This window comes from Candidatus Chlorobium masyuteum (genome assembly GCF_011601315.1).
GTDB classification, from domain to species: Bacteria; Bacteroidota; Chlorobiia; order Chlorobiales; family Chlorobiaceae; genus Chlorobium; species Chlorobium masyuteum.
This window is the reverse complement of the sequence record NZ_JAAORA010000003.1, coordinates 1-57,671: the sequence shown is the minus strand read 5'-3', so window position 1 is coordinate 57,671 and position 57,671 is coordinate 1. Positions and strand designations below refer to the sequence as shown.

The window sequence follows — 57,671 nt, the reverse complement described above, 5'->3', positions numbered from 1 at the left end:
CGGACTCTTCTGGGATGGCTTTTGTGATTGTTCAGCATCTTGACCCTACCCATAAGGGAATTATGGCGGAACTGCTGCAGCGTGTCACACCGATGCCGGTTATGCAAGTTACTGACCAACTTATAATCAAGCCTGATCACATCTATCTCATTCCCCCAAACAAGAATATGACGATATTGCACGGAGTTCTGCATCTTCTTGATATGATAAAACCAAGAGGGTTGCGACTGCCGATTGACTTTTTTTTCCGTTCCATGGCCGATGATCTGCATCAGCACTCCATCGGGGTTATCCTTTCAGGAATGGGTTCAGACGGCTCTTTCGGCCTGCGAGCAATCAAGGAGAAAGGAGGGGCTGCTTTTGTGCAGGATCCTGCATCTGCAAAGTTTGATGGAATGCCAAGAAGCGCAATCGATCAGGGACTTGCCGATGTTATTGCCCCGGCTGAAATGCTTCCGGAAAAAATCATTACCTATCTCAAACATGCACAGATAAACGTCCACCAGACAAACAGCCTTGAAGACTCTTCACTGAGTGCATTGGCAAAGGTCATTATTCTGCTTCGATCACAAACCGGGCATGATTTTTCACTCTATAAAAAAAACACCATCTATCGCCGTATTGAGAGGCGGATGAGCATTCATCAGATTGAAAAAATCTCCTCTTATGTCAAGTATCTCCAGGAGAATCCCCATGAAATCGAGCTGCTTTTCAAGGAACTTCTGATTGGCGTGACAAACTTTTTCCGCGATCCGTCAGCCTGGGAGGTCCTGGAAAAACGGGCAATTCCTTCCCTGATCGCCACCAGGCCATCAGGCGCTCTTTTACGCGCCTGGGTTGCCGGTTGTTCAACCGGTGAAGAGGCCTACACCCTTGCGATTCTCTTCCGGGAGGTTATTGATACCATAAAACCAGCCGGAAATTTCAAACTCCAGATTTTTGCTACCGACCTTGACAAGGATGCTATCGACAAGGCCAGGGCAGGAGTCTACCCGTCAAATATTGTGGCTGACCTTACAGCGGAACGCATCAAGCGCTATTTCGAAAAAGATGACCATGGTTACAAAATCAAGCGGGAGATCCGCGAAACCATTGTGTTTGCTCCCCATAACGTCATAATGGATCCGCCCTTTACCAAGATCGATATTTTTATCTGTCGCAATCTGCTGATATACCTTGAGCAGGAACTCCAGAAAAAGCTCCTGCCGCTCTTTCATTACTGCCTTAACAGTGGCGGCATCCTCTTTCTTGGCAGTGCCGAAACCATAGGGGCCAATAGCGATCTGTTTGAAACTGTTGACGGCAAGGCACGTATATTTCGCCATATTCATCAACACAGGCGAACAGTCCCGATTGATTTCCCCTCATCGTTAAGCCTCTTTCCGCCACCCGCACGCGATATTACTCCTGTGCAACATCTAACAGCAACATCCGAGCTCAATCTGAAGGCAGTAACCGATCAACTGCTCCTTGATAACTACACCCCGGCAGCAGTTCTCACCAATGAAAACGGTGACATTATCTATATCAGCGGCCATACCGGCAAGTACCTTGAACCGGCAGCAGGAAAAGCAAATCTGAATGTCTTTGCCATGGCCAGGGATGGTATCCGTTATGACCTGAATATTCTTTTCGGTCATGCGCTGCATCAAAAAGGAGAGATAACCAAAAAGGGCTTGACTGTCGGAACCAACGGAGGGACACAGATTGTTGATTTGAGTGTACAACTGCTTGAACAACCCGAAACATTGAGCGGGCTTGTCATGATTGTTTTTACCGACAGCACCAAAGCCGTTTCGGGCACAGCATCAGGTGAGGCTTTTGCGGAGTATTCCGAAGACAGCCGGATTGCACTGCTTGAAAATGAACTGCAAGAGGCAAAGGATGAGATTCTGAGCATTCGCGAACAGATGCAAACCTCACAGGAGGAGCTCAAATCAACGAATGAAGAGATGCAATCTGCCAATGAGGAGTTGCAGAGCACAAACGAGGAGCTGAATACTTCCAAGGAGGAGATGCAATCGCTCAACGAGGAGCTGCAGACAGTCAACCATGAACTGCAGTCAAAGGTAAGCGATTTTACGCAGACCAATAATGACATGAAAAACCTCCTCAACAGCACCGATATTGCGACACTCTTTCTCGATGATGAGCTCAACATTCGCCGTTTTACCAACCGTACAGCCACTATAATCAAACTGATTCCTGCTGACATCGGACGTGCCATAACCGATATAGCAACCGACCTGTATTACCCGACGCTGGAGAGCGATGCACGCGAAGTGCTTCATTCTCTTGTGATGAGCGAAAAAAATGTGCCTGCATCCAATGAGCGATGGTTTAAGGTCAAGATCATGCCTTACCGGACACTCGATAATCGCATTGACGGACTGGTGATTACCTTTAACGACATCTCCATCTCCATGAGGCTTGAAGAGCAACTGCAGGAGACAGAGTCGAGTTTTCGTTTTTTGATTGATACCATGCAGGTTGGCGCCCTGATTCATGACGCTCTCGGAACAGTTATCATGATCAATCGTGAGGCCCACCGTATTTTCGGGGTCTCCAATGAAGAGATCAAGGGTAAAGTGCTGGATCAACTGCCCCTTAAATTTGTCCGGAGTGACGGCACCGATTTCCCTCTGGATCAACGCCCGTCACATGTGGCATTGCAGACCGGCAAACCTGTCCGAGATGTTGTTGTGGGCATAATGGGACATAGCGACAACAAATTCAGATGGATCAAGGCGAGTTGCTTTCCCCGCATACGAAAAACAGGTGAAAAACCGGATATGATCTACACCACTTTTCTGGAAATCGCCGAACCGGCAAAACCTGTTACCGAATAAAATCTTCATACCGCAGGCCGTTCATGAATCAATACAAACCTGATTCTGATAATTTTTCAGAGATACGCGCCAGAGCCGAAGCCGGTGTGAAAATAAATCAGAAAAATGCGAGGGGACGTTCATGATTTACTGTACTTTATTACCCGGACGCCTGAATATCTGATTCACTGCCGATGCTGAAATTCCCAGCAGTTTTGCAGCATCGGCATAGGACATCCCCATTTCCTTTACTAACAGAACAGCAAGCTCTTTTCTCACTTGTGTAATCTTTCGCTGTTTGCTCCCCGCCTGTAAAACTTGTAATAAAATACCAGCCGCATCACATCTGTTCTGCAATAATTCCATTGCATCATCATTGCTTGATGAGACCGGCACCCGAGCTTTAATATTCTCTTCCGCCTCATCAAGTATCTCCTTTACAAACGGCCCGCGTCCAAGGATCCGCTCATCGCTGAACTGTTTTTCTCCCCGTTGTTTCAGCGAAAGCACTTCCGACCATCCGCCAACAGAGCGAACCAGACCGCCTCCCGTCAGATGAGGTTGCTTGCCCAAGCTACTTTGTTCCATGATATATTCCTGATAAGCTTGTAGAGCCAAACTTTCTTTCAGGCTGAAATATCGCAGCACCGTATCACGATCCTGCCATATATTTTTTATTCGATTCATAACAACTGCATGACCACTCCAGGGATAGCTGTTCATTTCATCGATAGAGTTAACCAAACCGGCTCTGAACGGGTTAAGATGGATATAGCTGACCAGTTTGAGAAAGTAGACCTCTTCCTCACAGATTATAGATTTATAACGGTTCTGAAATAAATATCCGTGCCTCTTATGACGACGGTTAAACCATATTGCATAACCGGTCAGAAGCTTCCTCATAAAAAATGATAACCCCGATTCACTGCTTTTCAATAAAATATGAGCATGGTTGTTCAGCAACGACCATGCATATATTTTTGTGCCTGTGGCAATGGCATGCAGGCCTATGCGTGTCACAAATTCATGACGATCATCATCATCAATCACAATCCGTTTTCTCTCAATTCCCCTTACCATTACATGATGCAGGGTGCCTGGCGCATCAAGTCTTGCTCCTCGTGGCATAATGCGAAATTAAGTTACTTTTATCAGGATTATTATACTTTATTTACACGTCTCTTCCCAAAAAAGAAGAGAGGAAATACAGAAAATCATGAACGTCCCCTCCTCTTGGTTTGAGCAGGTTTCGCATATTCGGATTATCTTCTATTTTTCCTCATCACACTGACATTACTGATCTTTTGTATCCGTCAATCATGCCTTCAGAAGCCACAGAACAATCTGTCATTGTTATTCTCGGACCAACGGCTTCCGGTAAATCCGCGCTGGCCCTTTCTGTGGCAAGGAAAATCGGTGCAGAGATCATCTCGGCTGATTCACGCCAGATCTATCGTGAACTCGATATAGGATCAGCAAAGCCTTCCCGGGATGTACTTCGGGAGGTAAAACATCATTTTATTGACGAAAAGAGTATTGGAGAGCCCTTCACTGCCGGTGATTTTGCCGCTGAAGCTGTTCAGCGTATACAGGATATTCACAAGCGAGGTAAAGAGGCGATTGTTGCCGGTGGTTCGACGCTCTATCTGGAAGGGTTGCTTGAAGGGTTTGCAGACCTCCCTGCTGCTGATCCTGTAATCAGGCAAAGACTTATGGAGGAAATGCAGAGAGAGGGCAAAGAGGCTCTTTTTGAGCGGTTGCGACAGCTTGACCCCGAACAGGCCGCAACTCTTGATGCAACCAAGAGCCAGAGGCTCATCCGCAGCCTGGAGATAATTGAAATCACAGGCAGGCCTGTTACAGCATTACAGGCGGAGAACAACAAGCGTCAACCCTCAATCAGCTATACTTCCGTCGCCCTTTCCATGCCACGGGAACGGCTCTATGAGCGAATAAACCGCCGGACTGATGAGATGATTGAAGCAGGCCTTTGCAATGAGGCTGAAATGCTCTATCATAGGTATCACGAATTGCTTGAGTGCGGCAAAACATCTGCACTGCAATCGGTGGGATATCAGGAACTTTTTCAATACTTTCAGGGGAAGATTGCATTGCCTGCCGCAATCACGCTCATAAAGCAGCACAGTCGTAATTATGCAAAACGGCAGTTGACTTTTTTTAAAAATAGGCTTAACGTTAACTGGATAACTGCTCCAGAGAGTAATGATGAGCTTGAGGTTCTTGCCAACCGGCTGTCAGGAACACTATAACCAGAAATAGTATGCCGGTTATTATCACCAACCCCTGTTCGGCGGGTTTATCACAGAGACAACGCATGCCTTTTTGACTTTGTAAATCGCCACTTCCAGCGGTTTACAAGTAAGGCCAACCGGTAGTATCGTTATGAAACACTCAATTTCAACCCGCAAAGAGTTAACTATCCTGAAAATTGAGGAAGATGTATTCGATTTTCGTCATGGCAGTGCATTCAAAGAGATCATTGACAGCCTTGTTATTCATGAGAACAGCAAAAATCTTATCATTGATTTCTCTCTTGTGAAAGCTATTGATTCATGCGGCATAAGCTCAATGCTGCTTGCCCATCAACTGGCCAATCAATCACACGGTCTGGCTATTTTCGTCTCTCTGTGTCAGCAGATCAAAGACCTCCTCAAGCTGACAAATCTCGATAAACAGCTCTATATCTTTTCATCAATCAATGAGGTAATGACCCTTATTGAACCTGCGATGAAGGGCAAGCGTGGCCCAAGGGGTAAAGCTGCAACTCCTGCCTACGAAGCAGTCGATGAACTGTGTGAAGAGCTTGATCTTATTGCTGAGCATGACCTGCATGATGATACTCTCGATGATACGCTTGTCGATCCTGACGAGATAACGGGTCAGGCTGAGCTTTCGGATCCTCCCGCTGTTAAGGATTCAGGAATAAAAAAGAGAGGCCGCCCTAAAAAATCCTGAGAAATACCGCTATATTACACAGTAGCCCAGAGAGCGACTACCACACTTCACACTAAAAGGAGAGGTTGGCACCATGGGCAGTAATTTTTTCAAACACCGTCTTTCAGATCTTCTTTCTTCGGCAGGCATTACCGTCAACGGCAGTGCCCCATGGGATATTACGGTTCATGACGACCGCTTTTATCGGCGTGTCCTCTCGGAAGCACATCTTGGAGCCGGTGAGTCCTATATGGATGGCTGGTGGGACTCTCCCGCTCTTGATGAGTTTTTTTACCGCATCCTCAGGGCCGGAGTTGAAAAACAGCTTTCCGGCCTTCCCCGTCTGCTCAATGGAGTGCTTGGCAAAGTCATCAACCTTCAGAATCCAGCAAGAGCATATACTGTCGGCGAAACCCATTACAATATCGGTAACGACCTTTATTCGATGATGCTCGACCGGCAGATGATCTACAGTTGCGCATATTGGAAAGAGGCCTTGACTCTTGACGATGCGCAGGAGAAGAAGCTGCATCTGGTTTGCGAAAAACTGATGCTGAAACCCGGAATGAAGGTGCTTGATATAGGGTGTGGATGGGGAGGGGCTGCACGCTTTGCTGCGGAAAACTATGGAGTTACGGTAACCGGCATTACCATTTCAAGCGAGCAGGCTAAACTGGCAAGGGAGCTCTGCCGGGGAGTCCCTGTTGAGATAAAGCTCTCTGATTACCGGGATATCAGCGGAAGCTATGACCGGATCTACTCCATCGGCATGTTTGAGCATGTCGGTCACAAGAATTACCGCAACTACTTTCAGATTGTCCGCAACCATCTTGCTCATGACGGACTCTTTCTCCTGCACACCATCGGAAGCAACCGTTCAGGAACAAATACCGATCCATGGACCAGTAAATACATTTTCCCCAACTCCATGCTCCCTTCAGCCAGCCATTTGACCGCTGCAGCCGAAGGAGCGCTTATAGTTGAAGATTGGCACTCTTTCGGCCATGACTACTATCGCACCCTCAAGGCCTGGCACTCGAATATTGAAGATAACTGGGCAGCGCTTTCACTTGGGTATGATGAGCGTTTCCATCGCATGTGGCGCTACTATCTGCTCAGTGCCGCAGGCTCCTTCAGGGCACGCCATGTACAGTTGTGGCAACTGCTCTATTCAAAGAACGGAATTGAAGAGGAGTTCCGGGTTCCGAGATAGCTTCCGGATGATGCTAAACTGTCGAAGAGTATGGTTGACACCTTCTTCAAAAGAGAGCTTGAACGGCTGTTCGGCTCTGCCGATATCCTCATCGGGGGTAATCGGCCCTGGGATGTTCAGATACATAACGCGAGTGTCTACCGTCGGGTCATCACCGAAGGAAGCCTGGGGCTTGGCGAGTCCTATATGGATGGTCAGTGGGAGTGCGATGACCTCGAAGCGTTTTTTTTCAGGCTGCTCTCTTCGAGAGTGGATGAAAAAGTGGTTACCGTGGCTGACAAGATCAATAAATATATCGGTAAAATCCTCAACCTCCAGTGTCCTTCCCGGGCATTTGCTGTGGGTGAGACCCATTACAATACCGGTAACGACCTGTTTAAGGCCATGCTCGATAATCGGATGATTTACAGTTGCGGTTACTGGAAAGAGACCACCAGCCTTGACGAGGCTCAAAAAAACAAACTCCGTCTGGTGTTCGACAAACTGCAACTTCAGCCCGGTATGAAACTGCTTGATATCGGGTGCGGTTGGGGTGGTGCTGCCCGCTATGCTGCAGAGCACTACGATGTATCCGTAACGGCGCTGACTGTTTCAAGCGAACAGGCTAAAATCGCCAGGGAACAATGTGCCGGAATGCCGGTCAACATAGAGCTGATGGACTATCGTGATCTTCATGGTTCTTTTGACCGGGTATACTCTATCGGCATGTTTGAGCATGTGGGGTATAAAAACTATCGCCACTATTTCGAAATCGTCAACCGGTGCCTGAAACGGGACGGTTTGACCCTGCTGCACACCATCGGCAGCAATCAGCCATGCACCAATGGTGATCCATGGAGCTGCAAGTATATTTTTCCGAACTCCATGCTCCCTTCTGCAAGCCAGATCTCGGAAAGCTATGAAGGGCTTTTCATGCTCGAAGACTGGCATGTTTTTACCCATGATTACGCGCTGACGCTCAAGGCCTGGTATGAAAAGTTTGAACAGTCATGGCCTGAACTGCAATCAGGATACAGTGAACGGTTTCACCGCATGTGGCGCTACTACCTTCTGAGTTTTGCCGGAGCCTTCCGGGCCCGTTCCATTCAGCTCTGGCAGGTACTGCTCTCCAAACAGGGACTGCAGGGACGGACAGCCATTCCGAGATAGATCAGCGATAAAGATATGATGGTGCGGGGGTGGTCCGGTTGAACTGTTCGATCTGCCGAGAGCTCTCTTCCATGATTTTTTCAAGCGGCATCTGCCTTGTGATCATCTCCCTGAAACGGGGCGTACCGGCAAGCAGGTCAAAAAATCTGCCCTCCTTGACAACCCTTCCGGGATAGAGACGCTCAAGCTCAAGCAGAAGAGCGGCGGCGGTTCTGAATGGACGAAAGCGTTTCCTGTCGGTAAGGGAGAGTTTCAATCCATGGCAAAGCTCTCCCTGATACTTGTTTGAGCGGGGAGTGAACGTGACAGGATGAACAGTAACCCCGGCCAACCGGTATGCATTGAGAGCCAGAGCCAGCTCACTGCTGTTGATAAAGGGGGCTCCGAACTGCAAAAAAGGCGCATCGGTTCCGCGTCCCTCGCTTATTGTTGTTGCTTCAAGAAAGACTGTTGCAGGATAGAGCAGTGCCGTGTTGACGTTTCGGATATTTGGTGAAGGCGTTACAAATCTGAATCCCTGATACTCATCACCAAACCGATCCCGGCTATACCCCTGCATCGTGATCACCCGCAGGTCAAGTTTTTTAAACCGCTGCTCCTTCAGCAAAAGGGCAATCTCTCCGACCGTCATGGCGTGAATAAAGGGAATATTGACGGCACCGACAAAGGAGTCATACCCTTTTTCCACCATAAATCCCTCCTGATGAAGAGGGATAACCGGATTGGGGCGATCAAGTACCATGAACGCTATACCGGCCTCCTCACACGCCTCCATGGCACTCTTCATGGTTGAGATATAGGTATAACAGCGCGAGCCGACATCCTGAAGATCAAAAACAAGAATATCCAACTCCTTCAACTGTGACGGATCAGGTTTTTTTGTGGCACCGTAAAGCGAATAGACCGGAAGTGCATTGGCTACAACGGTATTTGCTATCATCCGGCCTGCTTCGATATCGGCTGAAAAACCGTGCTCAGGGGCCATAAGAAACTTCAGGTTGACGCCACTGCGGAGCATGAGAAGGTAGTCAGCCTCCCCGTTGCGGTTCACACCTGCCACGTTGGTAATAAGAGCAACCCTCATACCTGAAAGCTCCTTGAATGCTGATGCTTCAAGCCGGTCAATGCCGCAGCGCAGGATCTCTGCACGGAGTGAAAGCGGCAAAAAAAGGAAGAGGAGCGCAAACGTACAGAGCGAGATGAGCCGCAGAACCTTTTGTGCACAATAGCTGCAAGCCGCAGGATGAAGAGTCTCTTCAGTCATAACAACATAGCTCGTCACGGAGAGTCCCGTGCAGTTGTGAGGAAATGAGCAGGTATCAACACCAAGGTAACCGGATTTTCCGACTATACCCAATGATCAACCTGAAGCGGTTGAGGAGGCACTCCGGACTCCGAAGAGGTGAAAACAAAAAAGCCACCATGTTGCAGGCGGCTTTCTTTACTGGTGGTGGGGACAGGACTTGAACCTGCAACCTTCGGGTTATGAGCCCGACGAGCTACCAATTGCTCCACCCCACGATGTTGTGCTTACAATGTACGCAAATTAACTTCAGTTGCAAACATTTATTGTATTTGCCGGCCATTTATTTCCTCTCCGGCAGGTTCCACAACGAAAAGCTTTCCGTCCGGGCCTTCAACGGCCAGAATCATCCCTTCGGAGTGTTCATCACGGATGGTACGATCAGCAAGATTGGCGACAAGAACAACATTTTTACCCACCATCTCTTCGGGAGAGTAATTTTTTGCTATACCCGCAAGCACCTGCTTTGTCACTGAGCCCACCTGGAGCTGGAGTTTCAGCAGCTTCCCTGCTTTTTTAACTTTTTCGGCTGCGATAACACGGGCAACCCGCAAATCAACTTTGAGAAAATCATCAAATGAGATGACCGGTTTGAACTCCATCTTCTGCTGCTGAGCGCCTGATTCGCGTTTTTCTGCTTCGGCCACCAGCAGCTCTATTTTCCGGAGTTCAGGAGCAATATCGGAATCCTCAATTTTCGTAAAGAGAATTTCAGAATCTCCACGGAGCCGGTGTCCTTTTTCAAGCATGGGGCGGAGCAGTGATTCACTGAGGGAGTGGCCATGGGTCAACAGGTCGTCAATGGTACCAGAAAAGCCGAGCATGGCATAGATACGGTTACTGGTCCCGGGGATAACCGGGTAGAGCGCAACAGCAAGCGCATGACAGAGATTGAGTGAAAGGGCCATAGTTTTGGCAGCAGCCTCCCGGTCACTCTTGATAACTTTCCATGGTTCCGCCTCTGTGAGAAAGCGGTTTGCCGCCCTTGCTATCTCCATTCCAAGAGAGAGAGCATCCCTGAAATGAAACTGTTCAAATGCCTGATCGATCTGGCTCAGAAGCTCCTGCCAGTTTATACCGAGTGTGTTCCACTCGTCGAAGGTGCAGGCATACGGAACCTCGCCATCAAAACGGGCATTGGTAAAGTCAATGGATCGTTTGATGAAGTTACCGAGGGTATCGGCCAGTTCACCGTTGGTTCGGTTCTGGAAGTCCTGCCAGCTGAAATCGGTATCCTTGTTCTCAGGATAGTTCATGGCAATGCTGTAACGGAGCGTATCGGCCGGGAACTTCTCAAGAAACTCCCCGAGATAGACCGCATAATTCCTTGATTTCGAGAACTTTCTTCCCTCGAAATTCATGAATTCCGAAGCCGGAATATTGTCAGCAAGATTGTAGCATTCGCTCTGGCGCCCTTCATTCCAGGCCATCAGAATTGCCGGAAACATCAGGGTATGGAAGACAACGTTATCCTTGCCGATAAAATGAACAAGACGGCTTTCAGGGTCCTGCCAGTACTCTTTCCAGCGGTCAGGGCTCCCCTGCTCCTGTGCCCACTCCCTGGTAAAAGAGATATAGCCGAGTACGGCATCAAACCAGACATAGAGCACCTTCCCCTGGGCTTCATCGCTGTCAAGAGGAACCGCTATTCCCCAGTTCAGGTCGCGGGTTATGGCACGGTCATTGAGCCCCTGCTTCAGCCAGGTGCGACTGTAATTGACAACATTTGAGCGCCACTCATCCTCATGGCTGTTCACATAGGCTTCAAGCTGCGGCTGAAACCTGCCGAGCGGGAAAAACCAGTGCATGGTATCGCGAAGCTCGGGAGTTTCATCTGAAAGCTTGCTCTTCGGATTGATCAGTTCAAGGGGACTCAAATGAGTGCCGCACTGTTCACACTGATCACCGTTGGCTTCCGGATTATTACAGATCGGACAGGTTCCGGTAACGTACCGGTCGGAAAGGAAGCGATCGGCTTTCCTGTCAAAAAAGAGCTTTTCCGTCTTCTTGTTGAAAATGCCTTTGTGCTCTATCTCGGTGAAAAACTCCTGGGCGGTTGCATGATGAGTGGCTGATGATGTTCTACCATAATAGTCAAAAGAGATAGCGCACTTGCGGAATGCATCAAGGTTCATGCGGTGATAGCGGTCAACAACATCCTGAGGGGAGATGCCTTCCCTTTCGGCCGTAATGGTTATCGGTACGCCATGTTCATCAGAACCGCCTATATGAAGAATATCCTCACCCTTCAGCCGTTTATAGCGGACATAGATATCCGCAGGAAGATAAACCCCCGCAAGATGACCGAGATGAACCGGTCCATTGGCATAGGGAAGAGCCGTTGTGACAAGAGTTCTTTTGAAATGAGACATGCTGGACAGATAGAGAGCGTTATGAATGGGAGCGTTGTTAAACGGCTGAATTACAGGCAGATGCCGGGCCGGAGCCCGCTGGTGCCTGCTGCATTACGCCTGTTTTTTAATGAACAGAGCATTGAATTTTTCAATCGGGTATTTGCGCTTCTGATCACTTTTTTCATAATGGAGCCATACCAGTTTTTTCTGCGGGTCAATGCTCTCAACAACTGCGGCGCCTTCGGGAGTTGAAACCCTGCTGCCCACTGCAGGCAGCTGTGACGGGGCTGATGAGTGGTGCTGACACCCTTTGTCATGTTTGGAATAACCCAGACAGCATTTAGGACGGTTACACAGCCCGGTTATATTGAACGCATGGCTCTCGTTGCCGGACGCTTCGGAATATTGTGATTTTTCAGCGAACGGATTTGCGTGTATTTTCTGCAGCCAGCTTGAGCAGCACAACAAGCAGCCGCAAGGACCAAAGGCATTTGCCCTACGGGCCTCCTCACGGGTTGTAATCTGCACCATCTGAATCCTCGCCTTGAACTCGCCTGCAAGATCCCGTACAAGAGTCCGGAAATCAACCCGGTGCGAAGAGGTATAGTAAACCGACAATTTCTGCTGATCCATTCGCAGCTCGACATCGACCAGCTTCAGGTCAAGTTCATGTTTTTTGATCTTGTTCAGACAGATATCTCGGATCTCGGCCTGCCTTGTTTTAAGATCCAGAATTGCCTGGCTGTCAAACTCATCGGCAGAGCGCACAACAGCCGAGAACTCCTGGCCGTTTTTATCCAGCCCTTTCAATCGGAGCTTCTTTCTGGCAATCTGACCTGTTGAATAGACAACTCCGAAATCATAACCCCCATCAGATTCAACTATAACCTGCTGCCCCACACTGAAGGCACTTCCGGTATTATTTAAAAAAAACTCACGTCGGCAGCCCTGGAGCTCAACTTCACAGATATCAGGATAAATCTCCTCCGGAGCATCACCGTAAAGGGACTCTACCTCACTGTGCAGCAATTGAGAAAGTCTCAGACGTACTCTGGCATTATCACCCAAAAGACAACTGCAAATAACATTACTCATAACAGATTGTTTGGAGATGCAGGAAAGAGTTCCACTGCGCATTAAACAATATTACAATAACAACTTAAATGTCTTGTGGACGTTATATAAGGTGCTTTGGTTTTAATCCCGGCAGCAAGGCAATCAATCACTGCGCTTCACTTGCCATGCATTTGATTCATGCTGCCTCCAAGGTATGCAAATTTACACTATTTTTGGAACCCTGCACCTCTTTAGATGCGGCGAATAAAACAAAAAAGCACCAGCCTATGCTCTATCCAGATGCAGCACTCTCCTGATCTTTTCAACCCTTCGATTTATTGAGGAGCCCCCTTTGAGCAGGATCTTTGCGTCATCAAGATTGCGATCGGAAATTCTCGACGTAAGCTCGTCGAGATGACTCTCGGTTATACTCTGCATGGATACGGTAAGCTCATCCGGACCCGTATAGGTTTCAGCCGTAACAAGAAGCGGCGCCATGAAAGAGAGAAAGAGTTCCGGCTTCTGCTCTTCGAGATAATCAATCCTGCTGACAACAGAAACCAGGTAAATCCGGCCTGTTTTTTCAACTACCTTTGAAAGTATTGAAGCTGTACCCTTGAAAAAGAAGAGTGGCCGTTTGTCTACATGCTCAATCTTTCCCTGGGGAAAAATCCAGAGCGCATTCTGGCGGTCAGAATCGGCAGTAAGCAGCTCAGCCGCATAACGAAGCGTAGCCGGAAGTGTTCTCGGGCGTGAACGGTCAAGAGAAAAAGCGCCAATACGGGTAAAAAACCGATGCTGGTGTAACTGCTGATACTCGATAATGATATGAAGGTTCTGATGGAAATACTCCTCGGTGCAGAGCTGTGACCAGAAGCCATCCCACCAGTAGGCATGATTGGCATAAAAAATAACCGGAGTGCCGGGATCCATATCCAGCACTCCTGACGGCATAAAGACGCGGACCGAATTAAAATACCGTCTGAACTGGCGGCGGGAGTACCACCCGAACCACAGGGTATAGAGCCTGCTGCGACGGACTTTCAGCATATACCGACTATTTGAAAGCTCTCCGGATACGATTGACCGCTTCTTCAAGCGAGGCAATAGAGGCCGCATAGGAGAGACGAAGATTGTTGGGCGCACCGAAGGCATCACCGGGAACCGTTGCAACCAGATGCTCCTTGAGCAGATATTCGGCAACATCTGCCGAATCTTTCATCACAACACCGTTGAAGGTCTGGCCAAGCACACCGCTGATATCCGGGAAAATATAAAAGGCACCCTGTGGAAGAGCCGTCCTGAATCCCGGAATACTGTTGAGGGCTGCGTACATATAGTCCCGCCGTTTTTCAAATTCAAGACGTCGTTCCTCAACAATACGCTGATCACCAATAAGTGCAGCCATAGCCGCTTTCTGTGCAATCGCGTTGGGGTTTGAGGTGGTCTGCGACTGAATCTTGTCACAGGCATCAATCAGCCATTTCGGCCCTGCAAGATAACCGATTCTCCAGCCGGTCATGGCGTAGGTTTTGGAAACCCCGTTACTTACAATGACCCAATCCTTCATGGCGGGAATCCTTGCCGGAGAGAATGGGCGGACACCGCCATAGACGATCATGTCATACATCTCGTCTGAAAGGACGAAAATCTCCCGGCCTTCAAGCACCTGCATGAGTGCCCGCACTTCAGCTTCATTATAGACCGCTCCCGTTGGATTGGAGGGTGAGTTCAGCACGACAATCTTTGTTTTCGGTGTAATCGCTTTTTCAAGCTGCAGAGGAGTAATCTTGTATTCACTCTCAATCGAGGTATGAACAATCACCGGCGAGCCTCCGGCAAGACGAACCATCTCAGGGAAACTCACCCAGAAAGGAGCCGGAACAATCACCTCATCACCCTCTTCGCAGAGCGCGAGAAAGGTGTTTGCAAGGGTCTGCTTTCCTCCGTTGCTGACAATAATCTGGTTCTCCTGAAACTCAAGCCCGTTATCACGGCGGAACTTCTCGATAATGGCTTTTTTCAGCTCAGAAATACCGGAGTTGGCGGTATAACGGGTAAAGCCGGACTTGATTGCATCAATTCCTGCCTGATTGACATGATCAGGTGTAGGAAAATCAGGTTCACCTGCTGAAAGACTTACGACGTCCTTCCCCTCTGCTTTCATTTTACCGGCAAGATTGCTGATTCTCATGGTCTGCGACTCCTGCATGCTGAGAACTCTGCGGGTCAGATATTTTTCTTCAGGATGAGATGATGTTGACATATCGACTGTTTTGTTATGATTTTTGTTCTTTTCGTTCTTCGCGTTTTAGATTGAGCATCTCCATGACACAGGGATGAACAAATTTACTGACATCACCACCCAGCATGGAAACCTCCCTGATAATCGATGAGGCAACGTAGGTATACTTGACATTCGGCATAAGAAAAACCGTTGTCACTTCAGGATAGAGATGGCGGTTCAGGAGCGACATCTGAAACTCATACTCAAAATCCTTTACCTGCCGCACACCCCGTATAATTGCCTTCGCTCCGACCTGTCGTGCATAATCGGCAAGAAGTCCCTGACGGAGCACTTCAACCCTGACGCCTGCATAATCACCGACAACTTCATTGATCATTGCCTGCCGCTCTTCAATCGTAAAGAGTGAATGCTTCTGCGTATTCTCGGCAATAACAACGATTACCTCTTCAAAAATATTCAGTGCACGTTCGAGTACATCAAGATGACCGTTTGTGAACGGATCAAATGTTCCGGGATAAATAGCATTTGTTTTCATCGCATCACTCCGTTCAGGTCTGAAAAAATGTAACTCTTGTCATGCCGTAATCCTTTTGAAAAGAGTAGTATGGAGAGTGCTTGAACTCAAGATGCGCACGGTGTTCAATAAGAAGGATTCCCTCATCAGCAAGAAGGGAGCCGCCGGCAATTTTGTCAATCAACTGCCCGTAATCCGGCCAGGAGTAAGGTGGATCACAAAAAACCAGATCAAACGGTTTTGATGGCCGGGAAAGAAATGCAGAAACATCCGCATTGACTATCTTCACCCGCTCTTCAACTCCCAGCAGAAGTGCCGTTGCTTTAATGGCTTTGAGCGAATCGGCATGCTGATCAACAAAGCATACTGATGCTGCCCCCCGGCTCACCGCTTCAAAACCAAGGGAGCCGAATCCGGCAAAGAGATCAAGTACGGTTATGCTGTCAAAATCGAGCCTTGCAGCAAGCGTGTCGAAGAGAGATTTCTTGACACGGCTGCTGCAGGGACGAATAGCATTTGTTGATGAACTCCTGATTTTCCTCCCTTTGTATGTTCCTGCAAGTATCTGCACGAAATACTAAGAACTAAAAGTCGCCATAAACAGTCTCTCCAAGGATGGCAAGTGCTTTGACTGCATCATCCTTTGATGGAGGTTTCCCGTGCCAGTTGGAATTATCCGGCATTGTCCCCTCAAAGAAATGAACACCTTTTCCCATCACCGTCGTTGCAAGAACAACGGAAGGTCTGCTCCGTTTACCCCCTGCTCTGAGCTTCTCGATGGTGGTGACAAAATCCTCGATATCGTTACCGTTGCAGTGATAAACATCCCAGCCAAACGCCCGCCACTTGTCGGCAAACGGCTCAACACTCATAACATCGGTAACTTCACCGTCAATCTGGAGATTGTTGTAGTCAACTATACCAATCAGATTACCAAGTCCGTAATGAGCAGCACTCATGGCTGCCTCCCAGATCTGTCCCTCCTGACACTCTCCGTCACCCATCAGACAGAAGACATCGCTCTTCTTGCCATCCATGCGAAGACCGAGTGCCGCGCCTACTGCAGCAGAGAGCCCCTGGCCAAGAGAGCCGGATGCGATTCTGATGCCAGGGAGCTTCGATTCGGACGTTGGATGACCCTGAAGGTAGGAGTTGACCTGACGAAGTGAATTCAGCTCACTCAGCGAGAAATAGCCTGCACGGGCAAGTACACTGTACCATACCGGTGCGATGTGACCATTTGAAAGAAAAACCATATCAAGATCATGCTTCTCCCAGAACTCATGCGGTTTATGCAGGAGAAGGCGAAAGTAGAGGGCCGTAAAAATATCGGCCATGCCGAGTGAACCGCCGGTATGGCCGGAATTGGCCATAGCGAGCATTCGGACAATATCCCGACGGACCTGTCGGGCCATCTCTTTGAGATCGTCAATCGAATCAAGCTCGAGAAGCGCGCCTTTTTTTTCGGCTGGATACAGTTTTAAGTCTTTTGCCATGGTAATTCAACAAAATTCTTGGGAATTAATGAACTATAAATTTGAATGTTACGGGTTCTGTTAAATAATAAAAAAAACTCATTCATGCTGCCGCTTTCTTTCCCTGATAAACTTCCAGACGGAAAAAAGGAGGAGTAGTACAAAAAAGATGGTGACGGGAATGCTGTAGAGTGCAACATAACCACCGATATTTTTCCAGTTACTTCCAAGAAAGTATCCTCCATAGAGCAGCAGCACATTCCAGAGCAGAGCACTTACAGCGGCTGCAAGCAGTACGAAGAGTGTTTTGAGATGCATCAGACCGGCCATGACCGAGATAACCGCTCTGGAACCAAACAGAAAACGGTTCAGAAGAACGGCAAGGTAACCATGGGTTGCAAATTTCCGGCGGAGCAGCTCCATGTCTGAAGGGGGAAAAAAACGGTGAACACGTTTTGAGAACCAGTGCTGTGCAGGAGTATCTCCACCGGAGTACAACTTCAAACCAAAATGTTTACTCAAAAGGAAAACCACCATAAATCCGGATACTGAACCCATCGAAGCCCAGAGTACAGTACCTGCAAAGGTAAGGCTGCTGCTGTAGATCAGGTACCCGATAAATGCAACAGGCACATCACCGGGTATCGGAGGGATTACGTTTTCGAGAAAAGCAATCAGAAAAAGAAAGAGATAGACCGAAAAAGGGTCAGCATGCTGCAGATAACTGATTGCAGATTCAAGCATATTTTATTTCCGGTCTTCACATCTGTTGGTTTCAGTCAAGATCAAGAACACGTCTCTGCACTTCGCTGTAGGCATCCTCAACGCCGCCAAGATCAAAACGGAAGCGGTCCTTGTCGAGCTTTTCGTTGGTTTCAAGATCCCAGAGACGGCAGGTGTCGGGGCTTATCTCGTCACCAAGCAGAATAGTGCCCTTGTTGCGGCCGAACTCAAGTTTGAAATCAACGAGCTTGAGCTTTCTGTCGGAGAAGAAGCGTCTGAGTACCAGATTGATTGCTTCCGCACGATTCTTCAGTACCGCAATCTCATCATAGGTGGCAACACCGAGAGCGACGGCATGGGCGTCATTCATCAGAGGATCATCGAGATCATCATTTTTCAGATAGAGCTCCACAATGGGTTGTTCAAGCAGTGTTCCTTCGGCAAAACCATACCGTTTTACCAGCGATCCTGCCGCGATGTTGCGAACCACAACCTCAACCTTGATGATATCGAGATAGCGGCAGAGCATCTCACGATCGGAGAGCTTTTCTACAAGATGGGTACGAATGCCGTTCTCTTCAAGCAGGGTAAACAGTTTACAGGAGATCGCATTATTGACAACACCCTTGTCGGCTATGCTCCCTTTTTTCTTGTTGTTGAAAGCGGTAGCGTCGTCCTTGAACTCCTGGATTACCAGGTCGCTGTCATCCGTTAAAAAGACCTTTTTTGCCTTGCCTTCATAAAGTTGTGTCGTCTTGTTCATCATTCCACTTTTAAATATTGATTGACTCCGGCCGGCAACAGCCGTTACTCTCTTTAAAAATAAGCTCGATCACTCGCCCTGCTGATCCGAAGCCGCCTGCTGCACGGCACCGGTCAGAACAATGGTAATCTGATCGTCAGTGAGACCCTTCTCTTTCAGAAAATTCATAAATCTGAATACGCCAAGATCTGAAAGCATGGCTTTCGGCTGGTCCTGGGGAGAGAGTCCCCTTGTACCACTGTACTCCTTGGAGGTCTTGATCCAGTCTTCGATGAACTGTTCTGATTTACCGTTTTCCAGAAAATATCCGGTAACGATCGTTTCAACCTCCTCTGTTACCGGGTCCGGGTGGGCCTGGAACAAAAGCTGCATCTCTTCGGAAATTCTCGTCAATACAATAACCGCTTCCCTGTTAAGGGTCTCCTCGAGGATATCTTTTGCCTGTTCCTTGACATCGCTCTTCTGGGTCATAAGGCTTTCCGGATCATTGGATAATAAAATATTGACATCTGAAAATTCCCGATTAAGTTACATAATGATTATGGTAAAGAAAAAAAATTACACAGAAAGGGGTTATGCGCCGACTGCTCTGCTGTTTTTTTCTTGTTTATCTGGCCCTGTCGTGGTTTCAATATCAGGCTGACGGTGCTCCATCAGGCAGAAAAGAGATCGTGCTGTTGTGGTGGAACATTGAAAACCTTTTTGATACACTTGACGACCCTGTGACCGATGACGACGAGTTCACCCCCCAGGGAAGCAGGAACTGGACGGCAAAAAAACTCATGCTCAAGGAGATGCGTATCCGCCACACCCTCATGGCTGTTGATGCACATCCGGACTACAGGAAATTTCCTGATATCGTGGCATTTGCCGAAGTTGAAAACCGGCAGGTTTTTCAACAGACACTCTCAGGAATTCCGGGCATCACCTACAAAACGGTCTATTACGACTCTCCGGACCCGAGAGGTATCGATATCGGTCTTGCCTATAACCCGAAGGGTGTCACCTTGAAAGCATCCCGAGCCTACAGTGTCACCCTTGATGAAAAACCAACGCGAAAGATCATTATTGCCGAATTTTCAGATTCCGGAAACTCATTTCACCTGATTTTGAATCACTGGCCATCAAGAGCATTCGATACCGGGTGGAGTGAACCGAAACGTCTTGCTGCGGCAAAGGTCACCCGGCATATTCTTGACAGCCTCCGCTCAGCCAGCCCGACAGCCGATATCATCACCATGGGCGATTTTAACGATGAACCCGCTAATCGCTCACTTTCAGAGGGGCTTGGTTCATCATTTGATGCAGCACAAGTGCGCCGAAACAGCAGAACACTGCTCTACAACTGCTGGAGTGGCTATCAGGGAGTCGGAAGCTACTACTATCATCGAAAATGGGAGCGTATTGACCACATTCTGCTCTCTGCAGGCATGCTTGATAAAGAGGGTTTTTCTGTTTCCGGTGATCCATTCCGTTGCTTTACGTTCTCCCGGATGCTTCTCTACCCTGACAATAAGCCCTGGCCTACCTATGAAAAAAGGGAGTACCGCGGGGGCTACTCCGACCATCTGCCGCTGCTGCTGAAAATTCATTGAAACAGCACACACCTCCATCTGTTCGTTTGCATGCAACGCTCTGTTGATCAGACGGTTTCGCCCTTTTCCTGATACCATCTCTGCATTTTAAGCATCTTTTAAGCACCCGCTTACTCTTCTTTAAGGTTGCAACCGGTATGTTTGAACTGTATTGAAAGAGCTCTCTCCAGCTGTCTTCATTACCGCTTCGGAGTAAACCAAACACAAAACAGAAGGAATACCATGAAATGCCCAGCATGCAATACCGTCAATCTTCTGATCTCTGAACGTCAGGGAATCGAACTTGATTATTGTCCGGAATGCCGCGGTGTATGGCTCGACAGGGGCGAGCTGGACAAGATTATTGAGCGCTCAGCAACTGAATTCAGCCCGGTACGTCAGGAGCATCATAAGGAGGAGTCACGTCACCGTTATCATGAAGAGGATCACGACTACTACACCGACCCGAAAACCGGCAGAAGAAAACGAAAAGGCGGGCCGCTCGGCTTTCTTGGGGAGTTGTTTGACTAAAGCTGTAATGCCCTGCAATCGTCACAGAATCTTTATCAGCTAAAAATCAAAATATCAGATGAAAAATAATTTTCTCTCTCTTTCATGCCTACTGGTGCCGTTGATGCTGATCTCATTATCGGGTTGCAACAATATGACATCTGAAATGAATAATTTTTCGATGAATTCCGAATCGGGAAGCAGCGGTAAAGTAAAGGGAGAGGTGATAGGGTTCAGACGCGCACTTGCCGTTGACACAACGTCAGCCAATGTGTTCATCGGGAGCGCTATCCTTAAAATCGATTCCGGCGACTGCGAAGGGGCAATAACCGACCTTACCAGGGCAATAAAACTCAACCCGGAATCCGTATTGGCCTACTCGGGAAGAGCAACCGCAAGATTTGCCGAAGAGGATCTGCAGGGGGCTTTGGCTGATCTTGTCATGGCCGAAAAACTTAAGCTGACGGAATCCCTCGGATTGAGAGTGCTCTGAGAGCAAAGAGAGCCGACCACCACCTTGCCGGAGCATACCCCTTTACTTCAAGGGCATGCGCCGGCGGGCATTATCATGAAGTCAGAGCCAGTTTCTGCTTTTAAAGAACATCACTCCGGAAGTTGAGAGCAGAAAAGAGAAGAGCAGAATAAACCAGAACCCGAACGGTGAATTTTCAAAGGTATTGGGCACGTTCATCCCGTACAGGCTTGCGATAAGGGTCGGTATCATCAAAATGATCGATATCGACGTAAGCCGCTTCATCACCACATTCAGGTTATTGGATATTACCGAGGCATAGGCATCCATCATACCGCTGAGAATATCACTGTAAATGTTCGTAATCTCCTGTGCCTGTTTCAGCTCGACCTCGACATCCTCTATCAGATCAAGATCATAAGCGTCTCTTTTTGATTTGATATTCTTTATGCGGTGAAGCAGAATATCATTGCCCTTGAGAGAGGTTAAAAAATAGACAAGACATTTCTCGATCTGGAGCAGTCTCTGAAGATCCTCGTTTTTAATGGACTTGTCGAGCTTGCTTTCAGCATTTTTTATCTGCTGGTTAATCTGTTTCAGATACTTGAGAAACCAGATACTTGAAGAGAGGAGGAGCTTGAGAAGCAGATCAAAATTGTTTTCGACCGTGATGTTTTTGCGTTTCGTATGCTCGATAAAGTCCTGTATCAGTTCAGTTTCAAAAAAACAGACCGACAGGATAATATCCTCATTGAAAATAACACCGAGCGGGATGGTCGTGAACGGAAGATCATCGTCATTGGTTTTATAGGGTATTCTCAACAGAATAAAGTACCATCCATCCTCAACCTCAATTCGCGGCCTCTCATCGATATCCTCAATATCGTTATAAAACGACAAGGGGACTTTAAGCTCATTGATTACATAATCCCGGTCATCATCATTGGGACATTCAATGTTAATCCAGCAGTGCTTCTGCCACGTTTCAATGGGCTCCAGTCCGTTTCCGTTTTTAAGAAATACCCGCATGATGATGACCTGTTAAGTAATGATATAAACTCAGTCCTTCCTTTACTACCGCAACTTCAGGGAACCGCAAAAGAAGCATTCGAATCGCGGAACAGGGTAATGGCGGTGGTCATCAGAAGGTCGCGTTACGCTGCCCGATGCTTCTGATTACTTGATATATTGTTAACCGTCCACCCAACTTTCTCCCGGAATGGCGCTTTTCGAGCGGAACAACCCTCTTTCCGGCAAATTTCACAGGAGTAGTCAAGGCATCCATCGGTATGCACAAAGAGCTCGATAGATTCACCGAACTCTTTGCTGACCAGTTGATTGAGGCGGTCAATTTCGTCGTGAGCCTCATGAACATTGAGATACCACGGAACAGTCAGATGGCAGTCGAGATGCAGGGTACTGCCATACTTGATAATGCGCAAGTTATGAAGATCTACCCAGTTTTCCCCCCTGTTTATCTGTAATATTTGAACCATTTTTTCCAGTAACGCTTCATCCGCCTCATCCATAATTCCCCGGAGTGAATCACGGATGATTTTGTAACCGGTATAGACGATCAATAATGCAAAAACAAGGGCAACCGCGCTGTCGAGCCAGGCGATTTTGGTAAAATAAAGGAGAATCAGTCCGACAATGATGCCGATCGTTGAATAGGTATCAGACTGGAGGTGTTTGCCGCTTGCTACAAGTGCCAGTGAGTTGTTCTTCAGTCCTTTCTTTACCGCAACGGCACCGACAAGGTAGTTAATGATTGCGGTTGCGGTTATCAGGTAGATACCAAAATCAAGCTGGCCTATCTGGCGTGGATTTCCGAGGCTTTTTACAGCCTCAACAATAATGAGTAACCCTGCTGCCGAAATCAGTGTCCCTTCAATCGCAGCCGAGATAAACTCCACTTTGCCGTGTCCATAGGGATGACTGGTATCTTTTGGTTTGGCTGATACATAGAGGCTGTATAATCCGATGAAGGCACTGGTAACATTGACCGTGCTTTCAAGTGCGTCGGTAAGAATGGCGACTGAGTTGGTGAGATACCACGCGGCCATTTTGATCAAAAACAGCAGAACACCGGTAACGGCAACGATTTTCTGAAAGTTGAAGTTTTGTTTTGCAGTGGTCATTATGGTGCAGAGAATTTTTGAACGAAAAAAAACGAAAAAGCGTGTAAGGGAGTGGCTATTAACGAGAGAACCTTCCTGATCTGAAGACGCCGGTTAATTTCAACAGCTCAAACCAGAGCACACTGCCGAATCCGGCAGCAAGACAAATGAGCAGATCCGTGAAACGGATGGCAGAAAATCTGAACAGTGTGACAAAAAACGGAACATAGAGCACAATTCCAAGAAAAAGCATTGCGCCTGCGATAACCGGAAGCAGTGCTGAATTCGGGAAAAAGAGCGATGCCCGAATGGTCGTGCTCCAGGAGCGGTTGGTCAGAATAAGACAGAGATTGGCAATCATGAGTGTTGTAAAGGTAAGCGTTCGAACTTCTGCAATGCCCGCCCCCCTGTTGCGGAAAAACCAGAAAATGCCCATGACTACAAGCAGCACCACAAAACCCTGCATGACACCGGCAGCGATCATCCTTCGGTTGAATAAAGGCTCATCTGCTCTCCTTGGTGTGCGAGTCATAACATCCTGCTCCTCCTGCTCTCCCTCAAAAACAATTGAACAGGCCGGATCAATGATAAGCTCGAGAAAAGCAATGTGGGCCGGTAAAAAAAGGAGTGGCCACTGAAAAAGCACGGGAAGAAGCAACATCCCGGCAATAGGCACATGAATGGCAAAAATATAGGCGATTGCCTTTCGGATATTGTCAAATATCCGGCGACCAAGCCTTATCGCCGCTACTATAGATGAGAAATCATCGTCAAGCAGTACCATCGATGCTGACTCCCTTGCCACATCACTCCCCCGTCCACCCATGGCAATACCGATATTGGCCGCTTTCAATGCCGGAGCATCGTTGACCCCGTCTCCGGTCATGGCCACAATCTCACCATGCATCTGGAGAGCTTTAACCAGTCGCAACTTCTGTTCAGGAACAACCCTTGCAAAGATATTCACCGAACCCATCCGTTCATGCAGCTCCGTTTCCGCCATCCCTTCCAGTTCACTGCCGGTCAAAACCATTTCCGGCTCTTTCAGTCCGATCTGTCGGGCAATAGTAGTGGCCGTTCCAGGGTAATCGCCGGTAATCATCACCACACGGATACCGGCGGTATAACACTCCGCAATGGCCGCAGCGACTGTCGGCCTGACCGGATCCGCAAGCCCGATAAGGCCGAGAAATTCAAAGACGAAGTCATGCTGTTTTTCTGGCAGTTCGGAATGCACAAAATATGCCCGTGCTACTCCAAGCACCCGCAACCCGCTATTTGCAAGCTCATTGATGCGAAGAGAGATTTGCTGTATTGCTGACGCATCAAGGTGACAGAGATCCATAACCGCTTCGGGAGCGCCTTTGGCTGCAATGATATAGTTCTCACTTCTTTCCGAGTTCCAGACACGGGAAATCGAGAGCAGCTCTTTGGACAGCGGATACTCATGCACAAGATTCCAGTCGCCGTGCAGGTGTTCTCGCTCCTTTAGATACGCATCTCCGACGAGCCTGATGGCCTTTTCCATCGGATCAAAAGGATCGAGCTGACTTGCCAGGATAGTGAACTCAACCAGTTCGTGGAAATCTTCGGGCATCTCTTGTTCCGCTAATGATCTGATATCAACACGCTTCTCTCCGGCAATGAGGGTATCGACCGTCATCCGGTTCATGGTCAGCGTGCCGGTCTTGTCTACACAGAGCACTGTAGCTGACCCGAGCGTCTCTATTGCCGGCATTCGACGGGTAAGCACCTGTTTTTTGGAGATCCGCCATGCGCCCATGGCAAGAAATATGGTCAGCACAACCGGCAGCTCTTCAGGAAGAGTAGCCATGGCGAGGGTAATTCCCGCAAGCACGCCTTCAAGCCATTCCCCCCTGTGTATGAAGGAGTAGAAAAGGATCACAACAACGCAAAGAGAAATTCCAACAATGGCCAGATTATGCACCCATCTGCCGGTCTCCGCCTCAAGCCGGGTCTCTTCCGGCTCTACACCCTGAATCACCTTGCCTATCTTTCCGAGTTCAGTACCGGTGCCGGTAGCTGTTACTCTGGCAATCCCCTGCCCCTGAACCACAAGTGTTCCCGAATAGAGAAACGGAAGGTCATCACCACCGGGACGAACATCAACTGCCGCTCTCTCTTCGGCACTCTTCCTGACAGGAACCGACTCTCCGGTCAAAAGCGATTCATCAACCATAAGATTAAGCTCGGAGAGCAGTTGACCGTCTGCCGGAACACGATCCCCCTCACCGACAACAAGCAGATCACCTTTTACCACTTCACGTCCGGCAATACGGCGCTGTGCTCTATCCCTGATAACAGAGGCTCTCGGACTGGAGAGATCTTTTAATGCTTCGAGTGCATGCTCTGTTTTCCGCTCCTGATAGAGTGTAAGAGCCATCACGAAAAACACAAAGCCGAGTAGCATCAATGCTTCATAAAGATCACCAAGAACCAGATAGACCGCTCCGCAGGCAACAAGAAGAAGAAACATCGGCTCCCTCACTACGCCGAATGCAAGGATGAAGAGGTTACGACGGCCGGAGGAAGGCAGCTCATTGTATCCATCAGAGGCAAGTCTGGCGGCGGCTTCTGCATCAGAAAGGCCGACAAATTCCTCATGCGGTATGCTGCTGTTCATGATGGCTGCGGGTTAGCAATCCTTAACTCTCAAAGAGAACTTATTCTGCCGTTCCGTACTTTATAAGATAGTGCGAAGAAGAGGTAAAACATTATGCCGGATACCCGTGTCTGATTTTATACATAAACCATGACCACTGCCCACAAAAAGCCCTCTCTCCTGAAGCGATTCTGGGGGATCTTCGGGCCCGGTCTGATCACCGGAGCGAGTGACGATGACCCCTCAGGGATCGCCACCTATACGCAGGCCGGTGCAGCCTTCGGCTCCCAACTGCTCTGGAGCGCCATTGTTACCTATCCCCTTATGGTCTCTGTGCAGGAGATGTGCGCCCGAATAGGGCTCGTAACCAATCACGGGCTTATCGGCATCATCAAGAAATACTATCCGAAATATCTGCTCTATCTCATCCTGATTATCAGTTTCCCCTCCATAACGCTCAATATCGGCGCCGATATTGCCGGAATGGGAGCCGTCGGCAACCTGCTCTTTCCGGTCATACCCGCATTTTCATTCTCGATTCTCTTTACCGCCCTTATTCTCTATAGTGTCATATTCTGGTCTTACCATAAAATAGCGGTCATTCTCAAATGGCTCTGTATCAGCCTTGTCAGCTATATTCTCATCCCCTTTCTTATCGGTGTTGACTGGCCTCATGTCCTGAGGGATACATTCCTCCCCTCTTTCACTCCTGACAAGGCCTATTTTCTCATGCTGGTCGGCATTCTCGGCACGACAATCTCTCCCTATCTCTTTTTCTGGCAGGCATCCATGGAGGTTGAAGAACGGCACGAAAAAAAGCTTATGGTTGACAAAAAAATTATCGAGGAGATGGAGGCTGATGTCAAGGGGGGAATGCTCTTTACCAATGTGGTCTTTTACTTTATCATTCTTGCTGCAGGCACCGTACTCTTCAATGCCGGGATCCATAATATCAACACCGTGGAGGAGGCTGCCCGTGCGCTGCGCCCCCTGGCCGGAGACCAGGCCTATCTTCTCTTTGCCCTGGGCGTTATCGGTACCGGATTTCTTGCCATTCCGGTACTTGGCGGAGCCTTGAGTTATATGATGGCGGAAACCTTCGGATGGAAGGAGGGACTTGACAAAAAATACTATGAGGCTCCGGGATTCTACCTCACCATGGCCATATCGCTCGTTGTCGGTCTCTTGATCCACTTCATCGGCATCAGCCCGATTCAGGCGCTCATCTATACTGCCGTACTCTACGGAATTACTGCGCCTGTACTGATTGCACTCATCCTGCACATCTGCAACAGCAAAAAAATAATGGGCAGGTACACCAATAAATTCTGGTCGAATTTCTTCGGTATTGCAACCTTTATTATGATGACCGTCTCATCACTCTTTCTGCTCTGGTACACCCTCGGCAACTGAATGAATGGATGTTCAACCGACTATCGCAGGTTGTTCTTTCAGCAAACGGTGAAAACAGTACGGGTTATTGTGATACTTGCCTGTTGCGGCAATAGACATGACTGAACAGCCACCCTTGCATGCTTCGCCATGTTCACAAGCAGTACAGTTATCTCCAAGATCGGCAGTTGAAAATCTCCTTGTAGAGGAAAAGGAGTTTTCATCAAACCAGATATCCCAGAGTTCACGCTCACGCAGGCTTCCCTCTACATAACGGTCAGGCATGGAAAGACAGCCTTTGATCAACCCGTTACTGGTGATGCCGCAGGAGGAGATGCCAGCAGCGCAGCCACTCCAGGCTCTTGTTCTTGAGTCAAGTGAAGAGAAGTAGCCGACACCGTCTGCAGGTACAAGATTGATCATTGATGAAGAACATGGCTCCTGGCGACACTGGATGAAGCTTCCAAGTTCAAGAAATGTTTCATTGGAGAGGGTAAGTTCACCCTCTTTTGCGCGCCCGAGAGAAAAGGTTGGCTGTACCTGCCAGTGTTCAATACCGAGATTGCAGATAAATGTTTCGAGCGCCTGAAGTTCCTCAATATTAATGTCGTTAACCGCCGTGATAACCGCTATGGGAATACCCGCCTTGAGAGCTGACTCTATGCCGCCGACAATAGTTCTGAAGAGTCCCGGCCTTTCCCTTATTCGATCGTGCGTCGCTTCAAGACCGTCAAGGCTGATACCGACCGTTGCAATACCACTCTCTTTAAGTTGAGGAACATTTTCTTTCAGAAGCGAGCCATTTGTAACCATCCGTACCGGGATGCCGAGCTTGTTAAGGTGCGTAGTAACAGCAAACCATTCCGGCCGGAGCAGCGGTTCTCCGCCGGTGATATCGACTTCCTGAACAAAGAGATCCGGAAACTGGTCGCAAATAGAGAGCAGTTCTTCCAGAGAGAGTTCATTTGAACGGGACCTTGTCGTTGCAGCAGAAGCACAGTGCCGGCATCTGAGATTGCAGGCAAGGGTAAGTTCGAGGCCGATAACGATTGGAAATCCTTCGAAAGGCATGGGGGGGTCTCCTTTTTTTTGAAATCGTAAAATCAAACATCATTCCGGGACGAGTGTTTAGCTCATCCCGGAAAAACAGGAGAAGATCAGAGGAGTTTATTCGCCTTTGCGTAGCTCATCAGCGCGATGTAGTCACCTGCCTTCAGGGTCACATCACGATGTGAAATGATGTCATCGGCGATGTTCATGATCGCAGAAGCGATCTCCTTTGGCGGTTCAGCACCTTCGGCCACATGTGCCACAACCTGCTCTCTGATCATGTCGAAAAATTTCTCTGAAGGCCTCACCTTGAGAAGATCAGCCCGTTTTGCCAGCAGTTTGTCAATAATCACCAGATACATGACAACACTGGGGTCGAATTTTAAATGCATTCTGATTGAGCCCATGATGTAACCTCCCCTCGTTAATGGTTTCAAATACCGACTACTGTTTCTTTCTGAAAAGCCCCACAGATCCATCGAACAATCTGTCTCATAAACGTATTCATACGGTGTTATATTATGCATTTCCATGCATTATAGCAACTATCTTTTCAAATAGTAATCCGGATTGTTTATCATTCTTGACAACAAAACAATTATGGGCACTATAGAGGATTACAGCTCAGGGAGGATTCTTGAAAGCATCGCAAAGGCAGTGCGTTTTTTTGATGCTCCGGAGGAGTCACTTACTGATAAAGCTCAGGCCATCAATCCGGCCATCCCCTCATCATCTCAATGGTTTCAGGGAAATATCAGGAGATATGCCCCTCCTGCAAGCAGGATTGTGTCTACTGGAGAGCTGAAAAACGGGGCATTCGGTGCCTGAAGCGAAAACAGCGCTGAAATAGGCATGGAGCGTGCTGCCGATACGAGCACATTACCTCTTGTTGGTAAAACCTGACAGGGAATCATCAGGCAGGTTTTGTGCGTTAGCTATAAAGCGCAAATGTTCACTCAGAAAATATTTCCAATTGCAACATGCCTGATTCTCTTGCTGATTCCGACTGCGCATATTAAGCTCCGGACATCCACCCATGCAGACAGGTAACATCGAACAAGAGAGACATTCAGTCCCTTCGTCAAAAGGCATGAAATCATCCCACTTTTCTATCCTTTCGTTGAACTCGATCCCTTCCCTGCCTATCTGCCCGACAGAAAGTTCATGACGCCCAAGATCAAGCCAGCACTTGTAAAGCTCCCCCGAAGCACCAATTACATAGGAATCTGAAGCTATGGCGGTACAGACACTCTCCTTAAGCGTCGGATACTCTTCAACAACATGGAAGCCGTCGCTATTTATGCCGTTTTTCAGCAATTCAAGCTGCAATTTGTAAAAAGACGAATTGCTCAGGCAGTCTCTACTCTGACATGAAGAGGTATACGAACGAACTGGTGAAACATAAAATGCCACACGACCTTTATTGTCGAGCAGTTTTTCTTCATGCAGGATTTTTTTGAGTTCCATTATGGATGCAGCATTCTCTTCATTGACATTCATGCGAATGCTGAATCGGAGAAGATCGCTACTCGCTTTGATATTCCCGATAATACGATCAAAAGTCCCTTTACCGTTTTTATGAATTCTGCTCCTGTCATGGAACGACTTTGGACCGTCAAGGGTCACCTGCGCAAGAGCGACCTTCCACTCAACCAGATGTTTGGCTTTTTCACGATCAAGCAAATAGCCGTTGGTTATGATGTTTGACGTATATGAAATGTCGTATTTCTTGCATGCGGAGATTATCTGCTCCGAGAGATACTCAATCGCTTCAAAACAATCAGGCAATAACGGTTCTCCCCCATACCATGTTACATGCATGCTTTTGTAGCATGCCGAACTCAGCTCTTTTTTTATATATGCTGCAACATTCCGCTGAATTTCTCCAGACATTGTGGTGCATTCCGAATACTCGTAGCAATAAGGGCAGGAAAAGTTACAGTTAACCGAAGGTGCAATGGTCAGACCAAGATGTTGACTCCTGTTTTTTCGTCGAGTGAACCTTTCTGTCAGCTCTTTTTTTGCTTCATCAAGATCAGATACAAAAAAACCCTTCTGACGCATTTCAAATGCGACATGCTTCAGCTCATCATCGAAAACAGAGAGCGTTTTGCCGTTGTTGAGCGACTCTACAAGTTTTATTGCATCAACATACCTTGAGGAGTGCAACCGTCCAAAACTCAGTGTATGAGTGTTAAACAGCAGTATCTCATCACCGTCAGGCACAATGATGTTATATGGAGATGGATAGAGCATAGTATCAGCAAAGCCCGGAACAGCCGGAACTGACCGGCGGGCAGAAACCAGTCTGCTGACACTCTTTTGTCTGCATGACAAGCCTCCCGAGATTAAACGGTACAACAGAAGCAGAAACCATAAAGCGTCCCTTTCGTGAATTGAGGGTTGTGCATGAAGAGCCCTTGAAATACATCTCAGAGTGCTCAAGCATACAGCCACTCTCTCGAACAGGGTCAAGAGCAAGACAGGGTGGCATGATTTGTCCGGTTTCAGCAAGGTCATGTTGAAGCTTCTTGCAGTTCACATCACTGAAACTTGCCGCATAAACTGAAACAGATTTGTCATTCTGGCCGCACAGCTGATTTGGTGCTTTGCAATCACATCCTGTATTGCCTGCAACACAGTCGCAACTGAGCGTTCCTCCAGAACAGGAAGAGAGCGTTGTTCCAAGACAGCAATCACCTTTCGACGAGCTCCCGGAAAGCGTTGCGCCCGGAACATGTATCCATGATAACGAGGGTTCAAAAATGCATTTTCTGGCATTATCAAAACAAAACTTATGCTCTACTGATGAAAAACAGCATGCCAGTTTATTTCTGTACGTATAAGCCGGAAAGAGAGGATCAACCTTTTCAAGCCAGTCAATGAGCCAGGAGAGCGACTGCATTTGTTGAGTATGAAACGAGGACAACTTTGTAATCATCAAAGAAAGGTCACTATTTTCCTGTTTTTCAGCCCCATACCGCGACATATTTACAATTTCCGCAGGTTGCTGATAGGCCCTGAGAAATTCAACCGCACCATGAACCGAACTGTGCAAACCCCCCTTCTTTTTTATCAATGCAGACGCTTCAATCGACTGCTCATGCATTGTTGCTGCCGTCTCAAGAACTTCGGAAGGAATATCTGTAAACTCCTGATACCATAACAATAAGTCACTGAATATATTTTTCAATTGCTCGGAACTTACAGGTTGCTCGTTCTTCGGCATTGCTGAGATTGCATTTGAAAAATTGAGCCAGTTAAGCAGGATGGCATTTGACATGGAACTCCTCCTTTCTGATTTGATCCTGAATTTGACAGAAAACAACTCCACACCCGATTACGCAAAGAGGTAGATACTCGACGGTTCAGTACTCAATGCGACTACCAAAAAAGATAGTAACGCTGAATCAATAAAGCAAATACAGCGTACTTTTCCCTGCTGTTCAGGTAAAACAAAAACGGTATGATGTACGGTTTGAACGACTCAAGGTATATCCGTAGAGATGATCGGGGGCGGAAAAAACCGGGAGGCAACTGCCGAAGAGCCGGACCGGCCTCTACAGGAGAGCTGAAAAACGGAGTGTTTGGTGTCTGAAGCGAAGACAGCGCTGATACTCAAACCATAAAAAAAACAGAGGACGAAAAAAGGCGATTACAGATCTCTCCGTAATCGCCTCTGGTGTCGGGGTGGCGGGATTCGAACCCACGACCTCTGCGTCCCGAACGCAGCACTCTACCAACTGAGCCACACCCCGAAATATGTAATTTTACCGCGATTGAATTGTTTCGCGTTTTTTCCTTCCGTCCCCACCGACTGCGTCGGGGTCTACCAATATTGTCGCTCCTCTGGAGCTTAAATCCCTGTGCCCTTGGGCAGATTCGAACTGCCGACCAATAGTTTCGGAAACTACTACTCTATCCACTGAGCTACAAGGGCCTGATTCGGATCAGGATTCTGAAGATACCATTTTCCGTTTAAAAATAAAGCTAAATTTAAAACAGAGATGATGCAAATTGCTGGATAACGACTGATTTTCTTACGTTACCAGTAAGGGAGACAAAATTATGACCACACTATCCGTAACAAGCGCCCGGGCAAAGCTTTATAAACTTGTTGATGATGCCGTAACTTTGCATAAGCCGGTCATCATCAAAGGAAAACTGGGCAATGCGGTTCTCCTGTCGGAGAGCGACTGGAATGCTGTTTCGGAAACCCTGCATCTTGCCCCCATTCCAGGGATGCGTGAATCAATTCAGGATGGATTGAACAAAGAGATCTCTGACTGCTCAAATACGATTGATTGAAAACATCACCGGGGGCGGTTCTATGAAAAACGCCCCAAAACTTCTCTTTACTCCTTCGTCAAGCCAGCTGCGCTGATAATGCCTTCGGAGGCAAGGTTGGCGCTCATGACTGCCCCACCCATCGAGTCGTAATAGAGCTGTTGCGAAAATCCGCCGGCAAGAAAGAGGTTGCGGATCGGGGTTTGCTGGGTCGGACGGAACTGCTCCATGTTCGGCGTCGGCGCATAGACCGATTGCGGAATCTTCACTACAGTGGACTTCAGAATGGTCGCCCCTCTTGACGTTTCAGGATAGCAGTTTCGCACCGAGAGATCGACCTGGCGGATAATCTCCTCTTTGGTCATCCCCATCATGTTTTTTGCCGGAGCAACACAGAATTCGAACCGGGTTTTGCCGCTGAAGGGCTTGCCTCTCAGGGTTCGGTAGTCGGGAGTTGTTTGCGCAAGGTTTGCGTAAACCGGAATAACGCCGTCGGGTGAAAAAAGGACATTATCGACAGGGGTAATTTCCCGATCATACCAGATCTGGACAGAGATCACCGGCACCCCTGCAAGATTACCGAGACCGCCGAAAAAGCGCTCCGTTTTTTTCAGGCTGTCGGGCAGCACCTTCAGGAGGTTATGGATCGGCAGGGCACAAAGATAGTAGTCTGCCGTAAGGATTTCACCGTTTTTAAGCTGAACACCCTTGATCTCCCCTCCCTCATAGAGCAGCTCCTCTACGGCAGTGTTCGGCTTGAACACCGCCCCTCTTGACGCCGAGTAGTCCATAAGCGGCTGATGGAGATACTCCTGCGGTGAGCCTTTCAGAAATCCCATTCGGGAAGCGTCCGGCAGGCGGTAGAAGGTTTCGGTAACATCAAGGATGATCTTGGCTGATATCTCTTCGGGAGGAATGAATTTCAGGGCAAGCGCCATCGGGCGGAACATCTTTTCCATGAGACGGTTGCCGAATTTCTTCGCGGTTGCCCACTCGGCAAAGGTCAGGTGATCCTGCGTCGGCGCATATTTGTCACGCTGCAGGGCAAGCGGAATGAGCGATCTGGAAAAAGCGGCCATCTCGGAGAATGAAAAGTAGCCGTTCTTCACAATGGCAGGCAGCAGATGCAGCGGGCTCGGAAGGTCCCAGGTATTGAAGGTGAAACGCTCGCCACCATTGAGCGTATAGGTGAGCTGATGCTCCTTCCAAAGGACTGCGTGATTGGTTTTTAACTCTTTAAGGAGGTCGTAGAGCACATCATAGGCGCCAAAAAAACAGTGGGTGCCTGATTCAATCCAGTCTCCCTCCTCATCTTTCCAGGCTGATACCTTGCCGCCGAAAATACCCCTTTTTTCAAGAACCCTGACCTGAAACCCTCTGTCTGTCAACCGCTTGGCGGCAGTAAGACCGGCAAGGCCCCCGCCAAGAATCAGTACCGACTTTTTTTCTGAACTCATGTATTCACCAATTGATACGAAATTTTGGCGTCTCTCTCTCTTTTTTCAAAACCTGAATACTGCGTTGGTCCCCTGCCCGTCGGGAGTCCGGTCTCTCTGCGGGCTTCTCAAAACAGTTGACAGAGGGACCCTTTGAAATACTACATAGCCGATCGCCCTTCCATTGCCCGTGAAAGCGTCGCTTCATCAACAAACTCAAGCTCTGCGCCGACCGGTATCCCCCGTGCAATTTTGGTCACCTGCACGCCGAGCGGTTTGAGCAGTTTGCTGAGATAGAGTGATGTTGTTTCCCCTTCAATGGTAGGATTCAGAGCCAGAACAACCTCTTTGACCTCTCCGCTCTCCTGACCCGAAAACCGGACAAGCAGCTCGCGAACCTTGATATCATCCGGCCCTATACCGTCAAGCGGTGAAATGACTCCATGCAGCACATGATAGAGCCCTTTATAGAATCCCGTTTTTTCAAAGGCGAGCATATCAACCGGAGATTCAACAACGCAGATAACCGAACGGTCGCGTGCCCTGCTGCTGCATACAGCACAGGGATCACTCTCCTTGTCGGTAACATTCTGGCAGACTGAACAGCGGATAACCTTGTCTTTTACATCAAGCAGTGCGGATGCAAGTTTTTCCGCCCCGGCTCTCGGCTCATGCAGAACATACATGGCAAGACGCTGGGCGGTTTTGCGTCCGACACCCGGCAATTTGGCAAACTCTTCAATCAGGGCTTCTATAGCCGCCGAAGTGTAGCGCATGCGGTGTTATTTACCGAGATTCATGTTTTTCAGGAGGTCGGCCGGATTGATCATCCCCCCGGTCGCCCTGCTGATCTCCTCCTGGGCCAGCCTTGCGGATTCGTCAAGCCCGCTGTTCACGGCGGCGAGCACCAGATCCTGAACCATCTCGGCATCATCCATAATGTCAGGATCAATAGTCAGTGAGAGCAGTTTCTGTTTGCCGCTCACCGAGACCCTGACCATGCCTCCACCTGCCTCGCCATGGGCAACAATCTTTTCAAGCTGCTTCTGCACATCCTGCATCTTTTCACCAGCCTGCTGGATCTGCTTCATCATGTCGCCAAAATTCGGCATTGCCATCTTCTTTTTCTCCTGTGCGTTATAGAAATTTCATTGCGGGCGGTCTCTCACCGCCAGGTGGAGATTACATTTTTCTCCACCCCCCGCATCTCTGTGTCGGGGGCTACCAATATCACGCTCCTCCTGAGCCCAGGGAAATCAGCACTTTCTGCGCAATGCCAGATAGATTTTTTCAAGAATATCAGCAGTCGTAAGCTTGTATTTTTCAAGAAGTTCATCGGCTTTTCCCGATTCACCGAACTGATCCTCCACACCAACCATCTCAATCGGTACCGGTATATTGCGGGCGCAGACATTGGCTACGGCATCACCAAGACCGTTATAGATCTGATGCTCTTCAGCCGTAACAATTGCTCCGGTATCGTTGGCTGCACGAACAATGGCAAGCGTGTCAATCGGTTTGATGGTATGCATGTTGATAACCCTGACGCCAACCCCCTCCTTTTCAAGAATCAGTGCCGCTTCGAGCGCTTTCCATACCATGATGCCGCAGGCAATAACGGTAACATCCTTGCCGGGGTGAAGTTCAATGGACTTGCCGATTTCAAAACCATCCTCGTCAAGCGAAAAATCAGGAACATTCGGCCTTCCGAAGCGCAGATAAACCGGACCCTCATGCTTGATGATGGCATGGGTCGCCCTGACGGTTTCACTGTAATCACAGGGAACAACCACGGTCATTCTCGGAAGACCGCGCATAAGACCGATATCTTCAAGGATCTGGTGGGTGGCACCATCCTCACCGAGGGTGAGCCCGGCATGGGATGCACAGATCTTGACATTGAGATTTGAGTAACAGAGCGACTGGCGGATCTGATCGTAGACCCGTCCGGTGGCAAAGACGGCAAAACTGGCCGCGACCGGAATTTTTCCGGTTGTAGCGAGTCCTGCTGCCATGGAAACCATGTTGGCTTCGGCTATACCTGTCTGGATAAAACGATCGGGAAATGCATCACGAAACAAATTCATGTTCAGTGATCCGGTAAGATCAGCGCAAAGTGCCACGACATCACTGTTTTCCCTGCCGGCCTGCAGGAGAGCATCTCCGAACCCGGTACGGGTAGCCTTGTTGCCGCGCGAAACATATTGTACTGCCGCGGTCCCGATGTTATTTTCTTCCATTACTTCAAGAATAACTTAAATTAAAAAAAGCAGTTCCGCCCGGCCATGGCACATAAAGAATTCCGGACTCAATGATAAAAGTTGAATATAAGCATACTGAAATCGCGGCGAAAAAAAAATTAGGTCAAAACTTTTTAACCGACCGCAATATCACAAGAAAAATTGTTGCCTCATCCGGTGCCGCTGCTGATGACAATATTCTGGAGATCGGTCCGGGGTTCGGCGCCCTGACCAGGGAGATCATAGCGATCTGTCCGACGTTTACGGTAGTTGAAAAAGATCCGAAGCTTGCCGCATTTATCAGGAGTGAATACCCCGGACTCAAGGTGCTTGAAGCCGATTTTCTGGAAACCGACCTTGAACTTCTTGCCGAAGAAAAGCCGCTCAGGGTTCTCGGCAACATACCCTACTCGATTACAAGCCCGATTCTTTTCAGGCTTCTGGAGCACCGCCGGAGCTTCATTTCAGCAACGCTCATGATGCAGCATGAGGTCGCCATGCGAATTGTTGCCCGTCCATCCACCAAAGATTATGGCATTCTTGCGGTGCAGATGCAGGCATTCTGCGATGTCAGCTATCTCTTCAAGGTAGGCCGCAAGGTCTTTCGCCCGCAACCGGGAGTGGACAGTGCCGTCATCAGCATGAAACCCAAACAGGAGAGCCCTGTTGAAGAGAGTGATGGGTTCCGCCGGTTTGTCCGCACAGCGTTTCATCAGCGGCGCAAAACGCTGCTGAACAATCTCAAAGAGTCCTACAATCTTGATGCTGTTGAGAGCTCTACCCTTAAACTTCGGGCAGAAGCGCTCTCCATCGAAGAGTTTTTCACCTTGTTCAGGCAGTTGAAGCCCCTTGATTGAGCCGCGGCCTTCAGTGTTGAAAATCCGGCAGCTGGCGGATGGAACAATTGTTCATTGCTCTGAAGTGTATTTTTTGTTAACATTGAGTTTTACAAAATTGCCGTGCAAATAACAGCCGAGCGAAAATCAATGCCACTCCGCTTCAACACCACCCTTTCCGCTGTTCTTGCTGATCCGTCCTCCCTTATTTTATTAACACTTTTTTTTTAACAAGGGATCACTCGTATGCTGCACTCATTCAATACCGTTTATCAAAAATCCATTCAGGAGCCGGAAATCTTCTGGGGCGAAGCTGCAGAAAAGCTTCACTGGTACAAAAAATGGAACAAGGTGCTCGACGATACCAATCCTCCATTTTATCGCTGGTTTTCGGGCGGCATTACCAATACCTGTTACAATGCACTTGACCGGCACGTTGATGAAGGCAGAGGAAACCAGACCGCAATTATCTACGACAGTCCGGTTACCGGTACTAAAACAAGGTACTCCTTCCGCGAATTTCGCGATATCGTAGCACTCTTTGCCGGCGCCCTGCAATCAAGAGGTGTGCGCAAGGGTGACCGTGTTATCATCTACATGCCCATGATCCCGGAAGCTGTGGTTGCCATGCTTGCCTGTGCAAGAATCGGCGCTATCCACTCCGTGGTGTTCGGCGGATTCGCATCCCACGAACTGGCAATCAGAATAGATGACTGCAAACCAAAGGTGATCATTTCAGCATCATGCGGTATCGAACATAACAAGATCATTGACTACAAACGGCTGCTCGACTTTGCCATTGAACTGGCCCACTTCAAGCCTGAAATCTGTATCATCAAACAGCGTGATCAGTTAAAAGCCGAACTGAATGAAGAGCGCGACCTTACCTGGAACCAGTCCCTTCTCGGCGCAGAACCTGCACAGTGTGTACCCGTTGAATCTTCCGATCCCCTCTACATTCTCTATACCTCAGGAACCACCGGCCAGCCGAAGGGCATTGTTCGCGATCACGGCGGCCATATGGTTGCCCTGCAGTGGTCAAGGAAAAATGTCTATAACGTAGAACCCGGCGAAGTGTTCTGGGCCGCAAGTGATGTGGGATGGGTTGTAGGTCACTCCTATATTGTCTACGCTCCCCTCCTTCAGGGCTGCACCTCACTCATCTTTGAAGGCAAACCGGTCGGCACTCCCGATCCCGGCACCTTCTGGAGAATCATCAGTGAACACAACGTTTCGGTGCTCTTTACCGCCCCGACAGCATTCCGGGCTATAAAAAAAGAGGATCCGAACGGTCACTATATCAAGAACTATGATCTTTCGAACTTCCGGGCCCTCTTCCTGGCCGGAGAACGGGCTGATCCCGATACCGTCAAATGGGCTGAAAAAATGCTGCAGGTTCCGGTTATTGACCACTGGTGGCAGACAGAGACCGGCTGGGCCATTGCCGCCAACTGCCAGGGAATTGAACCCGGCCCGATAAAGTACGGCTCGGCTTCAAGAGCGGTGCCCGGCTACAACGTTCAGGTGGTCAACGCCGATCTTGAACAGCTTCAGCCCGGACAGATGGGAGATATCGTCATCAAGCTCCCGCTTCCTCCCGGCACCATGCTGACGCTCTGGAAAGCGGACAACCGGTTTGTGGAAACCTATATGAAGGAGTTCCCCGGCTTCTATCAGACCAGTGATGCCGGATTTATTGATGAAGACGGCTACATTCATATCATGTCGCGCACGGATGATGTCATCAATGTTGCCGGCCACAGGCTCTCTACCGGTGCCATTGAAGGGGCACTGTGCGAGCATCCGGATGTTGCGGAGAGCGCGGTTATCGGCGTTCATGACGATCTGAAAGGACAGGTACCGCTCGGCTTCCTGGTACTGAAACTCAATGTCGATACCCCGCACAACCAGATCATCAAGCACGTTATTGAATATGTGAGGGAGAATATCGGACCTGTCGCCTCGTTCAAGAGTGCCATTATCGTCAACCGGCTCCCGAAAACCCGCTCCGGCAAGATTCTTCGCAGCACCATGCGCAAAATTGCCAACAGCGAGGAGTACACCATGCCGGCAACCATTGACGATCCGGTCATTCTTGATGAGATCAGGGTCGGACTACAGACAATAGGTTACGCCGTAAACAGCAAACCGGTTACCATGGACGCATGATCAAAAAGATCGACCACATTGCCATCGCCGTTCAAAATCTTGAGGTCTCACTCGAAACGTTCCTGAACGTTCTCGGGTGTGACCCGAAGAGTGTCACCATTGAGGAGGTACCCTCCGAAAACGTCAGGGTGGCATTTATACCTGTCGGCGAAAGTAAAATCGAGCTGCTCGAACCGATGAACAGCGAGGGTGCCATTGCTAAATTTCTGCTGAAAAACGGTGACGGGCTGCACCATATCGCACTTGCAACCGATGATATCGTAAAGGAGAGTGAACGACTTAAAACCGTTAATATTACTCCGCTCTCGGAGCCGAAAGAGGGTGCCGGTGGAAAAAAAATCCTCTTTCTGCATCCAAAGGAGACAAATCGTGTTCTGCTTGAATTTGCCGAGAAAGGTCACTAAATAATTGCGATAAAGCCGATAGTACCCAGTGAAACATTTTTATCTGCCTTTCGAGAAAAAAGAGGGATTCAACTACTCCCACGAGAGTATTGAACAACTGACAGAATACGAAAAGTATCAACTCTCCTTCCACCCCGAGCGCCCCAAGCACCTTGATTATCTGACCGTATTTGATGAAGCTGAAGAGTGTCTGCAGAATGATCTGCACGGCAGCTGCATTATCCAGACTCACCGTGCTGTGCTTCGCAATGGGCAGAACGCATGGTGGCCGGTGATGCTTATCGGCCAGCAGTCCGGGCCGACATCCGATTTTTCGCAGATGCTCCGGCTTATGAAAAATCCGGAAGAGATCGCCAAATGGAACCAGGGAATGCCAACTCCGGCTGCATTTGAAAAAGCCATTCAGGCTATCGCGCTTGCTGAACAGGAGAACCGCATCATTATTACCGTTATTGATACTGCCGGTGCCGATCCAACCGAACAGTCCGAAGCGGGAGGCATAGCATGGAAAATCGGACGATGCATGCAGGCGCTCGGTGAAGCAAAAGTCCCGACGCTCTCGGTTATCATAAACCGGGGATGCAGCGGGGGCGCTATTGCACTGACCGGATGCGATGCCGTCCTGGCCATGGAGTACTCAACCTATATGGTCATCTCACCGGAAGCCTGCTCATCGATTCTCTTCCGCACCAGGGAGAAGGCCGGTTTTGCTGCCTCGATATCGAGGATAACAGCAAAAGATGCCCTGCAAAACGGCATTATCGATGACATCATCATCGAGCATGAAGGACCGGCACACCACTTCCCGAAATCCGCCCTTCAGTCATTCAAGGGCGCCATGACGAAATGGGTCGACAAGCTCAGTCAGATACCCGCCTCCGGGATCTTTGCAAAAAGAATGGAGCGATGGGAAAAGATCGGAAAGTGGGATACCATTTCCGAAGAGGAGATCGTCGCTTTTGAAAAACCGGTATCATTCTTCATCCAGAAACCCCAAAGGATTCTGTTTGTTGCACGCCACAAACATTGCAGGGACTCCACCGGCAGAACAATTCTCGACCCCGTACTCTATTCGAAACTCTTTGCCGATAATTTTGTCTGCGAAACCTGCGGGCACCGCTATGTGCGCCTTACTGCGCATGACTATATCGATCTTGTGCTTGACGAAGGCTCTTTCACGGAGCATCCTGAGACCCGCTATATTGTTGACAAGGATATTCTTGACTTCCCTGACTACCGGAAAAAAATCACGGAGGCGCAGCAGAAAACCGGCGCGGCATCATCGCTCATTACCGGCAATGCAACCATTCAGGGCGAACCGGTTGTCTTTTGCGCAACCAACTTCAACTTCCTCGGCGGCTCGTTCTGTATGTCTACCGCAGAGAAAGTCTGGAGGGCGAGCAAGATAGCCATTAAACGGGGTGTGCCGCTGGTCATTCAGGCTACAGGAGGCGGAGCAAGAATGCATGAAGGGTGCTCTTCCATGGTTGGTCTTCCCAAACTCCATGTTGCCATCTCAAGCGTTGAACGAGCCGGGCTGCCGGTTATTACCATTATTACCGACCCGACGCTTGGAGGGGTTGCCATCGGTATTGGATCAAGGGGCATCAAACTCTTTGAACACAATGCCGGAAATATCGGATTTTCCGGTAAACGGGTCATTGAACAGTATACCGGTCAACCGACAACCAAAGCGTTCCAGACAACCTGGTGGCTTCAGCAGAAAGGATTTGTTGAAAAAACCGCACTGCCGGGCAATATGAAGTACAAGATATCGGAGATCATACAGAGTGCCAGAGCGCTCTAATCCGATCGGAAAAAAGCCTGTTTTTTAAAAGGCACCTCTATCAAGGGTACCTCTAATGAATATTTTCACTACCAGTTATGACACAATCCCGGCCTGATTCACTCTTTCACGAGTTTCCGGCAATCAGCCGGGAGACCTGGAAAAAGAGGGTTGTTGCGGATCTCGGTGATAAACCTTTTGAGAGTATAGTCTGGCATACGCCTGACGGGTTTGATCTTGAGCCCTGGTATGCTCATGATGAAGAGGCAAAGCGCGTTGCTGTACCGGCAACAAAAACCGCTAACAGCTGGGTAAACTGCCATAAAGTAACCGTTCTCGACCCGAAAAGCGCCAATGCCGACGCATTGACATCACTCTCCCGGGACGCCTCAGCACTCGAGTTCTGTATATCCGACAGGGCACACTGCTCACCGGAACATCTCACTACCCTTTTTGCCGGCATCGAAACTTCGGCCATTGCGATCTATTTTTCCGGAAACCTTCCCCCCGCCACCGAGCTCCTTGAAACCCTGCTCGCTCTTCCCTGTTTCAAAGCAACAACCGGCGGGTTTCTTGCGCCACCCCCACTTGCCTCAAAAGAGCTGGACCACAAACTTTTTGAACTGGCCGATGCGCTTCCGCAATTCACGCTCTTCGGTGTCGATACAACCCTCTATCATGAGGCGGGATCAACGGCGGCACAGGAGATCGCCCTGGCGCTCGGAGGCACAAGCGACCTCCTTCACCGCTTTATTGAAGCCGGAATTCCGGCAGAACGGATTGCTTCGGCCATTGAACTTATCCTTCCTGTCGGTTCAAGCCATTTTACGGAACTGGCCAAACCGAGGGCAGTGCGGGCACTTCTCCCCCTCCTCCTCAAAGCATACGGCGCAACAGGCTCGATTCAGCCCCGCCTCTTTGCCAGAACATCCGAAAGAAACCGCTCACTGCTCGACCCCTATACCAATCTGCTCCGGCAGACAACCGAATCGATTTCAGCAATTCTCGGAGGCTACGACACCCTTCAGATTGCCCCTTTTGACAACGGCTTATCGGTAAGAGAGGATATCGCATCCCGAATCACCGGCAACATACACCTCGTGCTCAAGGAGGAGGCATGGCTTGACCGTGTTGTTGATCCGGCATCGGGATCAAATTACCTTGAAACCCTGACAGCAAAACTGGCAGAATCCGGATGGTCAATCTTTAAAACCTTTGAAGCTGCCGGAGGTCTTGACGCTGCCGGGAGATGCGGTATCGTAGGGAGCCTGATAGCCGCCTCTTCATCAGAGCGGGAGCGCGCTGTCAGCAAACGAAAAAAAACACTTATCGGCGTCAACCGCTACCCCTGGCCCCTTACGGCGGAGCAGGAGGAGAACAGCGCGGCCATTATGAATGCAGCAGAAACATTGCCTGCCAGTAATGAGACGGCGGCGTTTGAACGGTTGAGACTGAAAACGCTTTCGGCCAAAGAGCATGGCGGTAAAATCCCGTCAGTTGTTATCTGGATGGTCGGCGATCCGGCCATAAGCTTCCGGCAGGCTGCATTCTGCGAGGATTTCTTCAAATGCGGAGGTTTCGACATTGCCGCTGTCTCGGCTTTGCCGATAGAAAACTCCTCGTACGACACAGTTCTGCAACACAAGCCGGACATTATTGTACTCTGCATTGCCCGGAAAGATCCGGTACCTTCAGCTCTTGGTATTGCGGCTGCTCTGGCCAATCGTCATTCCGGCATTACCATCATGGCCGGAAAACCCCCGGCAGAACATGAAAGCCTCCTCGGTGCCGGAATTGACAGCTTTATCTATACCGGTGTTGATGTTCTTGAGATGCTGAAATCCTTCCAACGTAAAACCGGAGTGCAATGAGACCGGACTTTTCAGAGATCGATATTTTTTCCTCCGCACTCGTCGCTTCCGGGAACGACATCCCGGCTCCGACGACCTGCTGGACAACCGCTGAAGGTATTGAGATACAATCACGCTACGGCAGTGCCGACAGTGAGCAAATCGACAACCTTGACTTCGCTCCCGGTTTTGCCCCCTACCCCGGTGGACCCTATACCACCATGTACACGACCAGACCGTGGACAATACGGCAGTATGCCGGGTTTTCAACGGCCGAAGAGTCCAACCACTTCTACCGTCAAAACCTCGCTGCCGGTCAGAAGGGACTCTCTGTAGCCTTCGACCTCCCAACACACCGCGGTTACGACTCCGATCACGAACGGGTAATCGGGGATGTCGGCAAGGCCGGTGTTGCCGTTGACTCGGTTGAGGACATGAAGATCCTCTTCGACCGCATTCCCCTCGGCGACATCTCCGTCTCCATGACCATGAACGGAGCGGTGCTTCCGGTCATGGCCTTTTATATTGTTGCTGCCGAAGAGCAGGGTGTAACCGCCGACCGGCTCAGCGGTACAATCCAGAACGATATTCTCAAGGAGTTCATGGTTCGCAACACCTATATCTACCCGCCTGAACCCTCCATGAAAATCATTGCCGACATCTTCCGCTACACCAGCAGCCGCATGCCGAAATTCAACTCTATCAGCATTTCGGGCTACCACATGCAGGAGGCCGGAGCCACGGCTGATCTTGAACTGGCCTTCACCCTTGCCGACGGGCTTGAATATATCCGGGCAGGTCTGAAAGCCGGACTTGACATTGACGCTTTTGCCCCCCGCCTCTCCTTCTTCTGGGCGACGGGCATGAACTATTTTATGGAGATCGCCAAATTGAGGGCGGCACGGATGCTGTGGGCTAAAATCGTCAAACAGTTCAATCCGAAAAGCCCGAAATCCCTGATGCTCCGCTCTCATTGTCAGACCTCCGGATGGAGCCTGACCGAACAGGACCCGTTCAACAACATCACACGGACCTGTCTGGAAGCCCTTGCGGCATCGCTCGGTCACACCCAGTCGCTGCATACCAATGCCCTGGATGAAGCCATAGCTCTGCCTACCCCTTTTTCTGCCCGGATTGCCCGTAATACCCAGCTCTATTTGCAGGAGGAGACCGATATAACCCGCAGCATCGACCCGTGGGCAGGCTCCTCGTATGTTGAATATCTGACGAAAGAGCTTGCCGAAAAAGCCTGGAAGATCATCAGCGACATAGAGGCCGCCGGAGGTATGGTCAAGGCAATTGAAAAAGGAATTCCGAAGCTCCAGATCGAAGAAGCGGCAACCCGCAAGCAGGCAAGAATCGACAGCGGCAAGGATGTGATTGTCGGGGTCAACGGCTACAGAACCAGCAGCAAAACCGATATCGAACTGCTTGAAGTTGACAACACCCTTGTATTGAAGCAGCAGATCAAACGGCTTGAAACCATCAAACGTGAACGCAACAGCCAAGCCTGCACCCTCGCACTCAGGGCTATCGAAGCGTGTGCCGCCTCCGGAGAGGGAAATCTGCTGGAGCTTGCCGTTGAAGCTGCACGAAAAAGAGCTACATTGGGAGAGATCTCCTCGGCCTGTGAAAAGAGTTTCGGACGATACCGTTCGACCATCAGGCTCAACAGCAATGTCTATATGTCGCAGATGCACGATAACCCGCTATTCAAGGAGGCACAGGGGCTTGCCGACCGGTTTGCTGCACTTGAAGGCCGCAGACCCAGAATCATGGTCTCGAAAGTCGGACAGGACGGACATGACCGGGGAGCAAAAGTTATAGCGGCGGGATTTGCCGATATCGGTTTTGATGTCGATATCAGCCCCCTCTTCCAGACCCCTGAGGAGGTTGTGCAGCAGGCTCTTGACAATGACGTGCACATTATCGGCATATCAAGCCTTGCTGCCGGTCACAAAACACTTATACCGAAAATTATCGAGCTGCTTGGCGCCCATGACCGGGCAGATATTCTCGTCATTGCCGGAGGCATCATCCCTGAAAAAGACCATGTTTTTCTCTATGATAAAGGGGTTGCGGGCATTTTCGGGCCGGGAACAGTCATAGCTGATGCTGCGGTAAAAACCCTGAATCTGCTTATTGCAAGGTTTGAATAATGAGTCGCGACCTGCATCATCAAGAGCGGATCCCCCGCCACGATCCTGATGTGGAAACCGTCGTTTCGGGTATCATGAGCGGCAACCGTCAGATGCTCAGCCGTGCCATCACCCTTATCGAATCCCAAAAGCCGGAGCATGAAGCGAGAGCCCATGAGATTCTCGACCGCTGTCTTGAAAAGAAAACCGCATCGCTGCGCATCGGAATAACCGGTTCACCCGGAGCCGGAAAAAGCACCTTTATTGAGGCTTTTGGTGAAGAGATACTCAACAGCGGCCTCACGCTTGCGGTTCTGGCCATCGACCCAAGCAGCCGTCAGTCAAAAGGGAGTATTCTCGGCGACAAGGCCCGAATGGAAAGACTCTCCGGCCGCAAGGAGGCATTCATCCGCCCGACAGCATCCTCCGGATATCTCGGGGGTACCTCCCCGAAAACCCATGAGACCATTCTGCTCTGCGAAGCCGCAGGATATGATGTTATTCTGGTCGAAACGGTCGGTGTAGGTCAATCGGAAGTTTTGATCGACTCCATGGTCGATTTCATCCTCCTTTTGATGCTGCCGGGCTCGGGAGATGAACTGCAAGGGATCAAACGCGGTATCATGGAGATCGCGGACAGCGTTGTCATAACCAAAGCGGATGGAGATCAGTCTGCAATTGCCGCACTCTCAAAGGCTGAATTCGAGGCGGCACTCATGATGCTGCCAAAAAAACACCCCTTCTGGCATCGTAATGTCTACCTCACCTCCGCCCTGCACCATACAGGTATCAACGATGTCTGGCAGAACATTCTTGAATTTTTCACCCAAATGCGGGAAGAGGCTCGCCTTGAACAGAGGCGAAGCCAGCAGCTGAAACAACTGCTCTACACCGTGCTTGAAGAGCGGCTGAAAAAAGAGTTCTTCAGCAATCCGCGAGTCATCCAGGCAAAAGCGCTCATCGAACAGCAGGTGGTTGAAGCCCGTCTAAGCCCGTTCAGCGGGGCCAAAACCCTTATGGAAACCTTTCGCAAGTAGCCTACGGAACGAATACCAGGCGAAAGCCGACATTGGGGTTGCGGGCTAAAGCCGCACCTCCGATGCGATACGCTGACCGGCAGTGCTCTTCAAAGTCGAACCAGCTCGCACCGCGAAGAACACGACGCGTACCGTCCTCCGGACCATCAGGGTTGGTAACGGTGCCTGCGGCTTTACACTGTTCATAAAAAGCAGGGTCAAACCAGTCACTGCACCACTCCCAGACATTACCGTGCATGTTGTACAAGCCCCATGCATTGGGAACAAAACTGTTTACCGCTACCGTATTCTCCCGGTACATCCCTTTGGGTTTATTGCCGGTAGGGTTTTGACCATTATAGTTAGCCCTCTCTGTCGTCAGGCTTTGACCGGTATTATAGGGGGTTGCAGTTCCTGCACGGCAGGCGTACTCCCGCTCTGCTTCGGTTGGCAGGCGGAACTTCCTGCCGGTATGTTGCGAGATCCAGTTGCAATAGGCGACGGCATCGTTCCAGCTCACAAACACCACGGGATGGTTATCTTCAGACTTTGGCCGGAGAGTGCCTGAAACTGCGTGGCGCCAGTGCTTTTGATCGTTGGCTTTTTCCGCATCAGTCAGGTACCCTGTGGCTTTGACAAATTTTCTGAACTCGGCGGAGGTTACCGCATATCTGCTGATATAAAAATCACTCACCCGCACCTGATGCTGGGTTTCATTGGTCTGTCGGTTCACTTCACCAAGAGGACTTCCCATCGTAAATTCACCGCCAGGTAGTAAAACGAAGTTTTCGGGAACCGCAATCCCGCTTGCGGCGTATGCTGATGTACCGAACACCATCACACCGGCAAGGGTGAGTGCCCCGATGAGCACAACCATTTTCCCCTGTCGCGCTCTCCTTGCGAGGAGAGCCGGCAGCAACATGCGCATAGTGCCGGTAAACGCGGCAAAAGAGCGCTTGTCACTCATGGCTTCAGGGTTCAACGGCAGAGCAACGCTCCGCAGGGGATTGGCTTTGTTCATGGCAGGTCTCTCGTTGCTGATTTAAAAAACTGATACTCTCATTTGACGCTGAACCAAACAAGGCAGAGCGCAAGCATACAATCGCGACGTGACAGTATGACTACTCGATAAACTCCTTCTCTTCGGTTTTGACAATAAGCACCGGACAATTGGCCTTCCGGACAACGGTCTCGGCAACGCTTCCCATGATCAGACGGCTCAACCCTTTTTTTCCATGAGAGCCCATGATCACAAGATTGGCATTGCATTCGTCAATTTTATCGAGTATCACATCAGCCGGATTGCCAATTTCCACACCGCAGGATGCCTTGAATCCCCCGAGAATCAACTCCTGCATGATAACCTCAAGATCCTCCTTTGAGGCTTTTTCAAGATCAGCTTCAAGCGGCACATAATTAAGCGAAATGTCAACGGCCATAGGTCTCGGCTCCACCACATTCAACAGGTAGAGAGATGCTTCCATACTCCGGGCAAACTCCTTCGCATACTGTACAGCCTTGCGGGAGGCATCGGAAAAATCGACCGGACACAGAATGGTAGTAATCTTGAACATAATCGATAGCGTTTATGTTGACTGGGGGGGGGATGACTGCCTGTTTTCAAAGAATGGTTTAAACAGATCCATAGGGATGGGAAATACGGTAGTTGAATTATTCTCTGCGGCGATATCCTTGAGCGTCTGGAGATAACGAAGCTGCAGGGCAGCCGGAGAGGCGGAAATAATCGTTGCCGCATCGGCCAGCCGTTGTGCTGCCTGATACTCCCCTTCCGCGTTGATGATCGCCGAGCGGCGTTCGCGTTCAGCCTCGGCCTGTTTGGCCATTGCCCGCCGCATCCCTTCGGGCAGATCGATCTCCTTAACCTCCACCTTGCTGACCTTGACTCCCCATGGCTCGGTATCCTTGTCAAGAATAGCCTGGATACGGTCATTGATTTCATCACGCTCTGCAAGCAGATTATCAAGTTCACCCTGACCGCAGACACTGCGCAGCGTGGTCTGGGCCAGCTGGGAGGTAGCAAAATGGAAATCCGCGACATCGACAATCGCCTTGATGGCATCAAGCACACGGAAGTAGACAACCGCGCTCACCTTGACGGAGACGTTATCACGGGTGATGATATCCTGTGGCGGCACATCAAGCGTCACCGTCCGAAGATCAACCTTGACCATCTTGTCTATAGCCGGAATCAGGATGATCAGCCCCGGACCTTTCGCGCCGATGATCCTGCCGAGCCGGAAGACGACTCCCCGTTCATACTCGCGAAGAATTTTGACCGATGAGGCCAAAAAGAGCCCCAGGAGAACAAGAATCGTCATCAGATTGAATGTCAGCATAACCTCAACTCCTTGTCAAATTGAGAAGTGTTCAAAAGCTCAACTCCGCAGGGGGAGGTTATGGCCCTCACGACTCTTCCCCTGCAGAAACAATATAGTACAGTGAACACGGTTTACCGGTATTTTGTTCTTTCGACGCGTCAAAACCAAGAGCCCCCGGGAGAGGATAATCAGGCAACGGTATCGCCCTTTTTAATTCAGAGCCGGTATCGTCCGGATTACGGTCTGCCGCTGCTTGATCTTCAGATCAGCAAGATCCGACACAATGCCGGCCGTCTCATTGAGCAGGACATCCCTGTTCATCCCTTTGGTGGAATCCTGATCCAGAACCCACTGCTTCTCGATCTTTTTTATGGTCTCAATTTCCGATTTGAAAGCCGAATCCTGAAGCGACACCACCTTCTTTTTCCGGATCTGGTTAAGGGTTCTCAGATCCTGCAGATAGGACTGGTAAAGTGCGTTTCTTGAGGAGCGTTCCAGCTCCTTTTGGCGGAGCACTCCTATCTCTTCCGGGGTAATCTCGGCGGTTGAGCGGTAAAATGAACGGGAGACTGTGCTCCAGGGCAGACTGCTTGAGTAGGTATCCTCACCAATGGTCGCGGTATCGATCATCGATGGCATGAAGATATCGGGCACAACCCCCCTGTGCTGGGTGCTGCCGCCTGAAATCCTGTAAAACTTTGCTATCGTCAGTTTTATCTGACCCAGTTCAGGTTTCTTTATAAAAAACGAAAAGGGTCTTGCCAGTTTGATGATGCTTTGAACCGTTCCCTTTCCGAATGTCCGCTCACCAATAACCACTCCCCTCCCGTAGTCCTGAATTGCCGCAGCAAAAATCTCTGAAGCTGAAGCACTGTAACGGTTTACCAGAACGGCAAGCGGGCCGTTATAGAGTACCCGGCGATCTTCATCCCTGAGCACCATTTTACCGCCGGTTGAGTTGCTGATCTGGACAACCGGCCCTGTCGGGATAAAGAGTCCGGTTACATTGACCGCCTCTTCAAGGGATCCGCCGCCATCGTCACGAAGATCAATAACAATACCATCAACACGCTCACTGTTCAACTCATTGAGAATGCGCGACACATCACGGCTGGTGCTGTTATAGTTACCGGTATTCTGCTGCTGGCCTTCAAAATCAAGGTAAAATGAAGGGATGGTAATAACGCCGATCTTCTGGCCATTCTGATGAATAATACGTTTCCGGGCCGCCTGCTCCTCAAGATCGACCTTGTCGCGCACGAGTGCAATGATTTTTGCCGGTCCGCGTCCCCCCTGACTTGCCGGAAGAATTTTGAGCCGCACAACGGTCCCTTTTTTCCCGCGAATCAGTTTTACCACATCATTGATCCGCCATGCGGTAACATCAACTATTTCGAGGGCTCTTCCCTGACCGACACCGATAATCTTGTCCCCTTTTTTAAGCAGGTTACTTCTGAAGGCCGGACCGCCGGGAATAACCTCGTTGATGACCGTATACTCGCTTTCAGTCTGGAGCTTCGCACCGATTCCCTCAAGAGAGCGGCTCATATCAATCTGAAAATTGGCATACTCATCCTGCGAAAAGTAGCTGGTATGGGGATCAAAGGAGGTTGTAACCGCATTCATGTAAGCCTGGAACGCGTCTTCCGGTTTCTGGCGATTCAGAAGGTTAAGGCGGCTTGCAAAGCTTTTTGCCAGTGCAGCACGAACCGTCGTATTGGTTTCACCTGAATATTTCAGATTGAGCCACTGATATTTAAGTTCCTGTTTCCACAGATCGGTAAGCTGCCGTCTGTCGGCCGGCCATGGATCGGCCTTGCGATCAAGGTCAAAGTTTTCGGGGACTGAAAAGTTGAAATGGGTCGTATCGGCGGCAATTTTCATAAACCGCATCTTCTCTTTTGCCCGCTTCAGAAAAAAGTTATAGATGCCAAAACCTGCGGTTGGTTTTCCTGCAAGAAATTCATCATCAATCCTTGTGCCGTATATCCTGCGGAGACTGGCAACCTCACTGGCCACAAAATAGCTCTTGCTGCCGTCAAGATTGTCGATATAGCGGTTGAATATCTGCAGTGAAAGGGAGTCATTGACCGCTACCTTCCTGTAGTGGTTCTGAAGAAGGTACTGACTGATGTATTTGCCTGCATCCTCCTGGGCTTCGGTCGGCTTGAGGACATTGATAGACGGTCCGGCGGCTGAAGCCGTCCCGAAAATTCCTGCCGACAATGGTGAAGAAAAACCACAGGTAACAGTAAAGAGAAGCAGACTTTTTCTAAACATTTTCCGGTTTGATGATCAAAGGTTGTGCTGCGACAGTTATACGTTTCTTGAAAGGAGAGACAAAAATATTATATTGATCCGCAATTGCGTAATGGTGTCGGGAAATTTAAACTCGACAAAAAAATCCGTCCTAAAATACTAATAATGGGAGAGCTTTCAATGCAAAAGAAAAAGATCAGTTATAAAGAACTTGGCCTTGTCAACAGTCGCGAACTTTTTCAAAAAGCTGTTACAGGCGGTTATGCTATTCCTGCCTATAATTTCAACAATCTCGAACAGATGCAGGCTATTGTCATGGCTTGCGTGGAAACAGCCTCTCCGGTTATTCTGCAGGTTTCAAAAGGCGCCAGAAGCTATGCCAATGAAACGCTTCTCCGCTACCTTGCCCAGGGAGCTGTAGCCTATGCTGAAGAGCTCGGAACTCCTGTCCCCATTGTCCTTCACCTTGATCACGGCGACAGCTTTGAACTCTGCAAAGACTGTATCGACTCAGGATTCTCCTCCGTCATGATTGATGGTTCTCATCTCCCTTATGAAGAGAACATTGAACTGACCAAAAAAGTTGTGGCATACGCACACGAACATGATGTTACGGTTGAGGGTGAGCTTGGTGTGCTTGCCGGAATCGAAGATGAGGTCTCGGCTGCTCATCACACCTATACCCAGCCGGAAGAGGTTGAGGATTTTGTAGCTAAAACCGGTGTTGACAGCCTTGCCATCTCCATCGGCACTTCACACGGCGCATTCAAGTTCAAACCGGGTGAAGATCCTAAAATCCGCCTCGACATTCTCAGTGAAATCGAGCGTCGCATTCCCGGGTTCCCTATCGTCCTGCACGGCTCCTCATCCGTTCCCCAGGATCTGGTCAAAACCATCAACGAGCATGGCGGAAAGCTGAAAGATGCAATCGGCATCAGTGAAGATCAGCTTCGTCTTGCGGCAAAATCCGCAGTCTGCAAAATCAATATCGATTCTGACGGCCGCCTTGCCATGACCGCCGCTATCCGCAAGGTGCTTGATGAAAAACCCGAAGAGTTCGATCCAAGAAAGTACCTCGGCCCGGCCAGAGACTCTCTCAAGAAGCTCTATATCCACAAGATCATCAACGTGCTCGGCTCCAACGGAAAAGCCTGAGAGGAAAAATTCAGCGATTGAATTGGAAAAGGGCGGCTCTCACAGGCCGCCCTTTTTGCGTCCGGTCAACGGTCAAGATGAGGATTTCGAGCACCGCCCAACGACGCAATCGAATCGCGGAAAGGCTCTGCTATAAATCGTCGTGAGCGGTTCGAGGGCAAGGCGGACGGAGCGCAGAAACCGGAATGTACACCAGAGTACATGAGGATTTCGAGCACCGCCCAACAACGCAATCGAATCGCGCAACAGATTTATAGGCGCCTTATGGCATCCCGAGAAACCTGATGGCCGTATAGGCAAGCAGTCCGCTGCCGGTTTTCAGGGCAAGCTCTTCAGGATTGAAGGTCGGAGAGTGCAGGGTGTTGCCTTTTACCGGCTCCGGCGTTCCGGTTCCGATCTGCCAGAAGGTTCCGGGACAGGCCTGCAGATAGTAGGCAAAATCCTCCGCCGTCATGAGCGGCTCACTCTCGATGACACTCTTTTTTCCAAGATACTCTCCACAGAGCGTCATGGCACGGGTCGTAACTGCAGGATCGTTGAACAGCACCGGATAGCCGTTGCGGATCTCCAGCTCGGCCGTTACTCCGAGCGCTTCAGCGGTGTGCATGACGGTCTGGCGCAGTCGATGGTGAAGCAGGGCCCGAACCTCCTCGTTCATGGTCCTCATGGTGCCCGACATGGTCACCTGACTGGGAATGACATTGGTGGCATTGCCTCCGTGAATGGATGCGATGGAGACCACCGCAGGCTCATGCGGGGGAACCACCCGGCTGACAAGATGCTGAACTGCGGTAATGATATGAGCAGCAGCAAGAATAGGGTCTGCCGCCTTGTGGGGTGCGGAGGCATGCCCGCCCTGCCCGGTAACGGTAAAGTAGAGCTCATCGGCTGCGGCCATGAAACTCCCTTTGCACATAGCGACCTTGCCGGTTTGAACGTTCGGAAAACAGTGCTGGCCAAAAACAGCCGAAGGGTTGAATCGGGTAAAAAGACCGGCATCAAGCAGCGGCTTTGCCCCACCCGGCGCTTTCTCCTCGGCAGGCTGAAAAACAAGCAGCACGTCACCCTCAAGCTCCTCCTTCATCTCCACAAGAATCTTTGCGGCGCCGAGCAGCATCGCCGTGTGCATATCATGACCGCAGGCATGCATTTTCCCCTCCTCAAGGGAGCAGAATCCATGCTCATTCGATTCCGAGAGCGGCAGGGCATCAATGTCAGCCCTCAGGGCCACAAGCTTCCCCTCCGGTAACTTGCGACCCCCGTGTATAACAGCAACCACTCCGGTGTCAAGCAAGGGAGGCTCCGGTGTAATGCCGAATCCGATCAGCGTTTCCGAAATCAGTGCGGTGGTTCTGACCTCTTCATAGGAGAGCTCGGGATGACGATGAATTTCGCGTCTCAGTTCCACGACTTCCGGAAAGATCTCATCAGCACGCTGCTGTATCCTTTCAGCAAGAGCTGTTGAAGGTTCTGTATTCATAAACAATAGTTATTCGATTGAACACCGCCAGAGCCATGCGGGCAAAAGTGACAAGCATCACTGAAAATAAGCCGATTCCGGATAGACGGGTGTGAATGGCAAGATAAAAGCCCTTGAAGGGATAATATATAAAGTACTATGCAAAGAAAGGAAGAGAGAGTCACTTCCCCACGCCAGGCAGATTCCTCTTTCAGAGATTTTCAACAACATCGCGGGCTGCCCTGACAACATTTGCCGGGAGAGCCGGGCTCCAGCCAGGCAGACTCAAGGGAGCTTGTAGAGTTAGTCGGTCGCATCCCGGAAGCGCATTCCAGATGGTCATTGCAAAGAAACCTTGATGAAGTTTATATTGTTGGAGTGGAATAAAATGTAATCTCGTTTCGAATGAGCCCAACTATACTTATTGAAAAAGGTTACAGGTTTTTTTTCTTTTCGAGGGAAGAGACCAGAATGCATATTCATGTCAACTGCGGAAACGGTGAGGCGAAATTTTGGCTTGAACCGGAAATTGAACTCGAAAAAAATTACCGATTATCAATTACCGAGCTGTCACAAATAGAAAGCATTATCAGAAAACACCACAATGAACTCAAAAACTCTTGGAAGCAGCACTTTAAATGCTGAGGTAACGAATATTTCAAATCATGGATTCTGGCTGCTCAGCCAGGGGAAAGAGTATTTTCTTGCTTTCGAAGATTTTCCGTGGTTCAAAAATGCCCCTGTCTGCAAAATCCTGAATCTTGAAGAACAGAACCCCGGTCACTTTTACTGGCCTGATCTTGATGTTGACCTCGGCGTCGAAAGTATTGAGCATCCTGAAAATTATCCCCTCTCGTTCGAATAAGCGGTCTGTCAAGTCATAGCCCCTCGCCCATAGCTCTTACTGGAGTGTCATCTCGACCTTCAGGAGAGATCTCAGGTTTCAACCAACTCGCGCTTTAAATCGATTGACGAAAGCGCCCGGCTTCCAGGCCGGCAAAATCAAGGGGATTTGTAGAGTTAGTCGAGAGTCTCCCCGAGTCTCCCCCACATAGAGAATGAAGTCGAAAGCAAACGGATGTCCGGTATTTGTTCAAAGATCCCCTCTCGTTAAATATTTTTGAACTATGTAATTAATTTTGATTTTGGTAATAACCGAAGCAAATGGGGCATTGATGGTTATCATTAAAAAATGAGCATTAAACCGTTTCGGAGCTAAACACCCGGATGCAATACCTTCACTCAATGAATGGTATGCCAGGGTAAAATCGGCAGAATGGAGAAACCATGCCGAGTTAAAAACGACATTTCTTTCAGTTGACTATATTGCTAACGAACGTTATGTGTTCAACATAAAGGGATATCATTACCGGATTGTAGCCAGAATTCGTTTTTCTGCAAGAACGGTATTCATAAAGTTTATCGGCACACATAAGGCCTATGACAACATCGACCCTGCAACGATTCAGCAGGAGTAAACGAAAAGAGGTAACTATGAAAATCAGCACTGCTGCTCAATATGAAAGAGCACTCACATAGGTTGAAGCTTTGATGAATGCCTTCCCTGACGGGGAAAATGCAGCAAACGAAAGCAAAATCGCTGAACTGGCGAAAGCGATTGAAGAGTACGAAGATCGTCTTGTTCCCATGCCGATGCCACTGGTAATCAAAAAGCCGGAAACGCTGCCTGATGTTATTGAACTCAAAATGTTTGAGCAGCAAATGAAACGCAAGGATATGGCAAACCTGCTGGGAATCACTGACACGCGACTTTCGGAGGTCATGCATGGCAAGCGTAAGATCAATATGGAACTGGCTAAACGACTCTATAAAACCCTGGGCGTTGACCCCAAGTTTATCCTTGAAAAAGCATAACACTGCCGCTATAAATTTTCAGGAATCCTGACATTTCAGTCCCAACAACGCAGTTGGTTCAGAGAGGAGTTAGTAGCGTTAGTCAGTCTCGTCCCCTCGGCGGTTGTCCCGGAACACCCTTTATTTATCAGCAGAAGTCAAAAGCAGATTTTCGGAAACACTCATCTCCAGCGGCTTATGCGCTGATTGATTTCGGCTTCCGGAAGCCGAACATTCAAGAGTCTGAGTTGATGAAGTTTGTCAGCCGCAACTGAAGGAATTAGAATCTGATTCTCGACCAACCGATCAAAAAGCCAGAGCATGCCATGAACCTCAAGCTGCTCTTGCACAATAACCGTTCGAAGTTTTTTGTCACCAGTGATGATCAGGGCATGTATTCTCCTGGCAGCTACGAGCAATGAGCAATCCTGAAATGAGAGCCCGTTATAGTTTCTGGAATATTCAACTATGTCAAGCACCTCCTCGGAACAGAAAGATTCAATACCCAGCAAACCCTCATCAACGTAGTGCTGCAGCACCCTTCTCTGCTCAACAGAAACCTCAACCCAAACCGCGTCGGTTGTACGCATCTCAAAGCTGAGTTCAAAAAGTGCATCTGCCAGATCAAGCTTGACAATGTCAATCAGGATATTGGCATCATGAATGGCAACAATCACCGGACTCTATTGGATTTAAACAAACGTGATGTCCATGCTCATCTCTTCATAGGATTTCCCTGCCAGCTCTGCTGCTTTGCTCATCGTAATAACCTCTTCGGAGAGTGCCCGGTCAAGCAGTTGGCGGAAACGTGCAGGCTCTTCTTTCGATTTGTATTCACCCGGCTCGCTAACTCTGAAAGCAGACCAGGTTATGCAAAAGTTTCTGTAGGTCGAATCCGGAATAACACCGAGGCTTTTTGCCCTTGCCATGATAGCCTGTACAGAGATCCCGTAGTACTCCTTCATCTCGATGAGTTCTCTTTGGGTAAAATGGGTGCGCTTGCCGCCAAAAGCCCGTATGAATGACTCTTTGGGAAACAGTACAGCTCCGGCAAACGAATGTGCAAGCTTCTCATTGTCTTTTTCACTGCCAGCCTGAAAATCAAGCAGGAGATGAGCAAGTTCATGCAAAACCGTAAATCTGCGGCGAACAATGTCTCTTCCCTTGTTGAAAACCACAAGAGGAATAGAACCGCTCCATGCTGAAAGACCATCAAAAGCATCATGAGTATTGAGCATGACTACCTTGACATTATAGCTTTCAAGCATCTCCACAACATCTGGCAGCGGGTCAAAACCAAGACGCCAGGCATCACGGAGCCCGTCAGCAAGTTCATCAATCTGATCGGGAGATGAAACCCTCACGCCCTTGAAAGGATTGATAAATGATGAATCAATACCAAGGAAGGATTCCAGTTCAAGATACCGTTCAAGTATGTCGCCGCTCTTCGCCTTTATCCGTGCCTTCTCCTTCTCAGGCAAAGCATTATGTTTTCTGAACTCAATTGACTGCAAAGAGAGTGCTGGCCTGAAGAAATAATCAGGCTTTACCTCAAGTGCTGAGGCAAGGGAAAGAAGAATACCGCTTTCCGGCAGCATTCTCCCCTGCTCATATTTGTTTATCGCCTGACGGGAGACCGGCTTGTCCATTCTGTCCGCCAGTTCCTGCAGTGACATGCCGGACATCTTGCGTGCCGACTTAAGGCGCTCTCCAAAATGGTGCTGCATGTATGGGGTTGGTTATTCGCTTGTCGCATTGGTTGACATAAATATACTTTATATATCTTTTGTCAACAAGCAATCTGTTGACGAAGTTCCCGAAAGCAGGGAAAACTTTATGTGTGGTGTTGAAACCATCAAGACGATTCTGCTGGATTGTTGTCAGTCAGGTCGGAGAGGCGTTAGTTGAAGCTGTTGTGAACGTCCCGTTCGCCCTTGGTTTTCACTCTCATGCTGCAAACACAGTTATTTCAGTTCCGGCAGAAAATCTCCACCGAGTCTGTAAGATAAAGTGTGTAAACGGTCATAGTTTCCTATCATTACAAAAGGAGAAAAGCTATGGCCAAAAAGCAAGAACAGATTCCCGACAGCCAGAAGGCACTGATCGACCAGCTCATCCGTG

53 protein-coding genes and 3 tRNA genes (1 of these 56 running past the window's edge) are annotated in these 57,671 nt (G+C 49.3%); 23 read left to right on the top strand and 33 right to left on the bottom strand.

Going from position 1 to position 57,671, the window contains the following annotated elements; all coding sequences use genetic code 11:
* Positions 1-2,849, top strand: partial view of a chemotaxis protein CheB gene (locus G9409_RS07005; RefSeq protein WP_166808092.1) — the 3' portion only. It extends 148 nt beyond the left edge of the window; only the last 2,849 of its 2,997 coding nucleotides appear in the window; the start codon falls outside the window, past its left edge; the stop codon is at positions 2,847-2,849.
* A gap of 126 nt (positions 2,850-2,975) precedes the next feature.
* On the opposite strand, the gene G9409_RS07000 is transcribed toward G9409_RS07005, so the two are convergent.
* Entirely contained in the window at positions 2,976-3,956 is a 981-nt protein-coding gene (locus G9409_RS07000; protein WP_166808091.1) for a transposase, read from the bottom strand.
* Between the two features lie 191 nt (positions 3,957-4,147).
* Here G9409_RS07000 and miaA point away from each other — a divergent pair, with 191 nt between their 5' ends.
* The 4 genes from miaA (at position 4,148) to cfa (G9409_RS06980) (ending at position 8,145) form a co-directional block, all read left to right on the top strand.
* Entirely contained in the window at positions 4,148-5,098 is a 951-nt protein-coding gene (gene miaA, locus G9409_RS06995; RefSeq protein ID WP_166808090.1) for a tRNA (adenosine(37)-N6)-dimethylallyltransferase MiaA, read from the top strand.
* Positions 5,099-5,231: 133 nt separating this feature from the next.
* A complete protein-coding gene (locus tag G9409_RS06990) occupies positions 5,232-5,804 on the top strand; it encodes an STAS domain-containing protein (RefSeq protein WP_166808089.1) in 573 nt (190 codons plus the stop codon).
* Positions 5,805-5,877: 73 nt separating this feature from the next.
* Entirely contained in the window at positions 5,878-6,996 is a 1,119-nt protein-coding gene (gene cfa / locus G9409_RS06985) for a cyclopropane fatty acyl phospholipid synthase (protein ID WP_166808088.1), read from the top strand.
* A 30-nt stretch (positions 6,997-7,026) separates the two neighbouring features.
* Entirely contained in the window at positions 7,027-8,145 is a 1,119-nt protein-coding gene (gene cfa, locus G9409_RS06980) for a cyclopropane fatty acyl phospholipid synthase (protein ID WP_166808087.1), read from the top strand.
* A 1-nt stretch (position 8,146) separates the two neighbouring features.
* Here cfa (G9409_RS06980) and G9409_RS06975 read toward each other — a convergent pair whose 3' ends face one another.
* From G9409_RS06975 to G9409_RS06920, 12 genes are all read right to left on the bottom strand, one after another.
* Positions 8,147-9,409 carry an exo-beta-N-acetylmuramidase NamZ family protein gene (locus G9409_RS06975; RefSeq protein WP_166808266.1) on the bottom strand — a complete coding sequence of 421 codons (1,263 nt, stop codon included), beginning with the start codon at positions 9,407-9,409 and terminating at the stop codon, positions 8,147-8,149.
* A gap of 181 nt (positions 9,410-9,590) precedes the next feature.
* A tRNA-Met gene (locus G9409_RS06970) sits at positions 9,591-9,666 on the bottom strand.
* A gap of 45 nt (positions 9,667-9,711) precedes the next feature.
* On the bottom strand, positions 9,712-11,820 hold the full coding sequence (gene metG / locus G9409_RS06965) for a methionine--tRNA ligase (RefSeq protein ID WP_166808086.1): 2,109 nt from the start codon (positions 11,818-11,820) through the stop codon (positions 9,712-9,714).
* A gap of 93 nt (positions 11,821-11,913) precedes the next feature.
* Complete coding sequence (locus G9409_RS06960; protein WP_166808085.1) at positions 11,914-12,897, bottom strand: PSP1 domain-containing protein; 984 nt, start codon at positions 12,895-12,897, stop codon at positions 11,914-11,916.
* Between the two features lie 246 nt (positions 12,898-13,143).
* Positions 13,144-13,908: a lysophospholipid acyltransferase family protein gene (locus G9409_RS06955; protein ID WP_166808084.1), complete on the bottom strand. Its 765-nt coding sequence runs from the start codon at positions 13,906-13,908 to the stop codon at positions 13,144-13,146.
* 7 nt (positions 13,909-13,915) lie between these two features.
* A complete protein-coding gene (locus tag G9409_RS06950) occupies positions 13,916-15,124 on the bottom strand; it encodes a pyridoxal phosphate-dependent aminotransferase (RefSeq protein WP_166808083.1) in 1,209 nt (402 codons plus the stop codon).
* Positions 15,125-15,137: 13 nt separating this feature from the next.
* Complete coding sequence (gene coaD / locus G9409_RS06945; RefSeq protein WP_166808082.1) at positions 15,138-15,641, bottom strand: pantetheine-phosphate adenylyltransferase; 504 nt, start codon at positions 15,639-15,641, stop codon at positions 15,138-15,140.
* Positions 15,642-15,654: 13 nt separating this feature from the next.
* Positions 15,655-16,191, bottom strand: a complete 537-nt coding sequence (rsmD, locus tag G9409_RS06940) for a 16S rRNA (guanine(966)-N(2))-methyltransferase RsmD (RefSeq protein ID WP_166808081.1) — start codon at positions 16,189-16,191, stop codon at positions 15,655-15,657.
* Between the two features lie 13 nt (positions 16,192-16,204).
* Positions 16,205-17,116, bottom strand: a complete 912-nt coding sequence (locus G9409_RS06935; RefSeq protein ID WP_166808080.1) for a transketolase — start codon at positions 17,114-17,116, stop codon at positions 16,205-16,207.
* 78 nt (positions 17,117-17,194) lie between these two features.
* A complete protein-coding gene (locus G9409_RS06930; protein ID WP_166808079.1) occupies positions 17,195-17,839 on the bottom strand; it encodes a DedA family protein in 645 nt (214 codons plus the stop codon).
* A 31-nt stretch (positions 17,840-17,870) separates the two neighbouring features.
* Positions 17,871-18,581, bottom strand: a complete 711-nt coding sequence (purC, locus tag G9409_RS06925; protein WP_166808265.1) for a phosphoribosylaminoimidazolesuccinocarboxamide synthase — start codon at positions 18,579-18,581, stop codon at positions 17,871-17,873.
* Positions 18,582-18,650: 69 nt separating this feature from the next.
* The gene (locus G9409_RS06920) at positions 18,651-19,052 is read right to left on the bottom strand and encodes a RidA family protein (protein ID WP_166808078.1); all 402 of its coding nucleotides are present in this window, start codon (positions 19,050-19,052) and stop codon (positions 18,651-18,653) included.
* A 104-nt stretch (positions 19,053-19,156) separates the two neighbouring features.
* On the opposite strand from G9409_RS06920, the gene G9409_RS06915 reads away from it, so the two are divergent.
* From G9409_RS06915 to G9409_RS06905, 3 genes are all read left to right on the top strand, one after another.
* Positions 19,157-20,176 carry an endonuclease/exonuclease/phosphatase family protein gene (locus G9409_RS06915; protein ID WP_166808077.1) on the top strand — a complete coding sequence of 340 codons (1,020 nt, stop codon included), beginning with the start codon at positions 19,157-19,159 and terminating at the stop codon, positions 20,174-20,176.
* A gap of 222 nt (positions 20,177-20,398) precedes the next feature.
* Positions 20,399-20,686 carry a TFIIB-type zinc ribbon-containing protein gene (locus G9409_RS06910; RefSeq protein WP_166808076.1) on the top strand — a complete coding sequence of 96 codons (288 nt, stop codon included), beginning with the start codon at positions 20,399-20,401 and terminating at the stop codon, positions 20,684-20,686.
* Between the two features lie 58 nt (positions 20,687-20,744).
* Positions 20,745-21,158, top strand: coding sequence for a tetratricopeptide repeat protein (locus G9409_RS06905; RefSeq protein WP_166808075.1), 414 nt, complete (start codon positions 20,745-20,747; stop codon positions 21,156-21,158).
* Between the two features lie 81 nt (positions 21,159-21,239).
* Here G9409_RS06905 and G9409_RS06900 read toward each other — a convergent pair whose 3' ends face one another.
* The 3 genes from G9409_RS06900 to G9409_RS06890 form a co-directional block, all read right to left on the bottom strand.
* Positions 21,240-22,166, bottom strand: a complete 927-nt coding sequence (locus G9409_RS06900; RefSeq protein WP_166808074.1) for a magnesium transporter CorA family protein — start codon at positions 22,164-22,166, stop codon at positions 21,240-21,242.
* Between the two features lie 125 nt (positions 22,167-22,291).
* On the bottom strand, positions 22,292-23,278 hold the full coding sequence (locus G9409_RS06895) for a cation diffusion facilitator family transporter (protein ID WP_208019680.1): 987 nt from the start codon (positions 23,276-23,278) through the stop codon (positions 22,292-22,294).
* 58 nt (positions 23,279-23,336) lie between these two features.
* A complete protein-coding gene (locus G9409_RS06890) occupies positions 23,337-25,901 on the bottom strand; it encodes a cation-translocating P-type ATPase (RefSeq protein ID WP_166808073.1) in 2,565 nt (854 codons plus the stop codon).
* A gap of 129 nt (positions 25,902-26,030) precedes the next feature.
* On the opposite strand from G9409_RS06890, the gene G9409_RS06885 reads away from it, so the two are divergent.
* Positions 26,031-27,293 carry an NRAMP family divalent metal transporter gene (locus G9409_RS06885; protein ID WP_166808072.1) on the top strand — a complete coding sequence of 421 codons (1,263 nt, stop codon included), beginning with the start codon at positions 26,031-26,033 and terminating at the stop codon, positions 27,291-27,293.
* Positions 27,294-27,305: 12 nt separating this feature from the next.
* Here G9409_RS06885 and G9409_RS06880 read toward each other — a convergent pair whose 3' ends face one another.
* Positions 27,306-28,343: a radical SAM/SPASM domain-containing protein gene (locus G9409_RS06880; protein WP_166808071.1), complete on the bottom strand. Its 1,038-nt coding sequence runs from the start codon at positions 28,341-28,343 to the stop codon at positions 27,306-27,308.
* 86 nt (positions 28,344-28,429) lie between these two features.
* Complete coding sequence (locus G9409_RS06875; RefSeq protein WP_076791345.1) at positions 28,430-28,729, bottom strand: hypothetical protein; 300 nt, start codon at positions 28,727-28,729, stop codon at positions 28,430-28,432.
* Between the two features lie 193 nt (positions 28,730-28,922).
* Between G9409_RS06875 and G9409_RS06870 the strand changes: the two genes are divergently transcribed.
* The gene (locus G9409_RS06870; protein WP_235923258.1) at positions 28,923-29,150 is read left to right on the top strand and encodes a hypothetical protein; all 228 of its coding nucleotides are present in this window, start codon (positions 28,923-28,925) and stop codon (positions 29,148-29,150) included.
* Positions 29,151-29,201: 51 nt separating this feature from the next.
* Here the strand turns inward: G9409_RS06870 and G9409_RS06865 are convergent, their stop codons facing one another.
* The 4 genes from G9409_RS06865 to G9409_RS06850 form a co-directional block, all read right to left on the bottom strand.
* Entirely contained in the window at positions 29,202-30,659 is a 1,458-nt protein-coding gene (locus tag G9409_RS06865; RefSeq protein WP_166808070.1) for a radical SAM/SPASM domain-containing protein, read from the bottom strand.
* Positions 30,583-31,605: a hypothetical protein gene (locus G9409_RS06860; RefSeq protein ID WP_166808069.1), complete on the bottom strand. Its 1,023-nt coding sequence runs from the start codon at positions 31,603-31,605 to the stop codon at positions 30,583-30,585. The genes G9409_RS06865 and G9409_RS06860 overlap by 77 nt, the downstream gene beginning before the upstream one ends.
* A gap of 402 nt (positions 31,606-32,007) precedes the next feature.
* A tRNA-Pro gene (locus tag G9409_RS06855) sits at positions 32,008-32,080 on the bottom strand.
* Between the two features lie 109 nt (positions 32,081-32,189).
* Positions 32,190-32,262: transfer RNA gene (locus G9409_RS06850), tRNA-Arg, on the bottom strand.
* A 128-nt stretch (positions 32,263-32,390) separates the two neighbouring features.
* On the opposite strand from G9409_RS06850, the gene G9409_RS06845 reads away from it, so the two are divergent.
* Entirely contained in the window at positions 32,391-32,630 is a 240-nt protein-coding gene (locus G9409_RS06845) for a type II toxin-antitoxin system Phd/YefM family antitoxin (RefSeq protein WP_166808068.1), read from the top strand.
* A 47-nt stretch (positions 32,631-32,677) separates the two neighbouring features.
* Here the strand turns inward: G9409_RS06845 and G9409_RS06840 are convergent, their stop codons facing one another.
* The 4 genes from G9409_RS06840 to G9409_RS06825 form a co-directional block, all read right to left on the bottom strand.
* On the bottom strand, positions 32,678-34,066 hold the full coding sequence (locus G9409_RS06840; RefSeq protein ID WP_166808067.1) for an FAD-dependent oxidoreductase: 1,389 nt from the start codon (positions 34,064-34,066) through the stop codon (positions 32,678-32,680).
* Positions 34,067-34,206: 140 nt separating this feature from the next.
* Entirely contained in the window at positions 34,207-34,821 is a 615-nt protein-coding gene (gene recR / locus G9409_RS06835; protein ID WP_166808066.1) for a recombination mediator RecR, read from the bottom strand.
* Between the two features lie 6 nt (positions 34,822-34,827).
* Entirely contained in the window at positions 34,828-35,163 is a 336-nt protein-coding gene (locus G9409_RS06830; protein WP_006367254.1) for a YbaB/EbfC family nucleoid-associated protein, read from the bottom strand.
* A gap of 138 nt (positions 35,164-35,301) precedes the next feature.
* On the bottom strand, positions 35,302-36,285 hold the full coding sequence (locus G9409_RS06825; RefSeq protein ID WP_166808065.1) for a transketolase family protein: 984 nt from the start codon (positions 36,283-36,285) through the stop codon (positions 35,302-35,304).
* A gap of 71 nt (positions 36,286-36,356) precedes the next feature.
* On the opposite strand from G9409_RS06825, the gene rsmA reads away from it, so the two are divergent.
* From rsmA to meaB, 7 genes are all read left to right on the top strand, one after another.
* Complete coding sequence (rsmA, locus tag G9409_RS06820; protein ID WP_166808064.1) at positions 36,357-37,142, top strand: 16S rRNA (adenine(1518)-N(6)/adenine(1519)-N(6))-dimethyltransferase RsmA; 786 nt, start codon at positions 36,357-36,359, stop codon at positions 37,140-37,142.
* A gap of 225 nt (positions 37,143-37,367) precedes the next feature.
* A complete protein-coding gene (locus G9409_RS06815; protein WP_166808063.1) occupies positions 37,368-39,290 on the top strand; it encodes a propionyl-CoA synthetase in 1,923 nt (640 codons plus the stop codon).
* Entirely contained in the window at positions 39,287-39,694 is a 408-nt protein-coding gene (gene mce / locus G9409_RS06810) for a methylmalonyl-CoA epimerase (RefSeq protein ID WP_166808062.1), read from the top strand. Before G9409_RS06815 ends, mce begins: the two co-directional genes overlap by 4 nt.
* A gap of 28 nt (positions 39,695-39,722) precedes the next feature.
* The gene (locus G9409_RS06805) at positions 39,723-41,501 is read left to right on the top strand and encodes a carboxyl transferase domain-containing protein (protein ID WP_166808061.1); all 1,779 of its coding nucleotides are present in this window, start codon (positions 39,723-39,725) and stop codon (positions 41,499-41,501) included.
* Between the two features lie 77 nt (positions 41,502-41,578).
* Complete coding sequence (locus G9409_RS06800; protein ID WP_166808060.1) at positions 41,579-43,351, top strand: methylmalonyl-CoA mutase subunit beta; 1,773 nt, start codon at positions 41,579-41,581, stop codon at positions 43,349-43,351.
* Positions 43,348-45,489, top strand: a complete 2,142-nt coding sequence (gene scpA, locus G9409_RS06795) for a methylmalonyl-CoA mutase (protein WP_166808059.1) — start codon at positions 43,348-43,350, stop codon at positions 45,487-45,489. Before G9409_RS06800 ends, scpA begins: the two co-directional genes overlap by 4 nt.
* On the top strand, positions 45,489-46,505 hold the full coding sequence (gene meaB, locus G9409_RS06790; RefSeq protein ID WP_166808058.1) for a methylmalonyl Co-A mutase-associated GTPase MeaB: 1,017 nt from the start codon (positions 45,489-45,491) through the stop codon (positions 46,503-46,505). The genes scpA and meaB overlap by 1 nt, the downstream gene beginning before the upstream one ends.
* Before the next feature lies 1 nt (position 46,506).
* On the opposite strand, the gene G9409_RS06785 is transcribed toward meaB, so the two are convergent.
* From G9409_RS06785 to G9409_RS06770, 4 genes are all read right to left on the bottom strand, one after another.
* Positions 46,507-47,505, bottom strand: coding sequence for a formylglycine-generating enzyme family protein (locus G9409_RS06785; protein WP_166808057.1), 999 nt, complete (start codon positions 47,503-47,505; stop codon positions 46,507-46,509).
* A gap of 100 nt (positions 47,506-47,605) precedes the next feature.
* Positions 47,606-48,058 (bottom strand): universal stress protein, encoded by a 453-nt coding sequence (locus G9409_RS06780; RefSeq protein ID WP_166808056.1) that lies wholly within the window; start codon positions 48,056-48,058, stop codon positions 47,606-47,608.
* A gap of 12 nt (positions 48,059-48,070) precedes the next feature.
* Positions 48,071-48,841, bottom strand: a complete 771-nt coding sequence (locus G9409_RS06775; protein WP_166808055.1) for a slipin family protein — start codon at positions 48,839-48,841, stop codon at positions 48,071-48,073.
* 192 nt (positions 48,842-49,033) lie between these two features.
* Positions 49,034-51,103: a carboxy terminal-processing peptidase gene (locus G9409_RS06770; RefSeq protein ID WP_166808054.1), complete on the bottom strand. Its 2,070-nt coding sequence runs from the start codon at positions 51,101-51,103 to the stop codon at positions 49,034-49,036.
* A 159-nt stretch (positions 51,104-51,262) separates the two neighbouring features.
* Here G9409_RS06770 and G9409_RS06765 point away from each other — a divergent pair, with 159 nt between their 5' ends.
* Positions 51,263-52,237 carry a class II fructose-bisphosphate aldolase gene (locus tag G9409_RS06765; RefSeq protein ID WP_006367267.1) on the top strand — a complete coding sequence of 325 codons (975 nt, stop codon included), beginning with the start codon at positions 51,263-51,265 and terminating at the stop codon, positions 52,235-52,237.
* Positions 52,238-52,499: 262 nt separating this feature from the next.
* Here the strand turns inward: G9409_RS06765 and G9409_RS06760 are convergent, their stop codons facing one another.
* Positions 52,500-53,717 carry a M20 metallopeptidase family protein gene (locus tag G9409_RS06760; protein ID WP_166808053.1) on the bottom strand — a complete coding sequence of 406 codons (1,218 nt, stop codon included), beginning with the start codon at positions 53,715-53,717 and terminating at the stop codon, positions 52,500-52,502.
* A gap of 384 nt (positions 53,718-54,101) precedes the next feature.
* Here G9409_RS06760 and G9409_RS06755 point away from each other — a divergent pair, with 384 nt between their 5' ends.
* The 4 genes from G9409_RS06755 to G9409_RS06740 all read left to right on the top strand — a co-directional run bounded on the left by G9409_RS06755 (position 54,102) and on the right by G9409_RS06740 (position 55,571).
* Entirely contained in the window at positions 54,102-54,341 is a 240-nt protein-coding gene (locus G9409_RS06755) for a DUF4160 domain-containing protein (protein ID WP_166808052.1), read from the top strand.
* A complete protein-coding gene (locus G9409_RS06750) occupies positions 54,301-54,561 on the top strand; it encodes a DUF2442 domain-containing protein (protein WP_166808051.1) in 261 nt (86 codons plus the stop codon). The genes G9409_RS06755 and G9409_RS06750 overlap by 41 nt, the downstream gene beginning before the upstream one ends.
* 367 nt (positions 54,562-54,928) lie before the next feature.
* Complete coding sequence (locus tag G9409_RS12005; RefSeq protein WP_166808263.1) at positions 54,929-55,174, top strand: type II toxin-antitoxin system HigB family toxin; 246 nt, start codon at positions 54,929-54,931, stop codon at positions 55,172-55,174.
* Positions 55,175-55,247: 73 nt separating this feature from the next.
* Positions 55,248-55,571, top strand: a complete 324-nt coding sequence (locus G9409_RS06740; RefSeq protein ID WP_235923256.1) for a helix-turn-helix domain-containing protein — start codon at positions 55,248-55,250, stop codon at positions 55,569-55,571.
* A 161-nt stretch (positions 55,572-55,732) separates the two neighbouring features.
* Here the strand turns inward: G9409_RS06740 and G9409_RS06735 are convergent, their stop codons facing one another.
* Positions 55,733-56,227: a PIN domain-containing protein gene (locus G9409_RS06735; RefSeq protein ID WP_166808050.1), complete on the bottom strand. Its 495-nt coding sequence runs from the start codon at positions 56,225-56,227 to the stop codon at positions 55,733-55,735.
* A gap of 15 nt (positions 56,228-56,242) precedes the next feature.
* Positions 56,243-57,277 carry a helix-turn-helix domain-containing protein gene (locus G9409_RS06730; protein ID WP_166808049.1) on the bottom strand — a complete coding sequence of 345 codons (1,035 nt, stop codon included), beginning with the start codon at positions 57,275-57,277 and terminating at the stop codon, positions 56,243-56,245.
* Between the last annotated feature and the right edge of the window lie 394 nt (positions 57,278-57,671).

Bases quoted from the DNA above. Each gene is read 5' to 3' on its own strand.
- G9409_RS06740 (WP_235923256.1), top strand. From the start codon at position 55,248: ATGAATGCCTTCCCTGACGGGGAAAATGCAGCAAACGAAAGCAAAATC.
- G9409_RS06765 (WP_006367267.1), top strand. From the start codon at position 51,263: ATGCAAAAGAAAAAGATCAGTTATAAAGAACTTGGCCTTGTCAACAGT.
- G9409_RS06910 (WP_166808076.1), top strand. From the start codon at position 20,399: ATGAAATGCCCAGCATGCAATACCGTCAATCTTCTGATCTCTGAACGT.
- G9409_RS06860 (WP_166808069.1), bottom strand. From the start codon at position 31,605: ATGTCAAATGCCATCCTGCTTAACTGGCTCAATTTTTCAAATGCAATC.
- G9409_RS06840 (WP_166808067.1), bottom strand. From the start codon at position 34,066: ATGAGTTCAGAAAAAAAGTCGGTACTGATTCTTGGCGGGGGCCTTGCC.
- G9409_RS07000 (WP_166808091.1), bottom strand. From the start codon at position 3,956: ATGCCACGAGGAGCAAGACTTGATGCGCCAGGCACCCTGCATCATGTA.
- purC (WP_166808265.1), bottom strand. From the start codon at position 18,581: ATGAACAAGACGACACAACTTTATGAAGGCAAGGCAAAAAAGGTCTTT.
- coaD (WP_166808082.1), bottom strand. From the start codon at position 15,641: ATGAAAACAAATGCTATTTATCCCGGAACATTTGATCCGTTCACAAAC.
- G9409_RS06955 (WP_166808084.1), bottom strand. From the start codon at position 13,908: ATGCTGAAAGTCCGTCGCAGCAGGCTCTATACCCTGTGGTTCGGGTGG.
- G9409_RS06875 (WP_076791345.1), bottom strand. From the start codon at position 28,729: ATGGGCTCAATCAGAATGCATTTAAAATTCGACCCCAGTGTTGTCATG.
- G9409_RS06825 (WP_166808065.1), bottom strand. From the start codon at position 36,285: ATGGAAGAAAATAACATCGGGACCGCGGCAGTACAATATGTTTCGCGC.
- G9409_RS06895 (WP_208019680.1), bottom strand. From the start codon at position 23,278: ATGACCACTGCAAAACAAAACTTCAACTTTCAGAAAATCGTTGCCGTT.
- G9409_RS06775 (WP_166808055.1), bottom strand. From the start codon at position 48,841: ATGCTGACATTCAATCTGATGACGATTCTTGTTCTCCTGGGGCTCTTT.
- rsmA (WP_166808064.1), top strand. From the start codon at position 36,357: ATGATAAAAGTTGAATATAAGCATACTGAAATCGCGGCGAAAAAAAAA.
- recR (WP_166808066.1), bottom strand. From the start codon at position 34,821: ATGCGCTACACTTCGGCGGCTATAGAAGCCCTGATTGAAGAGTTTGCC.
- G9409_RS06900 (WP_166808074.1), bottom strand. From the start codon at position 22,166: ATGCGGGTATTTCTTAAAAACGGAAACGGACTGGAGCCCATTGAAACG.
- G9409_RS06950 (WP_166808083.1), bottom strand. From the start codon at position 15,124: ATGTCAACATCATCTCATCCTGAAGAAAAATATCTGACCCGCAGAGTT.
- G9409_RS06830 (WP_006367254.1), bottom strand. From the start codon at position 35,163: ATGGCAATGCCGAATTTTGGCGACATGATGAAGCAGATCCAGCAGGCT.
- G9409_RS06930 (WP_166808079.1), bottom strand. From the start codon at position 17,839: ATGCTTGAATCTGCAATCAGTTATCTGCAGCATGCTGACCCTTTTTCG.
- G9409_RS06780 (WP_166808056.1), bottom strand. From the start codon at position 48,058: ATGTTCAAGATTACTACCATTCTGTGTCCGGTCGATTTTTCCGATGCC.
- metG (WP_166808086.1), bottom strand. From the start codon at position 11,820: ATGTCTCATTTCAAAAGAACTCTTGTCACAACGGCTCTTCCCTATGCC.
- G9409_RS06935 (WP_166808080.1), bottom strand. From the start codon at position 17,116: ATGGCAAAAGACTTAAAACTGTATCCAGCCGAAAAAAAAGGCGCGCTT.
- G9409_RS06990 (WP_166808089.1), top strand. From the start codon at position 5,232: ATGAAACACTCAATTTCAACCCGCAAAGAGTTAACTATCCTGAAAATT.
- G9409_RS06870 (WP_235923258.1), top strand. From the start codon at position 28,923: ATGGGCACTATAGAGGATTACAGCTCAGGGAGGATTCTTGAAAGCATC.
- G9409_RS06920 (WP_166808078.1), bottom strand. From the start codon at position 19,052: ATGACCCAGAAGAGCGATGTCAAGGAACAGGCAAAAGATATCCTCGAG.
- G9409_RS06755 (WP_166808052.1), top strand. From the start codon at position 54,102: ATGAGCCCAACTATACTTATTGAAAAAGGTTACAGGTTTTTTTTCTTT.
- miaA (WP_166808090.1), top strand. From the start codon at position 4,148: ATGCCTTCAGAAGCCACAGAACAATCTGTCATTGTTATTCTCGGACCA.
- G9409_RS06760 (WP_166808053.1), bottom strand. From the start codon at position 53,717: ATGAATACAGAACCTTCAACAGCTCTTGCTGAAAGGATACAGCAGCGT.
- G9409_RS06915 (WP_166808077.1), top strand. From the start codon at position 19,157: ATGCGCCGACTGCTCTGCTGTTTTTTTCTTGTTTATCTGGCCCTGTCG.
- G9409_RS06750 (WP_166808051.1), top strand. From the start codon at position 54,301: ATGAACTCAAAAACTCTTGGAAGCAGCACTTTAAATGCTGAGGTAACG.
- G9409_RS06815 (WP_166808063.1), top strand. From the start codon at position 37,368: ATGCTGCACTCATTCAATACCGTTTATCAAAAATCCATTCAGGAGCCG.
- cfa (WP_166808087.1), top strand. From the start codon at position 7,027: ATGGTTGACACCTTCTTCAAAAGAGAGCTTGAACGGCTGTTCGGCTCT.
- G9409_RS06885 (WP_166808072.1), top strand. From the start codon at position 26,031: ATGACCACTGCCCACAAAAAGCCCTCTCTCCTGAAGCGATTCTGGGGG.
- G9409_RS06785 (WP_166808057.1), bottom strand. From the start codon at position 47,505: ATGAACAAAGCCAATCCCCTGCGGAGCGTTGCTCTGCCGTTGAACCCT.
- cfa (WP_166808088.1), top strand. From the start codon at position 5,878: ATGGGCAGTAATTTTTTCAAACACCGTCTTTCAGATCTTCTTTCTTCG.
- G9409_RS06960 (WP_166808085.1), bottom strand. From the start codon at position 12,897: ATGAGTAATGTTATTTGCAGTTGTCTTTTGGGTGATAATGCCAGAGTA.
- G9409_RS06800 (WP_166808060.1), top strand. From the start codon at position 41,579: ATGACACAATCCCGGCCTGATTCACTCTTTCACGAGTTTCCGGCAATC.
- scpA (WP_166808059.1), top strand. From the start codon at position 43,348: ATGAGACCGGACTTTTCAGAGATCGATATTTTTTCCTCCGCACTCGTC.
- G9409_RS06890 (WP_166808073.1), bottom strand. From the start codon at position 25,901: ATGAACAGCAGCATACCGCATGAGGAATTTGTCGGCCTTTCTGATGCA.
- G9409_RS06730 (WP_166808049.1), bottom strand. From the start codon at position 57,277: ATGCAGCACCATTTTGGAGAGCGCCTTAAGTCGGCACGCAAGATGTCC.
- G9409_RS06770 (WP_166808054.1), bottom strand. From the start codon at position 51,103: ATGTTTAGAAAAAGTCTGCTTCTCTTTACTGTTACCTGTGGTTTTTCT.
- G9409_RS06975 (WP_166808266.1), bottom strand. From the start codon at position 9,409: ATGACTGAAGAGACTCTTCATCCTGCGGCTTGCAGCTATTGTGCACAA.
- mce (WP_166808062.1), top strand. From the start codon at position 39,287: ATGATCAAAAAGATCGACCACATTGCCATCGCCGTTCAAAATCTTGAG.
- meaB (WP_166808058.1), top strand. From the start codon at position 45,489: ATGAGTCGCGACCTGCATCATCAAGAGCGGATCCCCCGCCACGATCCT.
- G9409_RS06880 (WP_166808071.1), bottom strand. From the start codon at position 28,343: ATGCCTTTCGAAGGATTTCCAATCGTTATCGGCCTCGAACTTACCCTT.
- G9409_RS06845 (WP_166808068.1), top strand. From the start codon at position 32,391: ATGACCACACTATCCGTAACAAGCGCCCGGGCAAAGCTTTATAAACTT.
- G9409_RS06905 (WP_166808075.1), top strand. From the start codon at position 20,745: ATGAAAAATAATTTTCTCTCTCTTTCATGCCTACTGGTGCCGTTGATG.